The organism is Brucella lupini, assembly GCF_002252535.1.
GTDB lineage: Bacteria > Pseudomonadota > Alphaproteobacteria > Rhizobiales > Rhizobiaceae > Brucella > Brucella anthropi.
The window spans coordinates 1-44,850 of record NZ_NNRN01000001.1 but is presented as its reverse complement, the minus strand read 5'-3'; the positions used below and the strand labels follow the sequence as shown (position 1 = coordinate 44,850).

Sequence of the window (44,850 nt, the reverse complement as noted above, 5' to 3'; positions counted from 1 at the left end):
TAAAAACTCTGAAACTCACCGGCGATTGATGCACCAACGCCCCTTTTGGGTGCGATCTACATGAGCGACTTCTGGTTAAATATGCCTTTAGCCGCCTCGGATTTGGAGGCCTATAGAGCACCGCGGCCCTTTAGCGGTCGGCTATTTGATTACTAGGAAATCGAGCTGGACCCATCGTCTAAATTCGTCCCAGAAAGTGTTACTCAGTGGCCGATGAAAGTCGAATTCAGCTCGGCGACCATTGCGTAGCGAATAAGCCGTGAGTGCCGCGACTTCTGACTTCAGTTCGTCTAGCAGACTCCACGCTTCCGCCTGAAGACTAGGGCTGCAGTCCGAGAAGGATTCGACCAAGGGGATCGCCATAGCGATGTATCCGTCGTTATCCGTCGACACGAAATGAGTTTGTGCGAACAGACGCATGTATCCATCCTGGCCTTCGTACTCACGACTGACCAAGACGACGTACTCTCCCGGAGCCTCAATAAAAAACAATGACTTAACATCGATTTGTCAACCTAAAATGCGCTTAGCTTTCGTTACATCGACGGTATTTTTCTGTGCCTTCCACCATCGATAATTATACAGTATCGATGATTAGCCATCTAAGACGAAAATCTTGCCATCTTAGCCTCTGATTGCTATGTTTGCCTGAAAAGAAGCGAGGAAAAGGCAATGTCCGAACAGCAACTGTCCGTGCGCAGTTCCAAAGCACGTGATCTGGCCCATTCCCTGGCCAAACGCACCGGCCAGCCAATCAACAAGCTCGTTGAACGGGCGCTGGAGCGTTACGATCAGGAATTGCGCCAGCAACAGGCGCTCACCCCCATGGACGCGCTTCTCGACCTGATGGCGGAAGGCCGGCGGTCCGTGCCAGAAGGCACGACCTCCGCGCATGATGATCTCTATGATGAACACGGACTGCCGCTATGATCGCCATTGATACCTCGGTCATCCTCGCGATAGCCTTGCGCGAACCGGAAGCTGACCCGTTCGAGCGCCTGGTGCGTCGCGATGCGATCCTTATCGGCTGGCCGACTCTTCTGGAATTGCGCATGGTTCTCGCCGGCAAAGGCTTTGCGAATGCTGCAGCTATTGTCCATCAACTCGTCGGTTTGCCGAACGTGACGACTATTGCCTTCGATGAGGCCCATTATCGCGCAGCGGAACATGCATTCGACCGGTTCGGCAAAGGCCGCCATGCCGCCGGTCTGAACATGGGGGACTGTTTTTCCTACGCGATTGCCTCAATTGCCAGGGCGCCGCTGCTGTTCAAGGGTCATGATTTCGGAAAAACCGATCTCAAACTACACCCTGAATCATCGACGGCATAACCATGTTCGCGGACGCCACCATCGAACGTCGTGCTGAAGAATTGGATACGATTGCAGCCGTGCTGCCGATGAACCGGCGCGACATGCTGGCCGAGATCCTGACCGATGAGGATGTCGAGACGCTCCGCCATCTGGTCAAGGAAGGCATGGGCGAGAATACGTTGCGTGCGCTGACCTCGGATTTGGCCTATCTCGAAGCCTGGTCGCTGGCTGCCACCGGTAGCCCCCTGCCCTTCCCGGCGCCCGAAGCCCTGCTCCTGAAATTCGTCGCGCATCATTTGTGGCGACACCAGCAACGCGAAATCGATCCCGATCACGGCATGCCAGCCAGCGTGGAAGCGGAATTGCGCCGACAAGGCTTTCTACGCGCACCAGGACCGCATGCGCCAGCAACGGTGCGGCGGCGTCTGTCCAACTGGTCGACATTGACCCGCTGGCGCGGGCTGGAAGGATCGTTTTCGGCACCGTCGGTCAAATCCGCTCTGCGTCTTGCCGTGCGCGCCACCAATCGTCCGCGCAGCCGCAAGAGTGCCCAGGCCATTACCGGCGACATCATGACGAAACTTCTGGGAACCTGTGTTGGTGACGATTTGCGTACCCTGCGTGATCGGGCCATCCTGATGGTTGCTTTTGCCTCTGGCGGCCGCAGGCGCAGCGAGGTCGCACGGCTCTCAATGGAACAGCTCACCTTGGAAGAGCCAGTAATCGACAAGGACGACACCCCCCTCCCCTCTTTGTCGATCCGCCTCGGGCGCACCAAGACGGCCAGTGCCGAGCAAGACGAGGTCGTCTATCTGACCGGTCGCCCCGTGGATGCGCTCCATGCATGGATTGCAGCGGCGAAGATCGAAAGCGGCAGCCTGTTTCGCGCCGTCGATCGATGGAACAATCTCGGACGCCGGGCGATCGATGCCCAAACGGTCAATGCGATCGTCAAAGCACGAGCCGCCAGCGCCGGTCTCGATCCGAAGGCGTTTTCGGCGCACGGGTTGCGCTCCGGCTATCTCACCGAAGCGGCCAATCGTGGCATTCCGCTCCCGGAAGCCATGGAACAATCGCGTCATCGCTCCGTGCAGCAGGCATCCGACTACTACAACAATGCTAAACGGCGTAGTGGAAGAGCGTCCCAGCTGCTTAGCACGTTTCGCGAGGATTGACTATGTCCGTGAAGACTGAAAGTACCAAAACAACCACGCCGCCGCAAACTGCGCCGACGAATATTTCATTCACGATGCGAGCATTCGCACGCGAGGAAGATGCCAGCCGCATTGCCAACAAGCTCGCTCAGTACATAGGCCTCATAAGCACCTCAATCAATCTCGAACGCCTCGACGGAGTTACTGTCGCGTATGATTACGATGCCGCTCTTGCCGAACTCGACCGGGGTGTTCAAGGCCTGCGAACACTTGCGCGGTCTAACGATGACCAACTTGTTGGAGTTGCCATGTCGCCAGCCGTTTTGCGCGATGGCAATGTTAAGGTTCATCTCGTTTTCAACGGAGCGTACATCGAAGCTATAGATGCACCCCAGGTAGAGGATGCAGCGGAAATCACGACGGACTGGCAAGAGGCGATATATTTGATCGCCCACGAATGTGCGCATGTGCAAGTCACGACGGAAAAGGATCAAGCGTTTCCCGGCACCATCCTGCAGAAGCCGTGCAGCAGCTATGAGGAGCAGATATTCTTACAAATCAGCGAGGCCTGCTGGGAAGAATATGCCGCGTGCCGATTGAGCGCGCCCTTCGGCGCAGGACACTTGGCTAATTATGAAAAAGGTTTTCGCGGTGTTTTGAGCGTTGCTCGACAGAAGGCCGCAGCGGCGCGTGATGCCTTCTGGATACATCGCGATCTAAATAGAATTGTCGGAGAGTTGGGAGCACCATTGGCCGCACCACTCCGTTTGGCCGCCTACGCATTTGGTCATATAGACGGTTATTTCGAGGACACACCAATTAGTGATGAGACTCTCCAGGCAATTGAGCAGGCCGGTTACTCGGAGGCGGTCAGCAAGCTGGTCGCTCAACTCAGAAAACTCTGGGATGAGCGCGGAGAATGGATGTGTCCCAGCGAATTCGACGTACTTGCCGATGTCGCTCGCGATTTATTCTACGAGGAAGGTCTCATTATAACTCCACATGGTGAGGGTGCGAATATTCAAGTATGGGAGCCCGATCGGAAGGGCACCGCTACTCCGTAACGTCCTAGGTCGGAATTCTCCTTCCCGAAGCTCGGGAGCAAACGCGCAGTCGCACAGTTCAACAAGCCTCTGGCTATTTTAACGATGAAAAAACAGCGCAGCTGACGACAGCAATAAAACTAGCCGGCGGCTGCCTCTTTTGATTGCAACCACATGGAAACCTTGCCGTTGCCGCTTTTTGCTGAATCACTTCGATGGCAGAGCGCTTTATCCTCTCCCAGCGTCATGATGAAGCATAGGTCTTCACTTTAATAGTGATTATCCACGATTCCGAGATGAGGTTGTCTATGTTGCTGCTGAGAGGATTTAACGTCCACTTGAGTTTCCCAGATCGTCAATTTGATTAACGCAAGCTTTGAGAAATAAACGACCGAAATGCGTCAGTCTCATTGAGAACAAAGAAAGATCTCCGTCGTCGCTTGTTTTTAATCCAAGCGCGTCATAGTGACGTGATAGCCGATTTGAATATTCAATCAGCCCAAGGTGCTGCAAATGCTCTTGGTATACGGGAAATAACTCTGGTTGGATGAGCGTTTCATATTTGAAAATATCATTCTCAATTTGTTGCTTGAGATCGCTTCTCAAGTCGCACTTATCAAGCCTAGATTTCCTCCATAACAAGTCAGGATACACTTTTTGACCGGTCGGGGACATAATCAGAGTCTCGTTCCGACTTGCGAAATCATGCAGGAATATCAGCTCATCGGGAGCCATTTGCGTAATCACACTGAAAAACGCAGGGTGCGCATGGCCGACCCCTTCTCGATCCACGGCCCTCGAAAGGAGTTCAACATACAGATCGGTGATGGGATCGTTCTCTGGCTGAAAACGGAGCTTTTCTACAATTGGGTAAGCTATGGATTCGACGGGTTTGATCCGGCGACCTTCCGGAACCTGGCGAATCGCCCGGTCGATATATCGCTCGAGTCGATCCTGTAGCGCTCCACCAATCTGAAACGGAACCAAAAGCAGTCGAACCGATTTTACTACATCCACACCGAATTTGTCGATTTGCTCGACCGTTTGCGGCGTTACTACGGCCGCCGCCTGTGCCGTTGCAACCGTAGAGGCAACAATTACGTTCGGGTCAGGCATTCAGTTATCTCCATAGTCCCTGCGTGCATGTTGAGATCAATCGATCAATGAAGTGTCAAAATATGTTGGTGGCCGAGATTTATCGCACGGTCGAAAGTTAAAAACGCTATATCCTTTCTCGCGGCGAGATTCTCCTGCCCAACAGTGACAAGATTGCCGGAAGCCTGTGCCGTCAAGAGTCAAAAGGCGCTCCCACCGAACTTAGCTTGCGGCTGCAGATAAATCATGAGATCTTCCGGCCTTCTCGGACGCCGACATCCATTTCGTGCAACCGGACCTGATTGGCGCGGCCACGCCGCACTCATCGCCACGAATCCCATAGGTTAACCAACCCAGCTAGAAAGTCTCGGCAATGGTCAGGATGCCACGACACGGGCGAGTTCGACGCAACCAACTGGTGTTGGCCGTTAGCGCAGATAAAGGCGTTGCGGTCTGCTTGTAGTAGCCAGATCAGCGTTTGCCTCACCGTTTCGAAGTAGCTTTGCCCGAACACATGAACAGGGACGTTGTAAAGTAATCCTTCGACAAAATATGATGGCGCTATGCCCTCGGGCAAAATGCCTTGGTCCCTCGCTTCATTTCGCATGTTCTTGAAGATGCGAATGGCCGGTTTTAGCCAGTTGTCGGTTTCCTGATGGCGGGCTGTAAGGTTATTGGAGTGGTATACCGGGTAATTCTCAATCCATTTCCCCTCATTGGTAACGAACATGATACCCTCAGCGGCTTGCGCACCCATAAACCCAGCATAGTGATATCGTCGGAACGTAGATGAAATCAGGATGTCGGCTTTGCGACGATTGCCGCGTGCAGCGATAGTAACGGCCTTATTGCTGCTAAGCTCCAGATCGGTGCCGTAGTGCTTCTGCAGCCACGCAATGACCTCCACCTTAAACTTCTGGAGCGTGTATTCAGTCGGTGGGGATTTACGACGGAAGTCTTCCTGATCTATCGCACTCAAAGCGCTGATGTCATAGTAATAGATCGACTGCACTTTGGCGACGATATCCACGTCGCTCTCTGCCCAGATGTTTGTGTCGTTCCGGTAGGATCCTTGGAGAAAAGTGCTTGGTTGGCGCTGATAATGGGGAGAATCCGGGCTATCAATAATTGCCCTGATATTAGTATGTGTGTCCTTTGAGGTTTGCTGCGCGCCAATTCTGGACCAAGTTTCCAGCTGCGCTTTTGGTATAGCCATAAGTCCCCCTCTACCACCCCAAAATACTGTAAATATCGGCTTCTCTCTCGGCAAAAGAATTGCAGCCCTGTTGCCTGAGAATGTTCAACTTGCTTAGGTCGTGTTCGAGCAAGTCCGTGGCCAGTTCGGGCTTTGCGAACCGATCATTCACGCGAACGATATTGATGCCGTCGAAAAGCACCTTGCCTAACTGCTCCATGGATTGAGTATTAACCTCTAAAACTTTTTGCAGCAGCTTTACGGAAGGCAATTTCGCTATCCAGTAACCTTGGCTGGCGATACTCTTGGTAGGGGTTGGGTACACGCCGCAGCCAATGCTTAGAACGGAGATGTTTTCTCGCTCGATTTTGAAAGCCTCGGTGGCATCTGCAATGGCATATAGAGCCGGATTGTTTGCGCAGAACCCGCCGTCCGCTAGCTCAATTGTGTGGCCTTGCGCAGTTGTGACGATTGTCTTTTCAAAGAAGGGATATGCTGAGCAGGAGGCCTGCACGGCATCGCTAAGTTTCACGCCAAAACCCGGGACGGGTGTATCCAATCTGCCATGTGCTTGGCCGGCATCTGCTTTGAAGATCATCGGAATATCGGTCTGCCAATTGGTGGCCACAATACCGATTCCTGTCTTTACGGTATCGAAGCCCTCGTCCTTGAACACCGTCTCCGCAAGATTTTTGAGAGCAGCGGTCTTGGCTGTACGCGACCTTGGCCGCATCACCGTCGGAACGTGAGCCTTGTAGAGTTGGTGGATTTCTTCGACCCCACGGCCAGTTGCCAGTAAGGTGCCGATTATTGATCCGGTGCTGGTCCCGTAAATGAGGTCGAAAATCTCACACAAAGGACGCCTAGCTGCAGCCTCAACTTCATGAAGTACGCCCAGAGTGTAAAAGCCTTTAGCCCCACCTCCATCTAGGCTTAGTATTCGGAAAGTCTTGTTTGACTCTGTTTGCGCCACCAAATCCACCCAACAATTTGGCTATTATTTTATTCGGGAAGTGCGTAACCGCAAGGATCAAATCCGACGCTCCACCGAAACCTGTGCCGTCAACAGTCGAGACCTAGAATGCCGAAGGAACGCTTGATGTCGCGGCGAACTTACCGTTGACATTCAAAACCTCGCTCGCTTACCAATCGTGAGCTTGCCGACCATCCGTGATGGGCCGCGCATTCCGCATGTTTCTATGCTGACGAACGAGTTGCAACGCTAGCGGGTCGAAGAGCGCCCGCCTTATAAACCCGCGAACTAAGTGCACTGTTCTTGACTACCCGACTGAAATTCCGCCGAGAATGCAAAGTCAGCACTTGCTGATGCAAAATTGATGTTTTCCGAGACCGATTAACCGCATACCGAACGGAATTCAGTGGTTACGCCCGAGATATCCGTCAGGCTTGTTGGTGCCGCCATTTCTTCCATCGTACATCGCTCTCTGCACATGACTGACTATCCACCAGAACATACGCTCAAGCATTGATCGTGTTTATAGACTACTTTCGGATCGGCTAAAGGATATTCATCCCTCGTCGAATGCTTTAACGATCGCATTGTCAGCCGTACAATTCGCAATAACCATTTTAAAACAACTAGTTAGCAAAATCGTCGATATTATACCCCTTAAAATGACGCAGTTACAATTAGGATGCTATCTACGTTAACCTTCTCTTAACCTTAAAGTTGTTGCCGCACCGGCGGAATCGGTTCATAAAGTATCGATAATATTTCGATGCGGTTTAAAAAATCGCTACTCTAAGGTTCGATGCATGGATATCGCTTCAAACATTAAGCAGCATTTTGCTAAAACAATTCTGGCTCAAGGCGAAGAGATATCGACTCGCCTTGATAATTTGCGAATCCAAAAATTCCCACCCAACGCGCAGAAGACATTGCGCTCATTTTCTATAGCTGAAGTATCTCACTTCATTGGTGTGTCGCAATCTTATATCAAAAAACTTCACCTCGAGGGAAAAGGCGGAGTTGAGCCAGAAACATCTCCGACGGGCAGGCGGTCCTATACTGCCGCCCAGATGCATGAACTTCAAAACTTTCTTGAACGGTCGCCTCGTCGCAGTGCGGGTGATCAGTTAAAAGTTATTTCGGTTGTCAACTTTAAAGGTGGTTCTGGAAAAACAACAACCGCCGCGCATCTTGCTCAACATCTTGCTCTTACCGGCCATCGCACGCTTGCCATCGATCTTGACCCGCAAGCTTCTCTCACGGCTCTTCATGGCATCCAGCCTGAACTGGATCGAAATTTGTCATATTATGATAGCTTGCGTTATGACGACGAACGAAAGCCGCTATCCAAAGTCATCAGGGCGACAAACTTCCCTCTTCTTGACATTGTGCCTGCCAATCTCGAGTTGCAGGAATATGAATACGATACTCCTTTGGCTATGCAACAAAACCCCGCAGCTGGGCGTACCTTTTACACGCGTATCGGGGAAACGTTGGCTGAAGTCGACGGTAAATACGACGTTGTCGTTATCGATTGCCCGCCGCAACTTGGTTATCTCACGCTGACAGCTTTAACAGCTTCAACTTCGGTTCTTATAACAGTCCATCCGCAGATGCTGGATCTTATGTCGATGAGCCAATTCCTATTGATGCTAGGCGGCATTTTAACGACAATCGAATCTGCAGGAGTAAAAGTCGAATTGGACTGGTTCAGCTATCTCGTTACACGCTTTGAACCGACAGACATTCCTCAAGCCCAAATGGTGGGGTTCATGCAGAGTATGTTCGTAGAACAGATGCTAAAGAACACCATGGTGAAGTCTACCGCTATATCTGATGCAGGCCTCACAAAACAAACACTTTACGAAGTCGAGCGAAACTCGATGACCAGATCCACGTATGATCGTGCATGGGATGCGCTGGAATCCGTAAATGCAGAAATCACGAAGCTGGTTCATAAGTCTTGGGGGCGAGGCTGATTGTCAGCCGTACATTGTTGAAATACCGCCATAGATTCAGCTAATTAGGACAGATTGGGAGCCAAAATGGCACGAAAAGATGTACTTCTCGGACTTGCATCGCCTGCGCCAGAACGGGACAAGGAAAGCGTTTCATCAACTTATGCTATGCGCGGCGCCACCAAATCTATGTTGTCATCAATTGGAGAACTTTCCGCACAAGCTGCTCGTGCCGAAAAGCTTCTTGAAGGCGCGTCTGTCGTTGATCTAGACACTGATCTCGTTGACACGTCCTTTGTATCCGACCGTATGCATGGAAACGATGAGGCTTATACTGAGCTACTAGTAGCTATACGAGAACGTGGGCAAGACAGTCCCATTCTAGTAAGGCCACATCCAAACGATGAAAATCGCTACATGGTTGTTTTTGGACATCGTCGCTTACGCGTTGCCCGAGAACTTGGGCGAACTGTCAAAGCCGTCATTAGGAAGCTAGATGATACTCTCCACGTGATAGCCCAAGGACAGGAGAATAGCGCTCGAGACAACCTTTCCTTTATCGAAAGAGCTGTCTTTGCGCAAAAGCTTGCCGACCTCGGTTATGATCGTGAAATCGTTCAGGCCGCCCTTTCTACTGATAATCCCATGCTGACACGTATGCTGTCTGTTACCAAGCGCGTTTCACAGAAGGTGATTGATGCGATTGGATCTGCAAAAAATATAGGTCGTGACCGCTGGATCAGCTTTGGTGCCCTGTATGAGAAAGCTCAAGGAGGTACATTAGACGAACTGATCTCGACTGCTGAATTCACGGGGATCGAAAATTCTAACGATAGGTTTGGATTAGCCTATGATCACCTGAAGGCTGCGAACAAAACTGCCCACAAAAAACTGAAACTATCCATCCCAGCCAAGTCTTGGAGTTCGGCTGATAAGACAGTCACTTTCTCTATTAACAAAAAACCTAAGAAGGTCGACTTCTCGATCAAGAGCGAAAATGCTGATGCATTTGGTGATTGGCTATCTGAACGACTTGAAAAATTCTATGTTGAGTTCAAGCAGACCGAAATGAAGAACGGAGACTAACTGCAAAAGAAAAAGCCCCCACAAACGTTGCCGTCGTGAGAGCCTTTCAAAAGTCTTGAACACCTTCTGAATCGCATTTTCACGAATCGCTGTCAAGAGTCATTGGCGTCATTTTGGCGGGTGGATTTCTTTTGCCTTTTGAAAGGCGAGAGGGAATGCAAATTCTGAAGACTGAAACGTCCGCATTTCGTGGGCAAACGATGGAGTTTGCCCAAAATTCTGCTCGGCAGGAAAAGCCGAAGCAGGGAAGGGGCGTAAACAGGTGGGTGATCTACAAACAGCTCTGCGTGGCCAAGACAGAATTCGAACTGAATGATCGTTGCCTTGCCGTGCTGAGCTCGCTCTTGTCATTTCTGCCTGATGATGAACTACATGAGAAAACCGGGCTCGTCGTGTTCCCATCCAATCGGCAGCTTTCGCTACGTGCTCATGGCATGCCAGAGTCCACACTTCGCCGACATTTGGCCTCCCTGATCGAAGCCGGGATCATTGCACGCAAAGATAGCCCGACGCGAAAGCGTTATGCTCATAAGGATAGGGAAGGGGGCATCGAACTTGCCTACGGCTTTTCTTTTGCCCCTTTGCTCGATCGTGCCTCCGAAATCGCCGCTGTTGCGGATCAGATCCTCAATGATCAAAAAGCCCTGAAACGGCTTCGCGATGAAGTGTCCGTCATAAGACGAGACGTCGCGTCGGCGTTTGCAGCGAACACCGATGTTTCCGGTAACCTTTGTGCTGATCTTCACGAGATGTTCGTCCGTTTCCGTGACGTTGTGGATGCCATTCCGCGCCGTGCGTCATTCAACGAACTGACCGTCGTCAAGGCCAAGCTGGACGCTATTGGGGATGAAGTGGCTATCGCTTTGAATAATATAGAAAATGTTCCGGAATTGAGCGGCAGCGTCGCTCAATTTGAGCGGCACCATAATGAATACCTACCAGAATCCCATTTTGAATCTCAGAATAGCAAAAAGATTGATTTGAACGCGCCTTCTGCGGAAGCTTCAGTTTCCGTCAGCAAAGAACAGGCAGCCTCCAACGGTGAAGCTCCATCCATTTCTCTCGACCAGGTCCTTCGATCCTGTCCGGATATCCGGGAATACGGAACGAACGGAGTTGGCACCTGGCGTGAGCTTCTCGACGCCTCACGTATTGTCTCGGGCTTTCTCGGCATCAGTCAGTCAGCCTATCAGGAAGCTGTCCGTTTCATGGGACCGGAAACCGCTTCAACAGCCATCGCCTGGATTTTGCAGAAGCTGGCGTCGATCAACTCACCTGGTGGGTATTTGCGATCCCTGACAGAGAAGGCGAGGGTAGGGACGTTTTCAATCAAGAAGCTGCTGTTTTCAGGAATGAAGGCAAGCGGGAGATTGGGCACAGTATGAGTGCGAGACGTTCATCGCAAATCGGCCGTAAGATTGGCTCTGGCCTGGTCGTGGGATTCGTCGTCTGGTTGGTTTGGGCTAGCGTTCAAGGGCTTACACGCTTGATACAAGAAGGTAGGATCATTAATCGACGAGGGCCGGACGTCTATATGACCGACCACCCCATCATTTTCTGGACCCTAAGTGGATTTTTCGCGTTCGGCATAGTGCTTGCGATCGGCTTGGGATTGATTTGTTTGTTCCATTGGCTGTCGCTTTTCCGTCGTTATGACCACTAAGAAGGGGCTATTCCTCAACGAGAAGCGGCAGGATCAATCATGCTGACAATCTCAGCGAACGGATGTTCGTTGTTACTAGTTCTTCGAGGCAGCGCAGAGGCGCATCGCGGTAATATGCAGCGATGGACATGGTATCACACGCTCAGATTAGGCCACTTTAGAGCAGGCGGACGACGAATACCTCATCATCTTTATACAGTGATCAAGACATGGAACTGATCGAATATCTGATTCAACGACTTGGTGATGATGAAGGGCAGTCCACGAATAATTACCGCATCAAAGCGTGAGATCAATTGGGATGAAAGCTCATCAACCAAGCTCAGAGAGACCTGTTCCCGCTATATCGTTAAAGCTGGCGCAAGGTGGAAGCGGAATACTGCTTACTTCTAAATTGGAAGTGAAGTGATGCTTTATTTCACTCATCCGCGCCGCGATCTTCGGCATACATCGGTGCCCGCATCTTTGATGTTCACTTCGCCGGACGGCCGTCAATCTTATAAAGGACGGTCACTAGAGCATCCTTTAGACTTCTGGCCGTATTGCCATTACTTCCAACTGGGAAGCGAAGGTACCAGTTCATCTCAGACTCACAGGTCACCATCGCACGATTGCAGGATTCTGTGACGATGTCGTAAGTCACACACTGACCGCCGGGCCCATTGCAATCAATATTGAACGAGCCGTCATCATACGACGTGAGCTTGTATAATTTTGATAGTTTCACGTTCGCGTTTGCGATGAAGTCGGAAGAAGGCTTCCACGGGGAGTCGAGAGAGCCACGCATAGTCCCTTTCCTTTCGCGTCTGATTACGAGGACATTCGCTTCGGGATCGTATTTGACGAAGCTGAGGCTCTCTTCAGTTTTATTGAAATCGTTGTCGTCGCGAAAAATCAATGGAGCGAAGGCGAAGCTACTGGCAACAAGCCTCCTTGCCTGCAGCTTCAGATCTTTCTTTTGGTTCTTGTCGTTAGTCCGCTCGATCGCTGCAATCAATTCCTTCAGAGTCGGCGCAGCTCCAGTAGCGGCCTCCGCAGCGGGTGCTGGTTGAGCAGTCGATGGCGATGCTGCAGCGACGGACGATGGTTTTGCGTTATTCTGAATCCTTATCCATTCCTGTTGCTTGCCTTCGACCGTGAAAGTTTTGACTTCGAGCACGACGACAGTGGCGCTTTCAGACAAAGTGCCGCGCGTTTCTTTCCAATCTGCGGGAGCGGCTCGAATGTTGATGTCCCGATTAGCTATGAGCTCATCGCCGACGACGGGGGTGGTCTGCCCTGCCCGAGGATTCGCAAAGCCGAAGAACGAGCTCCTGGCGCCTACATCACGAAAAGCCACCCAGGTATTCGGGTATTTCGATGGATCGCCGAGCGTTTCGATGACGTTGATCGTATTCTTGAACGGTGATCCATCCCCGACATAGGTCAAGGCCACTGCCGGAACATCTGTCTCGGGCGCGTCGATGGCTGGCTTGCTCCAACTTATCGACCATTGGCCATCTTTTGTTAGTAGGACCGTCGGCTGAATGGTTTTCACGGTCGCTAGATCATCAAGCCTCTTCTTTGACTTGTCATACCACGTCTTAGCTTCGGCGCACGTTCGACCCACCGCAGTCACGCAGAAGGAATCCATCTTTGCAGCGCCGACCGAAGAGTAGTTCTTCTTTGCGTATGACTCGCCCGCTTGCACGACCACCGCACCACCGCTCTTAACGAAGGTATCAAGAACCTCCTTGGAGCTGCCACCCGATGCTGCAACCGCCAGGCCGCCAACCGCCCCCGTCATTGCGGCTTTCTTCGCCGCGTCGCCGAGGGTGTCCGTCGGAATATCACCGACCTTGAGATTTCCAGAACTCACGGCATAGGCGTAGACTCCCGCTTTGAGGGCAAGCTCGATATTCCCTTTCGATTTGTTATAGGTGAGCCATGCTGCGTATGCCGCGGCGCCCGCGGGGCCCCCGTACGCGGTTGCTACCACTTGTCCTGCGGAAGCAATGATCTCGTTCTCTTCCGCTAGCTGCGCCGCATTCTTGTTCGCTTCCTGCCAGGTATCGGTGCTGACATGCCATATGGCGTCCACTACCTTCCCTTCCCTCACTCTTCTCTCGGCATTCGAAAGAACGTCCCGGTAGCCCTCAATCTGGCGCTTAGCAAAGCGCTCCGTTGCGTGGGCGGCATCTACGATATCATTGGCAGACTTTACGAGGTTCTGAGCGACATCCGAGAGCGCCTTGTCTTGAGTATTTATGGCGTTCTGAATTGCCCTCTTGGCTTCTTCTCCAACATTCCGAACGAGGACGTCCACGTTGGCGGCAGCCTGCCCTAAAACCGCGCCACCCGCGCCAGCAAAGGTTTGAGCAGGAAAAGTAAGAACCTTGATAATTTCACCGGGATTTTTAATGATGTCGTCGAGAGTTGGTAGCTGCGGTAGATTTAGCAGTTGCGGGTCATCACCCTTCATGGGTCCGATTTGCCAAGCATTCTGTACCTCGCCGATATCCACCGGGATATCTCCTTGACCCATACTCTCCTCGGAATGAGTCTGACTAACCAACCCAGCAAGAAAACCCAGCGTTAGTCCAAAGCGTTTCATGCTCACCCCCACCGCGAGTTAAAACAACCTGATGTGGCAATGATGACTGAAAGCGTTCCCTATGCAAGGCGGGATATCGTGTGTAGGCTAATCCAAACGGTGAGTGACCTATTCTCGCGATACCACTAAAGCTGGCGCAAGGTGGAAGCGGAACACCGCTTACGGTGGGCGAACTGTCTGCTGGGATCTAAGTTCAAACCGTGCGCAGAGAACCCCTTTGTTAAAGGATGCCGCGCAGTGGCGTGTTCGAGGCCAACAGACTGTACATGAGAACCATGATGCCGATCAAAGCCATCGACATGACAAAAACGGAGACGAAAAGCCGTACGCGTTGCCGGTGACTGATAGATGATTGGCCAGTCCAATCGATCTTTGGGGGAGGGAAATTGTCGTTCATTCGTCGATATTGCCCGCAAAATCTTAAAACGGCTCACGGTTTATCGTTGTGCTTGCACAGAAATGCAAGGGAGTGCGAATTGGGGGCCTCAACCAGAAGCGCATGCCCCGGCATCATCGGCGGCTACGGCTATTTCTCGGACTACGAGCTGATATCGGCCTCGTTCGACCCGGACAAATAAAGCTTCATCCAGGGGAAGATTATCTGTGCAATTATATGCCAGAAAGCTGAACTGACGCGTATATGGCCATTGTGGTGAAAACTGTCTGATATCTTTTGCTGTAAAAGGCTCCTTTAATGATTTTTGAACACGTACTGCAAGGCAAATCCTATTGTAAACCAGCTGATCTTTTTGCTTCATGGAACAGCTCGCATTATCGCAACAGCAATACAAGCTAAAGCGGCGCTCGCTCCAGAAAGCTGATCAATTACATTCCTGTTCATTGCTATTCTCCCGTTAGCTCCAACGGGCCGTCAATATTATCGTAGCACCAAAAAGTGATTTCACAAGCTAGCGGTCGATCGGCCGTCGCCATCCAGATAAATGCCCCGGTGACGTCTCCCAACCCCCCGGGGCCACTTTTGGCATTCGCACATTCAGGTGTGGCGCTTAGCGCTATCCTCCGAGAGTATTGATTGGCAACACACAGTGGTGGCGGAATCTTCAGAAATGTGCTAATGTGGGTTTGTGTATTTATACGGAGCCAGTCCTATGAGCCGTCTGACAATCGACATAACGGATCAGCAGCACCAAAGCCTGAAGGCATTAGCGGCCTTGCAGGGCAAGACAATTAAGCAATACGCCCTAGAACGTCTGTTTCCAGGCGATGCAAATGCTGATCAGGCATGGCAGGAGCTGAAAACCTTGCTGGGAAGTCGCATCAGCGATGGTCTCGCGGGAAATGTATCTACCAAGAGCATCGGTCAAATTCTGGATGATGAACTGGACGGGAATCGCGCTTGACGACCTATGTCCTTACGGTAGAGGCGGAAGCGGATCTGCGCCATATCATCCGCTACACGCGCAAGCAATGGAGTGATGCACAAGTTCAGCACTATGTCGGCAAGCTGGAACGTGGAATTGCCAACCTTGCAGCCGGGCAAGGTACTTTTAAGGATATGAGCACACTCTTTCCAATGTTGCGGATGGCGCATTGCGAACATCATTACGTTTTTTGCTTGCCGCGCGAAAGTGCACCTGCCTTGGTTGTTGCAATTTTTCACGAACGAATGGATCCCATGGCTCGATTGGCAGATCGGCTCAAATTAGACTGAGCTATGCTTGCTGAATCTTCGGGATCTGTAACCCCGCATTTTCTTTTTTCGAGCGAGGGTCAGAAACATCTGAACGGCCTCCGTTTCGCGTTCGAAATGCTGAAGCATGATCTGCCCAGTGGTTCCAATTCGACCCCACTGTCGCGTTAGACAAGGCTCCCCGAACAGCGAATAGGAGATATACATGGCATAGTAACGCGCCATATTTTTGCCTGCGTCTGTCCGTTCCATGTAAAGCTCATATTGCTGTGTGCCCATGGAGCGAACGTCCCTCAAATCGTCCACGCTGTCTAACGAGAGTTTTGAATCAATCGAACCCGACCGATTCATTTCCGTGATATTTGCCACAAATCGGGTCTCTCTACGTCAAACGGCGTAGAAATGGACGAAAGTTAAGGGTGCACCAGTTTTTCCCCGATGGTAAAAATTAACGGCAGAAAGGGGAGGGGTCATGAGTGATAATCTTGATTTCCACAAGTCCGAACAGTTGCATTCGCTTTTGATTGAAGGGGAGGATGCAGTGGCGATGTCGGCCGACGCCCCGGAACATGCATCTTGGCTTGACGGTATACCAATTTTCCAGTTTGCCGCTATTGCACTAGTATGCGGACTTGGGACCGTGGCTCTGATCAGCAGCGTTATTTAAATCCCCGGTACTCTTCCCAAAGCCACCGGGGATATGCAGACATCTCCGGTCACGTTATCCTCGATGTTGCACGGACTGATTTTACCGATAAGCTTGTCGAAACAGAAGCGCGAAGTTGCGCAATATGCACGGCTTCTGAACCTGTTTATCCGTCCATTATCTCCATTTTTACTCGTGGCTTACCGTTACGCGATGAGTTTACGGCTGCTCAATAGAGAGTTGGATTCGCTCCCGACGGCTGGGCGTTCTGCAGCTGTCTCACATATGGCAAAAGGCGAATTTTGCCATATTTCTAGTGCCAAAGTGGCATTCGTATTGACCGGAATGGGTCCGACCGCGGTCCGACCGCGAGTGGCTTCTCAGATTGGGTAACCGCCTTTCCACCCATTTTGCCAGAAGGTTCCTCAGCATGGGGATAACGCGTCCTATGCGGATCCACACCAGAAACTCGTGGTTTTCAAAGCATGTAACAGTGGATTCATGATGGCTTGGTATCAGCGTGCCTCCGGATGGCAATCGAACTCCAACACCAAGTGAAAGACCAAAACTTCAGCTTGGGGAGGAAACTTCGCATGGGTGTAGGGAACACGGCAGAAAAGCGTGGTGTCGCCGCCTTCTTGTGGGAGAGAATGGTGAAAAGTGGGGATTACCGGGGTCGCTGCGGCCATTCCCGCGTCAATCTTCTTTGACCATGCGCCACGATCATCGGTCACGGTGTAAGCTACCATCCCGCCCACAAGCTCGTCGGTATATGGCTCTTTCGGATCGGAGAATCGCCCTAGTCCGTGCAGGGAGAGATACTGATCTGTGATATCTTTGTCCTTCACGATGACCTTGGCCTCAATCCTAAGTTCGATGTCGCCAAGACCGCTTCGATAAAAACGGAAATCCGTCGGTTTGGCTTTTCGACCTATCCCGGTCTTCTGCCTGCGCGGAGCCTCTGTGTGAAACTCAAGACTGTCGATATCTGCAACCTCAGGGCCGAGTGCTGCCCGCCTCAGCATGAGATCGCGCTTGGCATTTTCCATTTCGTCGCGGAGGGCCTCGGAGATCGCTGTTTCTTCGGGTACTCGATAGCCATGTGTACCATTTATCCGATGGGATGATTTGCGCCACCATCCATCGAGACTAGTGTATTTAGCTTGACCTTCGGAACTGCGAATCCGTCGCTCTGCCTCGGCAAAGAGCAGTGCGACCTGAAATATAGTATGTTCCCAAAGAAGCTGCTTTCCGACCGCCGCGTTGCTTCCGAAAAAGGCACCGAACTGACTCACGCACCGGCTCCTGATCGAAGAATTGTGGCCGAAATCCCGCGAGCATCCGTATAGGCCTGCTCCATTGTCCACGCGACTTGGGTTAGCGGCTTGAACATCGAAATGACATTGGTGCTGGCATCATACGAGACGGTCGAGTACGGATTGAATTGGCCGAACTGTGCACTGGGGGGAGTAGCGCTCTTGAATGATGCGTCGACCGCTGCGCGACCACGCTGAGATATATGCACTTGAATGTGGACAAAGGGATTATGGGGCGACAAATCATCCAGTTGGATCAAAACCTCTGACTTATTGCCAAAGCTCTGGATCAACTGTTCGCTCAGCATCGCCTGATACCGCTGAACTTCGTCGTTTCCAGGGGATTGCAAGCTCGCTGTCGGTAGCTGGGAGTCCTCGTATCCGCTTCGGAAATCGCGATATTCAGTCACAGCGCTGACAAACGAATCGTCCAGCCCAATCCGATCCACAACTACCTTGGTGATATTGTCCTGTTGCCCCTCCAAGAGCACGTCGAGAGCTTCGTCCTCTGTCCCTGTAAATGGGAATGGCAGGGCTTCCAAATCACCCTTTTCCAGGCGCGCGTGATCGATGATCCAAGTGCGCCCAATCAGCGCGTAAAAGTAGCGCGCGACATCTGAGGTCAGATAAGAAGCAAGGGCGGAAAGAAATCGCTGCTCGATCCTATGGGATTGCCGCTCCTCGAAATAGATTGCATTGAACGTCGATGAAAAGGCTATAGACCTTTTCACATAGATAAACTCGTTCATGCTTCGCGGGATGAGCAGTATGTTTCCGCCGAAGAGGCGAGCGTAGTTTCCGCGCGGTGAACTACGTTCGACTTCGTCATGAGGGTACGAGCCGAGTTCCAGGCCATCTAGGTTAAGCGCCTGTCGGTAGCTTCCTGCCTTGAGCAGTAATGAATCGGGAAGTCCTGTCTGCGCAGGGCTGCCGCCCCTGAGCATTCGGAGGCCACTTTTCTCCATGAAGCCCCGCAAAGAGTTTTCGACACGAGAGGCAGTCCAGACTTTGAAGTGGCGCGCATACCGTCGATCAAGCGGGCGCAAGATAAGATGGTCAAACCAACTATCTTCCGTTCGGACTAAATCACGGAGTCGATGCGTCTCAACCTCGGCGGAGTTAACGATGATTGACCAAAGATGGCCGCTTTCACCAATCGGCTGAGAAGACAAAAGTGGCGCATATACCCACACCTTGTCCATTGGGTCAGGCTCATCGTTGCGAGCAAAAATCGCGATGGTTGGACTGCGAGCTTCGGCAAAGAGCCGATACCGGAAGTGTGACAGGTTTGCGATGCCAATCAAGGTGAACTGCGCGGCCATAGCATTGGGGAACGCAAGCGCTGTTCTGCTGACGAAACTCCGAGTCGAGATCAGAATACCAAGCGCACCACCGGCCTCGAGAAAGTCCCGCTTAATCTTCCAGATAAAAAGCTCCGAGAGCCGCTTGTTGGCCACCGGAAATATTGCGGCGTCGAGAGAGCTATGAAACTCCACTGCTGCGGTCATCGACGCGACGATTTTCTCCTGACGCTCATCACTGCGGCGCTCATTTGTGCGCGTAGCGCTGTCACCAAAGGTTCCCCACGGAGGATTTCCAACGACATGGGTAAAGCGTCCGATTGATCGCTTGCCACCTGATGCGACCTCGAACACGTCTTCGGATATGATGTTGTCTATGAGCGGTGGAAACACACGCTCGCCGGACGCCATTTTCGCGAGGGCGGAGATCCCGTAGCCGCTCGTGTAGTCTAGCAGAGTAAGATACAGGCTGAACCGACAGACATTCGCAGCTTGGCTATTGCGTTCGATCCCGAAGATGCGCTCCTCGAGCAGCTTTCGAGACAGTTGAAAGTGCCGAGCCGTCCACTTACCGGTAGGGAGCGAGCGTTCAAGAATGCGCCGGAAGGCTCCGACGAGAAAGATTCCAGACCCCGCCGCCGGATCGAGTACACGGCTATGCTTTCCGAGTGGAAGCATTCGGTCAGTTTCGTCTAGCACGTAATCAACCAGAAACGGCGGTGTGTAGAACGCACCATCGTCGGTCTTCTGGTCCTCCGACTCCAGCGAGAGGAATAGCTCGTAGATCGCTGAAATGGTTTCCGTTCGAAGTGTCGAAAAGGAAACATCAAGAAAACTGAGTTGGCGTCCCCCAGCGCTTATTCGATCGCCATGTCGGATCACGCGATGAATGAGATGCAACGCACTTTCGGTCACAATCGCCCGCTGAGAATTGCTTACCGGAAAGATCGCACCGTTCATAACGTTATCGATCGCATCGAAGAGCGCCCATACTTCCTTGGCCGGCCAAACGGCGAAAGCATTGGAGCTTTTTAAAGCCCCTCCAATAGTTGGACATAGGTTGCTGCCGCTAAAATCTTTTAGGCTCGCGATCCAGTCCGCGTCGATGATACGGCGGTCAAGCAGAACGTAGAGGTAGAGGAATCTGCCGATGACGGCATGGACAATCGATCTATCGAGCGCAGTATTACCCTGCTCGACTGAATGGCTCAGTGAAAGGATGCCGTCGAGAAGGGCTTTGTCCACACGGGATGAGCGGTCAATGGCGAAATCCCGCCAAACAGCAGAACTGCAAAGCGCAGCCGCAGTTAGCGATGTCAGTTCTGCCGGGAGGCCTGCGCTTGCATCAGTGAGTTTGTCCCACGGAACTGTGGTTGGCTGCTCCGGCGGCGGTGCCAGGCCCCTGCGAATTTCAAGGCCAGCTGGAGTGGCGACCAGCAAGAGCGGGACTACACCCTGGCTCCATACCAGCCGGTGGATGTTTCTCGCTGCTGTCGAATCGCCAGCCAGCGCCAAGTAAAGAATGGGCGTGAAAGCGGCACTGCCGTCGTAGGCCTTCGACGCAAAGCCGAAAACACTACTAACGCCAATGACGGTAAATGCCTGTCGAACAACATGATGGTTCGTGGCAGCGGTGAACTCATCCCAGGACCGGACTAGGCCTCCAGCGGAGTCCAGCCCAAGGAGCCTGACAACCTGCTCAAGTCTGTCCGCGATGGGAGCGCTTTGCGCAGCCGGTGATTCTTGTTGTGCCATCTCATTCTAGTCTTGGAAGGTTGTTGCGCTTTTTCCTCTTACACAATAATCGTCCAAAATCCTTTACAAGTCATTATAATTTATTGCGAATCTTGAGTTTGGAATTGTTTAGGTCGTTCAGGCACTTACCCGTTCCGTGCCAATTCCAGTGCCGGGTGAAGGCACTTTGATTCCTCTGCCTGGCACAGAAGTCCGATTATGTTCGTGTTTTGTTCGGAGTGCGAGGATGAGATTTCAGCTGGTGCTCCTCGAGGCGCGTCGGCCTACGTCTTGCGCGGCCTCTTGCTATTTAGAGGTCGCCGGCGTTTCTGGGTCATTCGACCATATCGTTGTGCCATTATGGTCGACGGCGATGAACCTAAAGCGCCCTTTATCTAAAATCTCTTGCGCCTTGCTCATCGCTTTTTCTCGGTCATCAGTTTCCAGTCGTAATTGAGTCCACTCGAACGGGTCGTTTGTTGCCCAAACTTCGTATTTCGCCATCTCAACCCCTATCGGCTGCGTTGTTGACGAATCTCTAGACTCCAAATTTTCAGAATCGTCAACGTCACTGGGTAGAGTATGCGGAAGATACAAAATCCAAAAGCACTGTTCGAGAGATACCAGGAGCCGAACCAATTGAACTGTGCTTACACCGAAAAGGCCTACAGACGAGACATTGTACGATATGTCTAACGGCCTTCGGCATTTTCCGGCGAAGCCAGATCGGAATATGTCGTTTCAAGTGCCAGTGAAAGCCTCGTAAATCGTTATGATTGTCGGATTACACTGTCCCAGTTCAAGATTGCTCAAATATTGCTGGCTGAAGCCTGAACGCTCCGCCACTCGTTCCTGTGTCGGGCCCTTTTCTTTTCGCATCCGCGCAAAATTATCGCCAACAATTTTCCGCAAAACCATGCAAAAATTCTTGGCACTATAGGACTGCGCGGCTGCTTATGTTGAGAGGAGCGACTTGATCAAGTGAGATAATAGTTGCGGTGCGATTAAGTTGCTAACTGCGTTTCGGTTTTCTGCCCGCTTTGAGCCCGGTGGGTTTAGCCTCGTTGGTTTTAGGTTCGGCGAACAGTGCGCCAACAGGAACGCCGAGTACGATAGCCATGGCTTCAAGGGTGGAAACGGTTACGTTTTCCATGCCACGTTCGACACGTCCAACGTACGAGCGATCAATTTGAGCTTCGAGCGCCAAACGCTCCTGCGAAAGGCCACGCTCGACCCGCAATTGTCGCAGGTTCCAGCCGATGATTTGCTTAGCATCCATAACTGACGAGCAATCATATTGGCGGCCTGTTAATCGACGGACTGTTGATCCCCTATTTAATATTTGCTATAACTTGGCCAACGGCACCCTTCAGCACTTACGCACAGCTGAAGGCGTGCCGTTTCGCACATTTGGACACCATCTTGGGGGAGTAATCATGCATCATTATGTGAATGCTATGCGGCAGTATGCTGTGTTTTCGGGGCGCGCGACGCGGTCGCAGTACTGGCTGTTCAGCCTGGTATTGTTCGGAATGTTGATCGTTGCCTTGATGATCGATCAGGTTTTTGGCGACACGACCACTGATGAGCCTGCGGGGGTAATTACCGGCTTGGTGTATTTGGCCCACTTGGTTCCATCGATCGCTGTGGGCGTTCGTCGCCTGCACGACACCGACAGATCAGGTTGGTGGCTGCTGGCGGTATTCGTGCCGCTGATTGGTCAGCTTGCTGTGCTGATTTTCATGTGCCTGCCATCATCGCCTGGCCGCAACCGATTTGACGCGATGCCGGGATATGAACCGCACGAACGTTCTGCTGGAACTGAGCCAGCAACAGCAAGTCCCGCACATTCTCTCGATCAACTGGAGAAAATCGCATCATTGCGTGCCTCGGGGGCGATTGATGAGGATGAGTTCAAGCAGTTGAAAGCCAATGTGCTCACCCGCCCATCACGGTGAGGCGGTGCCATGGGGAAATATTTTAGATCATTGCAGCGGCAATTGCCGCTGCTTGGCCTATCATCGACATTAACCCTAGCGTTTTCAGAACGCGCCTGGGCAGGGCAGGGCGATATGCAAACCGCGCTTTTGGCGCTTGCATTCATCGCTGCGATTATTGTCATTCTGGCCGTCATATTCATTCCGACCATTGTTGCCTTTCGGCGTCAGCATCCCAATCGTTGGCTGATTTTCGTCGTCAATCTTGCTTTCGGCGGCACGATTGTCGGTTGGGTCGCAGCCTTGGTGTGGGCAATGCATTACGCACACATCAGCGAAGATGGCAGCAATGGCGGCGAAAGCGGCATCAATCTCTTCGTCAATGACCCAGTCGATGTTCGCGTCGATCCAAGTATGGGCAGCAATGCGAGCACTTTTTCGACGGGCAGGTCGAATAACGATCCGGCCCCACCGAACACTCTTTCTGACGCCGAGATTGTGCAAAAGCTGCGGCGTTTGAAGTCGCTATTTGAAAGCGGGGCGATATCGGCGGAAGAATATACCGCACTCAAAGCGCCCATCCTCAATCGTTACATTCACACAACGGAGTAGACATGAATATGGAGCAGAACCCCTCTGTGCCAGCGCTTGAACGCGACCAAAACCCAAAAGCAACAATGCTCGCTCTTGGTCATGGGTCTTTGTTCAGATCGTTGATCGCCTCGCTGAGTTTTGCTGCGAGCGTCCTAGTGCCTTCAGTGAGCCACGCCAACGAACCGCAAATTATCTTCCAGGAAAACGGCTGGATCGCTTTTCCAAAGCAGAAGGACCCGAATAAAGGTTGCGTCATGGGGCGCCACATCAAGAACAATGTGCATGCCATTATATATGTAAACAACAATGAGACTTTCCAGATTGGTTTGACGTCAGCTGATTGGCGACTTGAACAAGGAACGGAGTGGAAGGGGGCGATTGCATTCGATAGCGACCGGTCAATAGCTACGACGGTGAGAGCGTCGTTCCAGAATACGGTGGTCGTGCCATCGGGGGCAGGGGAAGACAGCCTTGAAAACCGTATCCGCACGGCGGCTCGAGTTCGCATATCCTTCAACAAGGAAACGTATGACGTGTCACTCAAAGGCTCGAGCAATGCGCTTGATATGCTTTGGTCCTGCGCCGAGGGTGGTATGGGGGCATCGACGTTTAGCTTACCGATACAATCAGGATTCTATGCCACTGCCGATGGCAACTGCTCTGACGGCTTGGGGCCGAGCGTCATTTATACAGATAGTAAATCGTTGAACTGGCCCAGTTCCGCTTGTCGCTTCGAAAATGTCGAGAAGGTAGGCCAGTCGCAATATCGGGTGAAGCAAACCTGCGGACGCAATCTCGATGACGTCGAAACGGGGGAAGATAGCTACATGGTTGAAAGTACGACGCGGTTTTCCTTTAAAAGCGGTGGCGAGCTGACAGTGCTGAATCGATGTGATCCTAAAACCCTGCCGCAAACCGCTGGGATCCCGTCGCCATTCTATCCATTGCCGACGGCTGAAGAGATCGCCGAGTACGCTCGATCAAAGATTGAAGCCGATGATGATAACGCCCCGCCTTCAACAGAAACTGCAAATTCAACGCCCAATCTTTCCGCCATTGATTGTCTCATTGCGGTCGGCGGCGAAACATATGCTGATGGCGCGTGCCATTGGCGAGCCGATAAAAGTGGCAGCTTCACGGTTTATTCGGGTGAGTACTCGGCTGCTGTGAATGTCGACCATGTCCAGACTGTTCATACTGGCTACTGGAACGCGGGCAAAGGCAACTACAGTAAGCCTGAAATTGTCATCGGTTATATGCAGCAGGACGGAGCTTGCTGGAAAAGCGCAACAGCAACTATATGTGCGTGGAAAATTGGTGAGCGCCAGCAAAGCGTCAACAAACCATTCCCTGGCGAAAGTGTCGTCCAAAAGAGCATGACGGGGCGAATTGTCGTCGGTTCGACCGACAGTGCGCTCGAAATCACGGGCGGTGACGGCGGGATATCCTACGGTTTCCTGACCCAATCTAATGTCGGCCAAGAAATCTTCAAAATTTGCCAAATGGACAATGAATGTCGGATTGAAGGCAATTTCAATGAAGAGCAAAAATGGATCGAAGCCGTCAGCCGCGTCGAAAAAATGCCGTCTGCCCCAGCGAGCCTGCAGTCAGAGCAAACTTTGCCGCAAAACACAGCCGCCGGTGCATTTATTGTCAACTCTCCTACCGGCCAATCCGTCCTCGATGAGCAGCAGCAAATGCAGCTGAAGAAAGATAGCCCACTCATGTATTACATGTTTGGCATCGTAAACTACGGCCCCGGTAAGCTTGTTCAACTGGATCATGACGATATCGCTGCTGTGAAGACCCAAGTCGGGCAGCAGCTTCGGGATGAGACGTCGGCACGTTTCAGGGATGATATCGCTGCGGCGAGGATCTTTGATGGCAGTTATTCCGTTTGTGGTTCGGCGAACGGTAAGAACCAGTTTGGCGCTTATTCTGGATATGCTCCCTTTTGGGGCATCTATGACGAACAAAAGAAGAGATTCGATTTTGTTATCATCGATAATACGGCGGTGCGTATGTGCCAGGAGACTGGTGTAACAAAGGCGACAAATATTCCGTTTTGATGTGGTCGGGTTTGGGTATGCTTCTTCAAATGGCAGGGCATGCACTTGGTAAAGCTCTGTGGAAGCACGCGTCATTTTGTGCATACCCTTCCTCGAAGAATGAGCAGTGTCTCCAACGAGAAAAATGAAGTAAGTATTACTAAGATATTGATATTGCTTCTCTATTTTTATTTCCGACTTGACAAATGATGATTTTTGGGCTTTAATGCCGCATCGTTTGTCAAGTCGAGGCCCATCATGGCGCAACACCGGCAAGCCCGCACGGTGAACACAACTCAAATAAAACAAGCGCTTCGAACAGCAAATACCCTCCGACATCCTGACCGCAATGCCGCCATGTTGCTTTTAAGCTTCAAGGCCGGACTTCGTGCAGGAGAAATCGCCAAGATCGAATGGTCAATGCTGCTCGACGCCAACAACAAACTCGGCACGTCCATCAACCTGCCGGGTCGTATTACAAAAAATGCTCATCCTCGGCGCGTGCCGATACACCCCGATCTTCGAAAAGCTTTGCAAAAGCTCGCAAAGGGTAGGGACGATTTAAGTGGCCCTGTCATCCTGAGTGAGCGGGGCAGGGCAATGTCAGCAAAATCCGTCGTCAACTGGTTTAAGCATATTTATACGCTCGCCGGTTTGGAAGGATGCTCATCGCACTCGGGGCGGCGAACCTTTGTCACGCAGGCTGCAAGGCTCGTTCACAAGGCCGGTGGATCACTGCGTGATGTACAGCTTCTCGCCGGTCATCGATCAATCACCACCACCCAAGCCTATATCGACGGCGATAGCGATGCGCAGCGTAAGCTCGTTCGCATGATCTGAGCCAGCGCTCAGTTACCCAACAATGAAATGAACCCAGATCCTGAACAGAGGAGAACCTCGCATGAGCAATTACAAAGAACAAAAAGCGAACAGACTGCAGTCTCAAATCATCGCGGCGCTCAATGATCGCTTGCGTAAATACGGGATCGGCGGTCGCATTGTGATGACACAAGGGATCGCGGCACTTCAGCAATCAGAGATATATGACATTGTTCAGGCTATTCGCAGTTTTGACAGTTTCACCGAGGAAAACGATCCTCATGCCGAACATGATTTCGGCTTCGTTCAAATTGCCCAGCATTCGGTTTTTTGGAAAATTGACTATTACGATGAGAACTTGTCGATGCATTCACCCGACAAGGCAGATCCAAATGTAACGGTGCGGGTTATGACCATCATGCTCGCTGATGAATATTGAGCAGCCGGCAATCGCAATCATGGCGGATAATCCACGGCCAAAGCTCAGGCCTTATCTTCAGGGTAATCTCGATTCACTTTGCGGTGTTTACGCCCTCATCAACAGCATTCGTTGGGCCTTACGCAATGAATTGGTATCGGCAAAAGGCGATCATTGGGGAGAGTTGTTTCGAAAACTCACCAATCACGCCATCAAGAATCGGGGTGACCTTGAGCTGGTTAGTCATGGGGTCACGCTCTATACAATGATCGCACTCACGCATATCGCTCGTGATCATATGCGTGAGCGCCGCAAAATCGAGCTGTTGTTTCGACGACCGTTTGCCCAGAGCAAGCCACTTGAGGCTGGGCAAACGCTTGAGACAATCGAAGTCTGCCTGCGGCAGCCAAACACGGCGGTGCTTGCTGCAATATATGGAACACTCGACCATTGGTGCGTGGTCAAGCAACTCGATGGTCAACACGCTTACCTTTTTGACAGTGATCGTCTGTTTCGACTGCCGAGGTCAGCGCTTCAGCCACTAGAGTTTATCGAACCGCACAAACGGAGGGCTCACGTTCAGCCTGGAAGCATCATTATGATGAATATCAGTAAAAGCTAAAATAAATGAAGGCGAAAAATAATTGGCTCAGCCGATTGACAACAACGACAAGAACACCGATATCTCCTTCATCTAAGTCGCCAATAACTCAGTGACGGCTTTTTGAGAGGTACAACGAGCCACTGTCATGGTGGCACAAGTTGTGTGAGCGCGACGGCCTGATAACCGAAGCCAAGTTCACACACTGCTTCATCCGCAATAGACGCGCTGAGGGCGTCGCAGATGGAGTTGGTGCTTCGACCATCAATCAAATGCAACTGTTTGCATGGGATTGTGGGTCGATACGCCATGAAGCCTCTGCCTTCTTCGTACCGAACTCCTTCCTTTTGCAAGCCAAACCAAAAGGAAGTTACGATGAAAAAAGCAGTTAAAACCTCCAGCTCGAGCTTAAAATCAACTCTCAGCGAGTTGAAAACTCACGTCGAGGGTTATGGTGATGCTAGCGCCAACAAGTCTGTTCGCGAGATCATCAAGGCCATTCAGCCAGCGCCCGTTGCAAAACTGGGCGTGTCTACTACTGGCAAATCAAAAGCAGCTATCACGTCGAACAAACTGCCATCAGCGGAGCGGAAATCGCCAAACCGTATTTCACCTGTCGAAGTCAAATCTCCCGCGTCGGTGAATAACAAGCCTGAAACACAACGCCGTTCGCGCGCTTCGACGGTTTTAGGAAACGCGGGCGCACCAGACAGCACGGTTGTTGAGGACAGAAAGAAGGAATCTGGAGATTACTTGACAGAGAAGTTTGAGAATCTCTCCTTCGTGAAAAGCTGGAGGTTGTTAGTAAAAAGGGCGATGTCGAAAATTCCATCCGAATATGCCGATACCGTTACAATGCCAGACGAATGTACAAAGGCTGCCAGATGCAAATCTGGATTCTGCCCGATCTGCATGAGACTGCTTCGAAAAAAGCTCCTCAAATTCACAAAGGTGAAAAAATTTCAATGCCGTGAATGGCACTTTGTTACAATTGTAGTAGAGCAATGGTTGAAGGCGCCAGGAGATTACACTCCATTCGGAAAGCTGAAGGACCAGCCTGCAATCAAGAATCTGCTGCTCGGAATTCACCGATTGAAGCGGCCGGATGTCTTGCTGATCGGCGGCATTGAAACCGTATTTAATGTGATGAACAACATTCCCTCTGGCAAGCCGTTCCACCTGCATCTAATGGTCTCTGGCTTAACGCGAGAAGAACTCAGCAATCTCATAAAAAAGCATATTCCGGATACGCACCTCCCAAGATCGGTTCGATTTGATAGGGTAGGAGATAAGCCATCCGATTTTCCGGACGCTGTTAGCTATGTTTGCATGCAACCTTTTTGGCGAAAATCAAAAAACGATAATAGCGGTAGCGGCTGGTTTCAAACGCCGAAAAGTACGGACTTCGCCGAACTTATGTGCAACCTCGGCACTCACCAATGGGGGGATAGGTTTTTCTTCATTGGTATGAAGTTTCACTATGGGCAGTTCAAACTAACTTGAAATCAATGTTTGATCGTTTGGGGCGGTATTGTTTGTAAAAACAGGTACCCCCCTACCTGTGAGCTATATGAAATGGGGGCTATTTAAGTGGGTATATGTGTAACACTGTAAGGTGAGCCCACAGTCAGTTTCTCTTCTTCACGATTGCATATGGCATTGATTCAATTAAGAGAAATCCAACCGGCATCTGTTAAGCCCTCATGTCCTTAAGTCCTTACATAAAATTTAGGCGAACTATGATGAATACAAAGCAGCTAGTACTGAGCCGTGTAAAAGTCGATGAAATTGGCCATGAAAACTTCGTCTTAAAATTTCGAAAAAAGCGGCGGTCCTACGGCGAAATGACAGTGCCGAGGTCCACTCTGCTTAATGCGAAATATATGCAAAAACGTATCAGTGATTTGGGCGGCGAAACGATTGAAGACCTTCCGGAAGTGCTGGCTGACATCCTCAACGACGAGGGTGCGCATACTCAGCGATTTTCGTCACGAGGTGGTTGGCATGACGATCGACTCGTTACGCCGTTTTTTGTTTTTCCCTCATTGGAGCCGACGCGCGAGGTATCGAAAGTGTCGCACAGGTTCTCGGAACAACATCCGCTGCGACGAGCAAGAGAAGCCAAAGGGTCTTATCATGACCTAAAATCGGGCCTGAGGCTGCCACTGCGTTATTCGAGATACTTGAGTTTGGCTTTGCTTACAGCGTTGACGCCTGCCATCGCGCAACGACTTGGGCGCACAGGAGGATATGTTTTTAATTTTTGTGGTGGTTCAAGGGATGAAAGAATTGTCTGCCAGCGCTTGGCGATGGCCGTCATGACTTCGGCTTCTGAGCGCAGGCTCATTTCAATCCAAGATGCAAATTGGCTTAAGGCCAAGTATCGCCCATCATTCGGTGGCGCATGTATTTCCTTTATATCGCCGTCTGCGACACCGAGGGATGAGAGTAAAAATCTCCGGAACCTGGCGACACTTTCGTATAGCAATGTTGAATTGGATATGAATGGACAGAAGCCGCCATTTTCCATTCAGTTGACTGAAACTGATAGGCCGGTACGACGTTCCTCCAGTCGACAAACGCAAAAAGATTTGATGCCTTTGGTAGACGTCGAGTTTCCGAGTGAGAAGGGGTTGTTTGACTGCGGAGATGAGCATGCCAACGGTTTAACTTCACCTCGTTCGCTCATGCAGCAAACGATTGACGTGCTCGGTGACAATTACGGGGTTACGATAGAGCACTGGGTGCGCTTTATCATCGATCAGCCTTTGAACGAACTTGCTAGCCGATTCAAGTCAGAAGAACGGAAGTTCATTCAAGCGTGCAACTCCGTGTATGAATTCGAGGAGCTGACACGTTCTGAGCAATCCAATGAGCTCAGAGACATATGCGCCACAGTTTATGCCGCAGGTGCGATCGCAAGTGAGGGAAATCTTATTACCTTAACCCGTGAGGATATTTTCAGCACACTGTTTTGGATTTGTCTTCCACGAGCTGAAGGAGGAATTTTTGAAAGCACGAGCGAAAGCCTGAAGGTTCCCACGAGACTGAACAGCTTTTTTGGCGCTATTCTGGACTTCCCGGAGGTTCAAAAAGGCGAGCTGGCTGATGCAAACCTATGCGCGTTTGGTTTCAGAAAAAAGCTAAAGGATGCACACTTTATATTCGTGAAGGAGGAGTTTTTGGCGTCTCTTTCAATTAATCCGCTCTTCTTTCAAAGAACAGTTCTTCCCGAATTGGAAAAGGTAAACGCGATAAGAAGGACAAAGAGCGGATGGATTGTACAAGCTGAGCAGATGGGAATAAGCGGGCGCCCATATTACTATAAATTCCGCGAAGAAAGATTAATGAGTTATTTTGCAACGGCGCGATGGAATGGTTTCCTATCATCGTTGAATTGAAACCTATCGAAAAACATATGGCAAAAACCCGATTTTGCCATATGTCATAATGTTGAAAGTTAGAAGTGGCTTCTCTATTCGGCAAGCTAGAATCAAGCGCTTCGATATTTCACGATCTCCGCATTTCAAGGTCTTTCGCAGGTCCTTGCTTCTCTCTGGAATCGGCGCATTGGCACTTCCACGATGGGGTTAGAAGAATGAGGTATCCAATCTCGGTATCGTCCTGATCGCTATATGCGACCGGCACTGCCACCTCTACGAACTTACCTCATCCATCGTTCTGCGAAGGACATCTCTCCACGGCGATGTGGATCTTTATGCAGCTACTGTTCACCAGAATGCGCGCTTTGGTGTGTTCATGATGGGCTTGGTCAATTCCTGCAAGTTCCTCGCGTATCGCCTTATAGCTAATCACCACCCTCACACGCTCTGCTGGCATTCTTGCACGACCAACCTGCGACCAGTTCATGTCTCGCATCCCACATCGCCGGCTCTTTTAGCTTCTGGATCATTTGCTTTGGTGATATGAACTGACCGGGATGTTTGGCACTTTTTTTACAGACAAGCGGGGAGCTTGAGCAGAGTTCCGCAATGAATTGATACTCGCGACCGTTATTTTTATTTCCAACGGACGGCGAGGTTTTTGCATAGACGTCGCCGAGATCCTTCAGAAGCGGTTTTCCGTCGAAATTCGATAATCTGATATCGAGTGGAAATATATCGCCTTCGCCAACACAGTCGACATCGGGATCAGCATTCATACCCTTCAATTGCGTTGCTACGATTGCGTCAATGCGTCGGCCATGTTTTTGTCTGTAGCCTCTGATGCGCGCCTCTGCACCTGTGGTAAGCTTAAAGCGCTTTGGACACGCTTCGATGAGGGCGTCGGCGTAACCGATTGCACTTAGGCGATCTTGGTCTTCGTTCGAAATCTTAGCCGCGTTTGCGGGAGCTGCAAAGGCAATCAATACCGTAAATGCAATCGCGCAAGGTATTTTGGTCTGCTTCGAAGTCATCTTTATGCTCCTCTTGGGCCGAGGATCATTTTGTCGACATTTCCAAAAACTTGGACATGGATGCCATTATCCCTGAGTTTCTTGTCGTGGCCGTTTGCAATGAATGAAACGCCCTTTGGGCCCCTGACATCAATGAGGTAGCGAACCTCGGCATCGAGGGTGAGTGGGGCTTGAGGGTTCGTCCCTATCTCAACGATGCTTCTGTGAAGGGGCGCGATTTCAGTGTTACCAGCGTATTTGGCAAGCCCGTGCAGTTGCACCAGATATCTGCAACTCGCGCGACAACCCTCGATAAACGCTTCGGCATTTCCATGTTGTGCGAACCAGGCACTGTACGTCGCGTGTTGTGCCATTGTGTCTGGAACCACTTTCGCTCTAGCGGTCTTGTTCTTCGCTAGTTTGGCTTCCCAGAGTGCTATGCGCCATCCATTGGCATGGGACTCCAGCGACGCGGCATCCAAGCGATACGCTGAGGGTCTAACATTCCCTGAGAGCAGATAAGATAGGGCCAGTTCTAAATCGAAGACAGCCGGGTTGCATCCGACGATTTCATCGACGAAATCCTTCTCGCCTCCTTGACGGAAGAACGCCCCATGAATTCGATTAGTTAGCGTTTCGCGTGCCAAAAGGGCAGTTGGCGAAGATAACCGAATGTTATCACTACTACCTCTTTTAGGCATATTTATATATTTATGGTGAGTTTCTTCGTAGAATAATCGGTTGGTGCAGCCGACTTTCGCTATCTGATTTCCTGCGCAGTAAAATGATAAATAGCCATCACGTACGGCAAGGCGAAGGGATGCGAATTTTCCGGCCGCTGTTCTCTCAGATGGCACTCCAGACGGTCGCCATCTTAGCAGCAGTTCGCGAAACCAATGGTGTTCGTCAACGGTGGCAGAAGTTAGTCGTGATGTGTCGATCCGACGCGTAAATTTGGACATAGATTATCTCGTTGCTGGAATTATTTGGAAGACATGGGTTTTCGTTTAGGCATCCATCCATTCACCGTCCTTTGAGGGAACGACCTTGTCGAAGAGTTCGGAAAACCGCTCCGGGAAGAATGTATGAATGGGAACCAGCCTCTTCGGGGCTACGGCATTTGCGTATCGTTGCAAGTCCAGAATATCGGCATGGCCCGATGTATGGATTGTCTCCATAGGAACACCTAATGCTTCGCAAGTGGTGATAAACTTCAAACCGGATTCCTCCCGCAGGTATCCGTCCCATTGCGACCAGATAGCTCTCGCCCCTTCCAGAGCGCCAATCTGAGACAGTTCCGTAATCATCCAGGGACGAATGATCATTACTGAGCTCGAAGCGATATCTGGCACCCCTTCAGGATAAATCCGGCGACCTTTGTAGCCGTCAACCAAGTGAGCGATGCCATTTCGGACAAGATGGCGTCGTTGAAATTGCGGAATGAAAACCTTCACATCGTCCCAGCCATCTGATGGCTTTGGAATAGACGCGGTCTCTGTTGCCTTCAGAACTTCGGCTCCGTATGCATCAACCAGTAGCTGACGACCATTGCGTTTGGCTGCTCGATAGACGCTCACCACGCGGTCAATATTCTGGACTGAACACGCAACCAACAGCATCCCTGACGTTCTCGTAATCGCTTCTCGCAGACGCTCCTCAATCTCGGCTTCGGTTTCAAATCTTTCAGATGCGGTCAATCGCCCAAGGCTGGATCCTTCCATCAGCATCACGTCAATGGCTTCAGGTGGATTGCCGATGAAACCTTCAAACATCCGGGCTTTCCGACCATGTCCGCGCACATCGCCTGAATAGAGAACGCGTTTTCCACTAGCTTCTATAACCAGGCTATACGCATCAAAACCTGAGTGATCCATGAGATGCGGTGTGATCTGGAATGGCCCAATCTCAAATGTTTTCTTGTGTGAATAGGTGATGGCATTCGGAGGCGCATAGCCGCCTGGCACAAATGGTTCGGCAGCCTTTAAAATGGATAGGGTTTTCTGCCCCAGATAGACAGGAATCTGCTTATCTACCTTTGGCAACAATCCCCAATGATCCCGATGCCCATGACTGAGAACGACGCCCTGAACGTTTTGAATATCGGAAATGGCAGGTAGTTCGGCGTCCTCGTATTCGACATCGAGCGGTTGTCCTAAATCAATGAGAATTCTTGCTCCGTCGTGCTCCAGCTCGACGCAAGAGCCGCCAATTTGATCGCTACCGCGATGAATGCAGATTTTCATATTTCCCCCAATAGCCCTGCTATATCGATCATCTGTTTTGATTGTCAGTCAAGCCAAGTTTTCAACACTTCGATAATGCGGGTCGCCATCAACTGAAACTTGATCTTCGGGCAGCTCGAACCCGCCCTTTATCAAGGACAACAAATCTTCACGCATGATCTTCCCATCGCACAGAAGGAGAAATCTGCGCGTGTTTCGGCAATATGAGACGCGGCCGCGTGGCCATTCCTCATATTCGAAGGCGTTAGTAATGCCTCGTTCTAATGGCGCTACCTTGGATTTCCGCCATCGGTTCCAGGTAGTATAATGCCCGGTGCCGTAGGTGATCATATCGCCATATGGCTCGCCTTCTGCAATTGGGCAGGAAGCAGACAAAAGCCTGACGCGGTTCTGCCACCGTACAAACCAGAAGATACCCACTTTGCCGACGCTGATTTCATCCATGCTGAATTCCCCTTTCAGGCAGCAGATGTTCTTGCGGCACTGGGACGGGATTAATCCATTCGACCTCGCCTAACGACTGGAAGTGACGGATCGCGTTTTCAATCACTCTGCGGTCGACGGAAGGTTCGTCGACAACGATATCCAAGCCGACCTCGTTGGGAAAGCTTTGGTCGATCTTGAAACACTCGTGGATTTCGGAAGTATCGAAACGTTCCGACTGGTCAGCATCGAGAAACGCGGCTCGGGCAGTAATAATGAAGGCATTCCAAACGGTTTGACCGTCAGAGCCAACAAATAGAAAATCGAACCAATCCGAGGCTTCATCATGTTCATCTAATTGCAATTGGCTAGTGAACAGTCCGCCATAAATCGGAGTGTCCTTTAAAATCCGCCATCGCCATCGAATGAAGGCATCGCGGCGCTTGCGATAGGGCAGGCTTTTGAAAGGGCGTTTGATACGATCCAAATATGGATACTCCTGATCGAAATCGCGGGCAGGATCGCTCGCCCATGTAGATACATTTTAAACGCCGAGATATTTACACCTTTTTGTCAAAAAGATTCCGTGTGGCGGAAACGCAACAGTTTTGGATGGTATTGGACGTCGTCTTTGATGAGTGATCGATAACCATGAAATGCTCTTTCAGTTCCTAACCGCTCGATCAGACAACACCCGTATACGACGTCATCTTGCCATCCTCGTCGAGATCGATGAAAGCACGTTTGCCGCGTTTCCCAACGGCCATGAAAACCAGCTTACCCGGATGTGCTTCCATGAAACGCAACGCTTGGCCGTCAGGCGCGTAGTGTGTGATGTCCTTGCCATCGGTTTCTTTGAAGCCGTTATCTGCGAGAAAGCGCTCGTTATGGCGATTGACGGCGAATGCGCGAAGGCGCTTGGGTCGCTGATACAATCCAGTCAGCATGCCAATTCCAACAAGAAATGCGGTGACTGCAGCGCCAATCATGACAGCCAGCATGATCGTGCCACCCGCTTCGCTTTCTTTTGAGGTGACGGCAAGGCCTTCAAATGTGAGAATTGAAGCGGCAATGAAGCCAATCGCAATCAACAAGATGCTGCCGATATAAGTCAGAAAGAGGGTGCCCAGGACACCACGATCATGTCCTCTTACAAGTCCGCGACCGCCAATGAACGGGCAAAAGATGACAGCGAGCAATAGTAGCAGATTGCCGCCATTCTTTTTCGTGCCCTTGTAAATATCACGTCCCAATGAAAGCCCGAAGCCTGCAACAGCGGCTCCCCCGACACCAGTCGCAATTAATGCCAAGGTCGATTTATTTTTACCGAACTTCATGTTGATCCTGCAATTTTGCTATCATTTTTTGCGAAATTGACGACGGCTTGCTTGTAGTTCCGGTATGGTTCTCTTTTATTCCATCCGGAATATTTACTACAGAAGCTCTATTGCTGTTTTTATTAACTTCCAACTCCATCGACTTAAATTTGGTAATAAGTTCTTTATTTAGATGCCGCTTTTTCAAATTTAACAGTTTTTTGCATTCTTTAAGGTCTTTATTATCTTTTATATTGGAAATCTGGGTGTCGCTTAAAAATACATTATGAAGCCCCAGTATGTTTTTCCCGTTTAAAAGCACGCGATAACGCCGAAGGCTTTTATACGAAAAAACAAATAATATTATGGCTGCTATAAGAAGTATGGAAGTGGCGGTTCCATAATAAGATGGATTGTAATTTAATGTATGGGTTACGACGGAGCCAAATACCAGAAATATGCATATGCGGAACACCGAAATTAAAAAAGACGTAACTATGTTAAATCGACGAATAGTAATAGCATGATTTTTGTTCTTAATGAAATTGCAGGCATTCTCTATCTCTATTTGTAACGATATATGCTTAGAAAGCCTATCGATAGTTGATATTGCGATCATTGATCGCCTGTTGTTTACTGATATTTTTTAGAGAGGCACGTAATGCCTCATTCTTTTCCTTCTGTGACTTTTCAGAAATTAGATCTTCAAGATAAGGTACGACCTTCGTGTTGATTTGGTTCAAAGTATAGCCGTAGCGATCCATATATTTGATCGCATCGTCCACCCATTCTTCGCTGATGTCAGCCGCTTCCAATCGTCGGCAGACAGCTTTCCAACGTTCGTTAGCTTTTATTTTCTTCTGCTTTTTTCGATGTGAATCCACACTGGAGTTGTGAAGTGAAGTCATCACGATGTCTGCAGGATCCAAAGATCGCAAAGTGCGATAACGTTTCGCCATCTAATACCCCCTTATATCGTCTTTAATGACCGTGCGCTAATTGGTCATTGCAGTCCACGCCGTCTTGTTACGAGTTTACCAATTCCCTTAGTCATCGAGTTTACCAGCCACGCCGACCACAAAAACCACCCCAGAACGCCAATCATCAGTGCTGCTAGCCAGTATGCCAGCTTGCCGAGTTTGATAGCCGTTTTGCCCAGTATTTTGACGACTGCAGAGGTTTGTTCTCCGAACTTGGATGTCAACTTCGTGAACCGCGAAAGATCCTTGGCATCGTCGGCATGCTCCAGCACGCGAAACGTTGTCTTTACCCCGCCAACCTTGGTGATCGATGAGGCATTGCTAACGAGTGATCCAACTTCTGACGCCACACCCGGCTTAATTGCTCCCTTGAAACTTACTTTGGCAGCGCCGACGTCTATTGGCATCATACTCTTGATCAAGGCACCGAAACCCGAGAAGTCGCCCTTCATGACGTCAGACCATTTTAAATTCGAAATGGTCGATCGTACTTCACGGATAGCTGGTGTTCGGAAAGTTGGCAGCTTGACTTCAGAAAGTCCCTTCCGGAGCGCGCTCACATCGACCAATTCTGATGCCAGCTTTCCGACACGGTTTTGCAACGGCTTCGAAAGCTTGCCAGCCTTGTTGGCCGTTTTCACAACGGATGCGCCAATGTCGACAGCACCAGTACCTGGAATGACAGTCGCCAGTCCGAAAAGCGAGAGGCCGAGCGTGATCTTGTCGTAGTCCTGACCTTGAATAAGATAGCCGCCTTGGATGACCGCATCACGGACATCACCCACCCCGACATAATCGGCTGCCAGTGCTCCGCCAGTGGCCGTCGCAGACGTAGCTTCACCGGTTGTCGCGCCGTTGATGAAATCCTTTATATTGCGTAGTCCATACTGGAATACGGACTCCTTGCTCTTTTCCACGAGTTCAGCAGGGATTTCATGGCCGCGTTCCTGGGCAAGGGCAACGAGGTTGCCAGCCTCAGCGATATCGTCTTCCGCGAGTGAGGCTTCGATTTCGGAAATGAAGTCGGCCGTCGTCAGCTGATTCAGACGATATTCGGTAATGGAAAGCGGATCCCAATAGTTGAATGCCAGTTTTACAGCGGCAAACTGCGAAGACGAATAGAAGGCCACCGCTGACGCAATCAAGCAGACCGCGCTTGCCGCTCGATTTCCCTGCCGAATTCTTCGTAACACTGCCATGCGAACCCCATCCCCTGAGTTTTGGATAGCGCTAATTCAGGCAGGCTTCAACGGGAATTGTGAAGACGGCTTCCACTTGGCCGAGCACCCGCGACTTGCACCGTTAGCCTCGTGTCAACATTGAATTATTCAGCAATGTCACGATCAGAATATGCACCATCGGCAAACAGATGCTTGATCCACGGCGATCGCTTTCGGATCGCATCGAGGATCATTAGCGCGCCGGCATTGTCAGAAATGTCCGCTGAGGTGAGATTGATGATCAGCAGACTTCCGTCGGTGCCGACCTCAATTGCCGCTTGCGCCCCACCATCTTCCTGGCCTCGCTCGGGCTCGCTTCGCGCCACGTCGGCTCACGATCCAGCTTCAGGGGGATGGTGTGGGTGGTGCGAAAAAGCATCAGCCTTACGAAGCGCCGAAACCACCAATACACCGTTTGCCAGGGCGGGAAGACTTTCGGAAACATTCGCCCGCCGCCGCCCGTGCGCGTGATATAGTGGATCGCGTTGACAACTTCGGGCAGGTCAATGCTCAGCTTGCGCCCAAGCTGGACGATCCGACTTTCCTGGCGGCCATCTATACAGCTCTGTTTGAGCGAGAAGGCGGATCGTATGGGCTTGTCTCGGAAAGCAGGAAAAGCACAATAATCTGACAGCGTCCGATCGACACTGAAAAGAAAGGACGGTCGCAGATTATGTGGCTGCTTCTGCAACCTCAAACATCAATCCACCCCTTTTCCAGACTTCAAAAGCCTCAAAGCCGAAGTCGAACTATTCTGCTGAACACACGAATCGAAAAGTCCTGCTGGATATGTTGCTCCAATATCGACCAGGGCTTAGGGGACAAATATGCTGATGACGTTACTCGGATAATACGTCGTATGGTACACCATATAGTACTTGATTTCATCCCTCTTAAGGTCCTATTGGCATTGAAGGGCAACAGTTCTTGTACTGGGGGTACGTTTTTTGGGCACAGGAAGTGATGTGCTTGGTAACTTCTGGAAGAAGGCCAAGCAGGCTGGTCATGCATTCCAGCCATCAACCTATATTTTCCCGAGTTTGGACGCCTCAAAAGTCGAGGCGGATCTGGACATTCATGCCGAAGCTACCGAAAGGGGCGCTGAAGAGCAACCTGACGAGGGCGCGCAATCGCTTGACAGAAAAGAACTCCAGATCATTCAGGTCGTCGAAGACGCCAAGAATGATGCATACCAAAATCTTGAAGATCAGTTGCAGTCGTTTTCACAACGCCTAACAACCTTGGATTTTCAAGGACAGTTCTCAGAAATCGAATTGAGCAATGCCAATGCGATTTCCAGCTTCAAAGCAGAAGTAGTCAAGGGGAAGGCGGAGTTGCACGATCTGAGGCAAAAGCTTTTGGATGCAACACGTTCCTATAATGATTTCAAAACGAAGAACAATATTACGCGCGCGCCACAAGTTACGGCTAATCATATGCTGTTTCTTAAGTATGCTGTCCTGTTATTCATCTTTGTGTTTGAATTCGTAGGCAATGGTTACTTCTTGGCAAAAGGTAACGAGATGGGTCTTGTTGGCGGTTTCATACAGACAATGGCATTCGCCTTTGTGAACATTGGCTTTACGCTCTTCTTTGCTCTCATATGCGTAAGACGTCTCTATTTGCCGTCTATTTTTCAAAAGCTCGTAGGAGTTTTATCAATCGGCTTATACGGTTGCTTTGCCGTTGCTCTTAACCTCTTTCTTGCTCACTATCGTGAAGTATCCGGAACGACGTTTGAGGAAGCGGGCAGGGCAGCGCTTACACAGGCTATCGCAAATCCACTTGGCCTACAGGACATTGAATCGTGGCTCCTGTTTGCGTCCGGCTTGCTATTTTCCCTCATAGCGTTTGTGGATGGCTGGTCTCTCACTGATCCCTTTCCCGGATTGGCAAAGACATACAAGCAGATGCTCCATGCGCGTTCTGAATACACTGAGCGGCAAGCATACCTTATCGATGAGCTTACAAATGTGCGCGACGATCACGAGAGCAACATCAAAGAGATTATCGAGAGCCTGAATGAGCGCCGATCGCAACACAACGAAATCACGGCGCATCGTTCTAAGATGCTTTCGTTGTTTATCACTTATCAGGAAGGCCTCGAAAGAACGGCGAACGCGCTTCTCAACACTTACCGTGACGCCAATCGAAAAGCGAGAAAGACGCCTGTTCCAGCGTATTTCAACCAGCCATTCAATCTTCAGCGCGTGAAGCCAACAATGCAGGCCTCAGTGGAGCTAACTAGTCAGGAAATCTCCGAAGCTATCCGCAAAACTCAGACCGAATTGAGCACACAGATCAAAGAAATTACGCAGCTTTGTTCTGATGGCATCGATCAGTATCACGAGTTGGACAAGCTTTTCCCGGACGAAATCAATGGCTAGCAGAAATCGCAGACGCGGAAAAAAAAGCCATGCAGGTTCGTACGTGCTGGCTATACTACTGACTCTGGTTTCCCTTTTTATCCTCGGTGGAATTGGGTACTTGTATCTGACTGCATCCAGTGCAGGTGATTTCGATAAGGAAACGCTTTGTCCAACAAACGGTCCGACAGCGATAACGGCATTCCTTATCGACACCACCGACCCTTTGTCGGAAACGACGCTTCTTGATCTTCGGACGAATTTCCAAAGAACAGCCTCTTCAATACCTGTCGGCTCTCTGCTTGAAATTTACAGTCTCACTGAAGTTCCGGGCGACCTGAAAAAGCTTTTTGGTCGCTGTAATCCAGGTGACGCATCAACCGTCAGCGAATGGACCGCGAACCCCCGCATTCGTCAGAAGCGCTGGCAAGAGCTTTTCAAGAATATTCTTGATAAGGTCGCTGACGATTTGCCGAAAGGGCAGGGTGGTGAAGCATCACCGATAATGGCTGGAATTCAGAAGATTAAGCTCGGCGTTTTCGATCAGTACAGCGAACTGGATGTACAAAAACAAATCTACGTCGCATCAGATATGATCGAGCATACACCTCTTTATTCGCAATACAAATCTGGCATCGATTACAAGACTTACAAGGCAAGCAACGCATCGCGTAAATATGCGACGTCGTTATCAGGAATAGACGTCGGTATCTGGTACATTGATCGGAAAGACCGAAAGTTCAACGGCATTGAGCATAATTCATTCTGTGGCAATTGGGTGGTCGACAATGGTGGAAATTTTATTCCTTCCATTCGTCTGGAGGGCATGAATTGAACGAGAAGATCAACACACTAAATGTGTTTAATTATCGAAATCTTCCGCTGATCGTGTTTGTGATTCTTACCTTTGGTGGCTGTAGCTTTATTGCAGTTTCCAAAGTGTCGGGTATGAATCCTATCTTCTCGATGTTCGTCCCGATCTTGCTGATGTTTGGATACCTTGTTCTGGCATGGTCATTCTCTGCCATTCGGCTCCATGATGAGCAAACAGGCGATAACCTCTATTATATGGGCTTCCTGTTCACGCTAGCGAGCCTTGGTGCGTCTCTGTATCTTTTTACCGGAGACAGCTCTACGGACGATGTCGTCAGAAATTTTGGCATCGCGATTTCGTCTACCATCACGGGCATCGCGCTTCGTATCTTCTATAATCAGACCAGACGTGATGTTCTCGACATCGAACGCGCGACACGGCACGACCTCGCAGCTGCAGCGCGCAGAGTCCGGACAGAGCTGGAAACATCATCGCGGGACTTCGCATCGTTGCGGCGCGCAAATAACCAGTTGATCAATGAAGGCTTCGAAGGTGTAGTTGAGCAAGTCGAGAGAACAGGCGAAAAGCTCGAAAGCGCCCTTCTGAAACTCACAGAAGCCACCATCAAACCACTGGAAGCCACTGCTGAAAAATACAATCGGATGATGGAAGAAAACCTGTCAGACGTCAGTGGTAAGCTGGCTGATATCACGAAGACAATAGAAGCATCCCTAAGCGGCGTTTCAAAAGCAAATCAGACGGTGACTTCCGCCGCAAGCGAGCTATCGCAACGTGTCACTGAGGTGTCGAAGAAACTGCAGTCGGTAACGGTTCCTAAAAGCGTTCTGAAAAATGAAATGGGTCCGCTTCTGCAAGAAATCGGACAGCTCATCAAGGATCAGGCCGAGCGTCAGGATGCATTGGCGAAAGAGCAGTCGGAACGTATCGAGAAGCTCCTTGGTGCCATTGGTTCGATTAATGATGTTGTCAAAAAGAAAGTCGAGCATTCGGAACGCCTTTTAAAGGCGAATGAAGCATTGAACGGACGGATCGAGGAGAAGCACGGCAACCTTGATCTCAATGGGTCTGAACTATCTGAGCCAACAGTCATGGCTGCACCAATCTTCGTCCAACAGGTATCGTTAAACGAAGCCGCAACGTCTGCCGTTCCTTCGGTAACATCAGATGATGTCAGTTCAGACGCACCAGCAAAGCTTGCCGGGAGTGAAGGCAAGACATGGTGGCCTTTTAAATGAGTGATACCTCCATTCAGTCAAACACACCCGTTGTTGAGCACAAAGGCTACAATCGTGGTCTTATTCTCGGACTTACAATGGCAGAATCCATGCTCCTTCTCGTGTTTTGCCTCCTGTTAATCACGGGCGCGATCATCTTGAAGGAAAAAGAGAAAACGAGACTTGCTGAAGCGGCTTTGAAAACGGCAAATTCTCAACTGCTTGCTTTGACTGAAGAGAGAGACAGCCTTTTAAAGATATCTGTCAAAAACAAGACGTCAGAGGATGTCTGGCGTAAACTTGTCATTGCCAAGCAGCAGATTGAGCAGCTGGAAAGCCTGCACCTTATTCCGGAAGATCTTGCAAAAAATGCCGAAGCCATACGGACCACGATAGATAAAAAACTGACTTCTGAAGACTTGACGGATATCGAAAAGTTGAAAGAGACCCAACAGTTACTGGTCGATCTTGAAATCGCTCCCGATCGTCTGAAAGAACTGTTCGCGACGATCGATCTTCTGTCTAAAATCCTTTCTGATCAAACCTCTTATGAAGACCAGATCATGGACATGGTCGCACTGGCAGAAAAAGGGAAAGCGGCCGGAGAAGGTAAGCCGCATGAGTGGCCGCCCATTATCAGCCTTTCGGAAACGCAAGACCATTATTTCAAAAGTGGCAGTGCGGAAATCAGCCCTGCTTTTCGTGACCTTCTCATCGCGAAGACAACAAACCAGATAGCCGCAATCGCAACCCAATACGGTGTGAACGTCGTTGAGGTGATTGGTCATACAGACGAACAGCGTATTACTGGCATCCGCTCAAATCTGGATAACGAGATCACAGACGTTCTGAATGGCAACAAAGACATTGCAGTTCTCAAACCGGGTGACAATGCTGGTCTCGGCCTTGCGCGCGCACTCGCTGTCACACAGGTTCTGAGAGGTCAGCCCAGACTGACTGGCCTAACGATCCTGCCTATGTCGGGCGCACAACTCACTTTGCCCTCAGACGACCTTACTGATGGAAAAGATGCGGGCAATCGCGAAGGAAGGCGCAGAATTGAAATACGAGTACGCAAGAGGAATGAAATTATAAGCGATGCCACCCCAACTCGTATGGTCAACCCAGACGTAGATTAAAGCTTGACCATACCGGCCAGCGGCCTCTGAGCCACAATCAAACGCCTGACAGAGGTGCGCACTCGATCACTCACCAAAAAGGTCAAAAAACTTCTTGCAAAACGGGCGGCAACCACAGAGGCCGTTACGAAAAATCGTTTACTGTCAGTCTATGTTTGTAGGGACTTCAATGATCGGGCCGAAGCAATCGGGCAAATACCTAGACCGCAATCTGGACTGCCAAACTGTCATTTCGCGGGGCATTATGGATCTGATTGAATAAGCAACCCTTACTGGCGGTTCGGGGGCTGAACCAACTGCAGCCATATCCGGTAAGAATGTACCCGGTATTCAAAATCTGATAAATCATGCAGTCAAAGCTGGCTGGTCTGCCGATGAAGCGGAGAGGACGATCACTGGAGTAGCTGGGGGAATGCGGGTTGGCTATGCGGGAACTGATCAAAACGAATAACTAATTGATGGGGCATGGGAATGTTGGGGTTGATTTTGGCGGTATCTGTCTTGAGTTGGCAGCTACCCGCAGAACAGGTAACGCGACCGGTTATACAGATTTCAGGTCAATGCCGTGGCTGCGGCTGTAAGGGCGGCCCCGGCTGGCGTATTCATGCCACGGGACGTTGCGCTAGCCATCGAAACCTAGCACGGAACTGTGGTTCTCCTCCTTCGGAAGCACTTTGCACATATGAACTCGGCGGTGCGAAGATCAGGGAAACTCCCTCGTCGTCTTCATTTTACGCACCATCAGACGCCAAGACGGTCACAAAGCCTGCGAAACCCAGTGGATCGATTGCGGGACGCGCATCTGTTATCGATGCCGATACCATCGAAATTCATGGGCAGCGCATCCGCATTTGGGGCATCGATGCACCAGAGGGTGCACAAACATGTAAAGATGCATCCGGCAGTGAGTATCGCTGCGGGCAAATCGGTTCGATGAAGTTCGCCAGCTATCTCGATGAGGCTCAGCCCATTATCTGTGCTCAGCGTGATGTTGATCGATATAGTCGCATTGTAGCATCATGCGTAAATACCATCGGTCAAGACCTAGCGACATGGCTCGTCCGGAATGGACATGCTCTCGATTGGCCAATGTATTCAAAGGGAGCTTATTCAAGGGCTCAGTCAGAAGCCAAAAACCGAAAGGCAGGCATCTGGCAAGGAACTTTTGTCGAACCATGGGAATGGCGGAAATTGCGCAAAGGCGCGATGTGATGAGGGATTGGTTATTGTGGCAGAAGTAATATGCGCGGAAAATTAGCAATAAAAGCAATGATTTAGCAGAAATGGCATAATATGTATTATGGAACTACGTTAGTGATGCAGGCAGGCTCAATATCTCAACACGTACCCTGCGTCGCTATATGATGACCACGGCAAGACGATAAGCCCCTAACCCAGTACACAAACTCGTAATACGCCCGGCGCCGGCTTCCTACAAAGCAAATGCAGGCGCCGGGCGATTTTACGCGTACAGGCTGTAATACGGTTGATTTGTTTGATTGGTGGAAGGGGTGCCTAAGCCGGGGATGATGGTCGGAGACGGCGTTGGTGCATCAATCGCCGGTGAGTTTCAGAGTTTTTAT

General features: G+C 50.6%; 41 protein-coding genes and 2 pseudogenes. 23 read left to right on the top strand and 20 right to left on the bottom strand.

Annotation, left to right across the window (positions count from 1 at the left end; genetic code table 11):
• Window positions 1-672 precede the first annotated feature (672 nt).
• Genes CES86_RS00225 through CES86_RS00210 form a run of 4 tightly spaced genes read left to right on the top strand, consistent with a single transcriptional unit; the run spans window position 673 to window position 3,531 of the window.
• On the top strand, window positions 673-930 hold the full coding sequence (locus CES86_RS00225) for a type II toxin-antitoxin system VapB family antitoxin (RefSeq protein ID WP_094513205.1): 258 nt from the start codon (window positions 673-675) through the stop codon (window positions 928-930).
• Window positions 927-1,331 (top strand): type II toxin-antitoxin system VapC family toxin, encoded by a 405-nt coding sequence (locus CES86_RS00220; protein ID WP_094513204.1) that lies wholly within the window; start codon window positions 927-929, stop codon window positions 1,329-1,331. The genes CES86_RS00225 and CES86_RS00220 overlap by 4 nt, the downstream gene beginning before the upstream one ends.
• A gap of 2 nt (window positions 1,332-1,333) precedes the next feature.
• Window positions 1,334-2,488, top strand: coding sequence for a site-specific integrase (locus CES86_RS00215; protein WP_192802355.1), 1,155 nt, complete (start codon window positions 1,334-1,336; stop codon window positions 2,486-2,488).
• A 2-nt stretch (window positions 2,489-2,490) separates the two neighbouring features.
• Entirely contained in the window at window positions 2,491-3,531 is a 1,041-nt protein-coding gene (locus CES86_RS00210) for a hypothetical protein (protein ID WP_094513201.1), read from the top strand.
• Window positions 3,532-3,837: 306 nt separating this feature from the next.
• Here the strand turns inward: CES86_RS00210 and CES86_RS00205 are convergent, their stop codons facing one another.
• From CES86_RS00205 to CES86_RS00195, 3 genes are all read right to left on the bottom strand, one after another.
• Window positions 3,838-4,626, bottom strand: coding sequence for an Abi-alpha family protein (locus CES86_RS00205; protein ID WP_094513200.1), 789 nt, complete (start codon window positions 4,624-4,626; stop codon window positions 3,838-3,840).
• A 301-nt stretch (window positions 4,627-4,927) separates the two neighbouring features.
• On the bottom strand, window positions 4,928-5,821 hold the full coding sequence (locus CES86_RS00200) for a nucleotidyltransferase domain-containing protein (protein WP_094513198.1): 894 nt from the start codon (window positions 5,819-5,821) through the stop codon (window positions 4,928-4,930).
• 10 nt (window positions 5,822-5,831) lie between these two features.
• A complete protein-coding gene (locus tag CES86_RS00195) occupies window positions 5,832-6,773 on the bottom strand; it encodes a patatin-like phospholipase family protein (protein ID WP_094513213.1) in 942 nt (313 codons plus the stop codon).
• Window positions 6,774-7,576: 803 nt separating this feature from the next.
• Between CES86_RS00195 and repA the strand changes: the two genes are divergently transcribed.
• The 3 genes from repA (at window position 7,577) to repC (ending at window position 11,199) form a co-directional block, all read left to right on the top strand.
• A complete protein-coding gene (gene repA, locus CES86_RS00190) occupies window positions 7,577-8,749 on the top strand; it encodes a plasmid partitioning protein RepA (RefSeq protein ID WP_094513197.1) in 1,173 nt (390 codons plus the stop codon).
• Window positions 8,750-8,815: 66 nt separating this feature from the next.
• The gene (gene repB, locus CES86_RS00185; RefSeq protein ID WP_094513195.1) at window positions 8,816-9,814 is read left to right on the top strand and encodes a plasmid partitioning protein RepB; all 999 of its coding nucleotides are present in this window, start codon (window positions 8,816-8,818) and stop codon (window positions 9,812-9,814) included.
• 155 nt (window positions 9,815-9,969) lie between these two features.
• Complete coding sequence (gene repC / locus CES86_RS00180) at window positions 9,970-11,199, top strand: plasmid replication protein RepC (RefSeq protein WP_094513194.1); 1,230 nt, start codon at window positions 9,970-9,972, stop codon at window positions 11,197-11,199.
• 750 nt (window positions 11,200-11,949) lie between these two features.
• On the opposite strand, the gene CES86_RS00170 is transcribed toward repC, so the two are convergent.
• Together CES86_RS00170 and CES86_RS00165 are read right to left on the bottom strand one after the other, a co-directional pair.
• On the bottom strand, window positions 11,950-14,070 hold the full coding sequence (locus tag CES86_RS00170) for a hypothetical protein (protein ID WP_143851048.1): 2,121 nt from the start codon (window positions 14,068-14,070) through the stop codon (window positions 11,950-11,952).
• A 485-nt stretch (window positions 14,071-14,555) separates the two neighbouring features.
• The gene (locus tag CES86_RS00165; protein ID WP_094513190.1) at window positions 14,556-14,828 is read right to left on the bottom strand and encodes a hypothetical protein; all 273 of its coding nucleotides are present in this window, start codon (window positions 14,826-14,828) and stop codon (window positions 14,556-14,558) included.
• A 351-nt stretch (window positions 14,829-15,179) separates the two neighbouring features.
• Between CES86_RS00165 and CES86_RS00160 the strand changes: the two genes are divergently transcribed.
• The gene (locus CES86_RS00160; RefSeq protein WP_094513188.1) at window positions 15,180-15,431 is read left to right on the top strand and encodes an antitoxin; all 252 of its coding nucleotides are present in this window, start codon (window positions 15,180-15,182) and stop codon (window positions 15,429-15,431) included.
• The gene (locus tag CES86_RS00155) at window positions 15,428-15,742 is read left to right on the top strand and encodes a type II toxin-antitoxin system RelE/ParE family toxin (RefSeq protein WP_094513187.1); all 315 of its coding nucleotides are present in this window, start codon (window positions 15,428-15,430) and stop codon (window positions 15,740-15,742) included. The genes CES86_RS00160 and CES86_RS00155 overlap by 4 nt, the downstream gene beginning before the upstream one ends.
• Here the strand turns inward: CES86_RS00155 and CES86_RS00150 are convergent.
• Window positions 15,734-16,000, bottom strand: coding sequence for a WGR domain-containing protein (locus CES86_RS00150; protein WP_094513211.1), 267 nt, complete (start codon window positions 15,998-16,000; stop codon window positions 15,734-15,736). The two genes, CES86_RS00155 and CES86_RS00150, sit on opposite strands and share 9 nt — an antisense overlap.
• Before the next feature lie 193 nt (window positions 16,001-16,193).
• On the opposite strand from CES86_RS00150, the gene CES86_RS00145 reads away from it, so the two are divergent.
• Window positions 16,194-16,388 carry a hypothetical protein gene (locus CES86_RS00145; RefSeq protein WP_094513185.1) on the top strand — a complete coding sequence of 65 codons (195 nt, stop codon included), beginning with the start codon at window positions 16,194-16,196 and terminating at the stop codon, window positions 16,386-16,388.
• A 494-nt stretch (window positions 16,389-16,882) separates the two neighbouring features.
• Here the strand turns inward: CES86_RS00145 and CES86_RS00140 are convergent, their stop codons facing one another.
• The 5 genes and pseudogenes from CES86_RS00140 to CES86_RS00120 form a co-directional block, all read right to left on the bottom strand.
• Complete coding sequence (locus CES86_RS00140; protein WP_094513183.1) at window positions 16,883-17,662, bottom strand: hypothetical protein; 780 nt, start codon at window positions 17,660-17,662, stop codon at window positions 16,883-16,885.
• A complete protein-coding gene (locus tag CES86_RS00135; protein ID WP_094513182.1) occupies window positions 17,659-20,739 on the bottom strand; it encodes an HsdM family class I SAM-dependent methyltransferase in 3,081 nt (1,026 codons plus the stop codon). The genes CES86_RS00140 and CES86_RS00135 overlap by 4 nt, the downstream gene beginning before the upstream one ends.
• A gap of 285 nt (window positions 20,740-21,024) precedes the next feature.
• Entirely contained in the window at window positions 21,025-21,222 is a 198-nt protein-coding gene (locus CES86_RS00130) for a hypothetical protein (RefSeq protein WP_143851047.1), read from the bottom strand.
• Window positions 21,223-21,410: 188 nt separating this feature from the next.
• A pseudogene (locus CES86_RS00125) lies at window positions 21,411-21,636 on the bottom strand (helix-turn-helix domain-containing protein).
• Between the two features lie 94 nt (window positions 21,637-21,730).
• Entirely contained in the window at window positions 21,731-21,997 is a 267-nt protein-coding gene (locus CES86_RS00120; RefSeq protein ID WP_094513178.1) for a helix-turn-helix domain-containing protein, read from the bottom strand.
• Between the two features lie 157 nt (window positions 21,998-22,154).
• Here CES86_RS00120 and CES86_RS00115 point away from each other — a divergent pair, with 157 nt between their 5' ends.
• The 8 genes from CES86_RS00115 to CES86_RS00080 all read left to right on the top strand — a co-directional run bounded on the left by CES86_RS00115 (window position 22,155) and on the right by CES86_RS00080 (window position 30,536).
• The gene (locus CES86_RS00115; protein WP_094513177.1) at window positions 22,155-22,676 is read left to right on the top strand and encodes a DUF805 domain-containing protein; all 522 of its coding nucleotides are present in this window, start codon (window positions 22,155-22,157) and stop codon (window positions 22,674-22,676) included.
• Between the two features lie 114 nt (window positions 22,677-22,790).
• Window positions 22,791-23,267 carry a superinfection immunity protein gene (locus tag CES86_RS00110; RefSeq protein ID WP_094513210.1) on the top strand — a complete coding sequence of 159 codons (477 nt, stop codon included), beginning with the start codon at window positions 22,791-22,793 and terminating at the stop codon, window positions 23,265-23,267.
• 2 nt (window positions 23,268-23,269) lie between these two features.
• A complete protein-coding gene (locus tag CES86_RS00105; protein ID WP_094513175.1) occupies window positions 23,270-25,318 on the top strand; it encodes a hypothetical protein in 2,049 nt (682 codons plus the stop codon).
• 237 nt (window positions 25,319-25,555) lie between these two features.
• Window positions 25,556-26,137 (top strand): tyrosine-type recombinase/integrase, encoded by a 582-nt coding sequence (locus CES86_RS00100; RefSeq protein ID WP_094513173.1) that lies wholly within the window; start codon window positions 25,556-25,558, stop codon window positions 26,135-26,137.
• A 61-nt stretch (window positions 26,138-26,198) separates the two neighbouring features.
• Window positions 26,199-26,555 carry a DUF3768 domain-containing protein gene (locus tag CES86_RS00095; protein ID WP_094513172.1) on the top strand — a complete coding sequence of 119 codons (357 nt, stop codon included), beginning with the start codon at window positions 26,199-26,201 and terminating at the stop codon, window positions 26,553-26,555.
• Window positions 26,545-27,156, top strand: coding sequence for a hypothetical protein (locus tag CES86_RS00090; RefSeq protein WP_094513171.1), 612 nt, complete (start codon window positions 26,545-26,547; stop codon window positions 27,154-27,156). The genes CES86_RS00095 and CES86_RS00090 overlap by 11 nt, the downstream gene beginning before the upstream one ends.
• Window positions 27,157-27,510: 354 nt before the next feature.
• On the top strand, window positions 27,511-28,638 hold the full coding sequence (locus CES86_RS00085; RefSeq protein WP_094513169.1) for a hypothetical protein: 1,128 nt from the start codon (window positions 27,511-27,513) through the stop codon (window positions 28,636-28,638).
• 239 nt (window positions 28,639-28,877) lie between these two features.
• Entirely contained in the window at window positions 28,878-30,536 is a 1,659-nt protein-coding gene (locus CES86_RS00080; RefSeq protein ID WP_094513168.1) for a DUF927 domain-containing protein, read from the top strand.
• Between the two features lie 407 nt (window positions 30,537-30,943).
• Here CES86_RS00080 and CES86_RS00075 read toward each other — a convergent pair whose 3' ends face one another.
• From CES86_RS00075 to CES86_RS27750, 9 genes and pseudogenes are all read right to left on the bottom strand, one after another.
• Complete coding sequence (locus tag CES86_RS00075) at window positions 30,944-31,552, bottom strand: hypothetical protein (RefSeq protein ID WP_094513166.1); 609 nt, start codon at window positions 31,550-31,552, stop codon at window positions 30,944-30,946.
• A 2-nt stretch (window positions 31,553-31,554) separates the two neighbouring features.
• Complete coding sequence (locus tag CES86_RS00070) at window positions 31,555-32,493, bottom strand: hypothetical protein (protein ID WP_143851045.1); 939 nt, start codon at window positions 32,491-32,493, stop codon at window positions 31,555-31,557.
• Window positions 32,494-32,538: 45 nt separating this feature from the next.
• Complete coding sequence (locus CES86_RS00065; protein ID WP_094513164.1) at window positions 32,539-33,774, bottom strand: MBL fold metallo-hydrolase; 1,236 nt, start codon at window positions 33,772-33,774, stop codon at window positions 32,539-32,541.
• Window positions 33,775-33,822: 48 nt separating this feature from the next.
• Window positions 33,823-34,218 carry a hypothetical protein gene (locus CES86_RS00060; protein ID WP_094513162.1) on the bottom strand — a complete coding sequence of 132 codons (396 nt, stop codon included), beginning with the start codon at window positions 34,216-34,218 and terminating at the stop codon, window positions 33,823-33,825.
• Window positions 34,211-34,684, bottom strand: coding sequence for a hypothetical protein (locus CES86_RS00055; RefSeq protein ID WP_094513161.1), 474 nt, complete (start codon window positions 34,682-34,684; stop codon window positions 34,211-34,213). The genes CES86_RS00060 and CES86_RS00055 overlap by 8 nt, the downstream gene beginning before the upstream one ends.
• 196 nt (window positions 34,685-34,880) lie before the next feature.
• The gene (locus CES86_RS00050) at window positions 34,881-35,534 is read right to left on the bottom strand and encodes a hypothetical protein (RefSeq protein ID WP_094513160.1); all 654 of its coding nucleotides are present in this window, start codon (window positions 35,532-35,534) and stop codon (window positions 34,881-34,883) included.
• Window positions 35,535-36,106: 572 nt separating this feature from the next.
• Window positions 36,107-36,472 carry a hypothetical protein gene (locus tag CES86_RS27015; protein ID WP_143851044.1) on the bottom strand — a complete coding sequence of 122 codons (366 nt, stop codon included), beginning with the start codon at window positions 36,470-36,472 and terminating at the stop codon, window positions 36,107-36,109.
• A 44-nt stretch (window positions 36,473-36,516) separates the two neighbouring features.
• Window positions 36,517-37,692, bottom strand: coding sequence for a transcriptional regulator (locus CES86_RS00035; protein ID WP_143851043.1), 1,176 nt, complete (start codon window positions 37,690-37,692; stop codon window positions 36,517-36,519).
• A 149-nt stretch (window positions 37,693-37,841) separates the two neighbouring features.
• Window positions 37,842-38,236, bottom strand: a pseudogene (locus tag CES86_RS27750) (transposase); the annotation flags it as partial.
• A 442-nt stretch (window positions 38,237-38,678) separates the two neighbouring features.
• Here CES86_RS27750 and CES86_RS00025 point away from each other — a divergent pair.
• The 5 genes from CES86_RS00025 to CES86_RS00005 all read left to right on the top strand — a co-directional run bounded on the left by CES86_RS00025 (window position 38,679) and on the right by CES86_RS00005 (window position 44,479).
• A complete protein-coding gene (locus CES86_RS00025) occupies window positions 38,679-40,100 on the top strand; it encodes a hypothetical protein (protein ID WP_094513152.1) in 1,422 nt (473 codons plus the stop codon).
• The gene (locus CES86_RS00020) at window positions 40,093-40,914 is read left to right on the top strand and encodes a hypothetical protein (RefSeq protein ID WP_143851041.1); all 822 of its coding nucleotides are present in this window, start codon (window positions 40,093-40,095) and stop codon (window positions 40,912-40,914) included. Before CES86_RS00025 ends, CES86_RS00020 begins: the two co-directional genes overlap by 8 nt.
• Complete coding sequence (locus CES86_RS00015) at window positions 40,911-42,149, top strand: hypothetical protein (protein ID WP_094513150.1); 1,239 nt, start codon at window positions 40,911-40,913, stop codon at window positions 42,147-42,149. The genes CES86_RS00020 and CES86_RS00015 overlap by 4 nt, the downstream gene beginning before the upstream one ends.
• Window positions 42,146-43,267, top strand: a complete 1,122-nt coding sequence (locus CES86_RS00010) for an OmpA family protein (RefSeq protein ID WP_094513148.1) — start codon at window positions 42,146-42,148, stop codon at window positions 43,265-43,267. The genes CES86_RS00015 and CES86_RS00010 overlap by 4 nt, the downstream gene beginning before the upstream one ends.
• 471 nt (window positions 43,268-43,738) lie before the next feature.
• Window positions 43,739-44,479 carry a thermonuclease family protein gene (locus CES86_RS00005; protein ID WP_235819845.1) on the top strand — a complete coding sequence of 247 codons (741 nt, stop codon included), beginning with the start codon at window positions 43,739-43,741 and terminating at the stop codon, window positions 44,477-44,479.
• Window positions 44,480-44,850 lie beyond the last annotated feature (371 nt).

Coding starts and splice junctions, on each gene's coding strand:
- CES86_RS00225 (WP_094513205.1), top strand. CDS start 673: ATGTCCGAACAGCAACTGTCCGTGCGCAGTTCCAAAGCACGTGATCTG.
- CES86_RS00220 (WP_094513204.1), top strand. CDS start 927: ATGATCGCCATTGATACCTCGGTCATCCTCGCGATAGCCTTGCGCGAA.
- CES86_RS00215 (WP_192802355.1), top strand. CDS start 1,334: ATGTTCGCGGACGCCACCATCGAACGTCGTGCTGAAGAATTGGATACG.
- CES86_RS00210 (WP_094513201.1), top strand. CDS start 2,491: ATGTCCGTGAAGACTGAAAGTACCAAAACAACCACGCCGCCGCAAACT.
- CES86_RS00205 (WP_094513200.1), bottom strand. CDS start 4,626: ATGCCTGACCCGAACGTAATTGTTGCCTCTACGGTTGCAACGGCACAG.
- CES86_RS00200 (WP_094513198.1), bottom strand. CDS start 5,821: ATGGCTATACCAAAAGCGCAGCTGGAAACTTGGTCCAGAATTGGCGCG.
- repA (WP_094513197.1), top strand. CDS start 7,577: ATGGATATCGCTTCAAACATTAAGCAGCATTTTGCTAAAACAATTCTG.
- repB (WP_094513195.1), top strand. CDS start 8,816: ATGGCACGAAAAGATGTACTTCTCGGACTTGCATCGCCTGCGCCAGAA.
- repC (WP_094513194.1), top strand. CDS start 9,970: ATGCAAATTCTGAAGACTGAAACGTCCGCATTTCGTGGGCAAACGATG.
- CES86_RS00170 (WP_143851048.1), bottom strand. CDS start 14,070: ATGAAACGCTTTGGACTAACGCTGGGTTTTCTTGCTGGGTTGGTTAGT.
- CES86_RS00165 (WP_094513190.1), bottom strand. CDS start 14,828: ATGAAGCAAAAAGATCAGCTGGTTTACAATAGGATTTGCCTTGCAGTA.
- CES86_RS00160 (WP_094513188.1), top strand. CDS start 15,180: ATGAGCCGTCTGACAATCGACATAACGGATCAGCAGCACCAAAGCCTG.
- CES86_RS00150 (WP_094513211.1), bottom strand. CDS start 16,000: ATGGGCACACAGCAATATGAGCTTTACATGGAACGGACAGACGCAGGC.
- CES86_RS00145 (WP_094513185.1), top strand. CDS start 16,194: ATGAGTGATAATCTTGATTTCCACAAGTCCGAACAGTTGCATTCGCTT.
- CES86_RS00135 (WP_094513182.1), bottom strand. CDS start 20,739: ATGGCACAACAAGAATCACCGGCTGCGCAAAGCGCTCCCATCGCGGAC.
- CES86_RS00130 (WP_143851047.1), bottom strand. CDS start 21,222: ATGGCGAAATACGAAGTTTGGGCAACAAACGACCCGTTCGAGTGGACT.
- CES86_RS00120 (WP_094513178.1), bottom strand. CDS start 21,997: ATGGATGCTAAGCAAATCATCGGCTGGAACCTGCGACAATTGCGGGTC.
- CES86_RS00115 (WP_094513177.1), top strand. CDS start 22,155: ATGCATCATTATGTGAATGCTATGCGGCAGTATGCTGTGTTTTCGGGG.
- CES86_RS00110 (WP_094513210.1), top strand. CDS start 22,791: ATGCAAACCGCGCTTTTGGCGCTTGCATTCATCGCTGCGATTATTGTC.
- CES86_RS00105 (WP_094513175.1), top strand. CDS start 23,270: ATGAATATGGAGCAGAACCCCTCTGTGCCAGCGCTTGAACGCGACCAA.
- CES86_RS00100 (WP_094513173.1), top strand. CDS start 25,556: ATGGCGCAACACCGGCAAGCCCGCACGGTGAACACAACTCAAATAAAA.
- CES86_RS00095 (WP_094513172.1), top strand. CDS start 26,199: ATGAGCAATTACAAAGAACAAAAAGCGAACAGACTGCAGTCTCAAATC.
- CES86_RS00090 (WP_094513171.1), top strand. CDS start 26,545: ATGAATATTGAGCAGCCGGCAATCGCAATCATGGCGGATAATCCACGG.
- CES86_RS00085 (WP_094513169.1), top strand. CDS start 27,511: ATGAAAAAAGCAGTTAAAACCTCCAGCTCGAGCTTAAAATCAACTCTC.
- CES86_RS00080 (WP_094513168.1), top strand. CDS start 28,878: ATGAATACAAAGCAGCTAGTACTGAGCCGTGTAAAAGTCGATGAAATT.
- CES86_RS00075 (WP_094513166.1), bottom strand. CDS start 31,552: ATGACTTCGAAGCAGACCAAAATACCTTGCGCGATTGCATTTACGGTA.
- CES86_RS00070 (WP_143851045.1), bottom strand. CDS start 32,493: ATGTCCAAATTTACGCGTCGGATCGACACATCACGACTAACTTCTGCC.
- CES86_RS00065 (WP_094513164.1), bottom strand. CDS start 33,774: ATGAAAATCTGCATTCATCGCGGTAGCGATCAAATTGGCGGCTCTTGC.
- CES86_RS00060 (WP_094513162.1), bottom strand. CDS start 34,218: ATGGATGAAATCAGCGTCGGCAAAGTGGGTATCTTCTGGTTTGTACGG.
- CES86_RS00050 (WP_094513160.1), bottom strand. CDS start 35,534: ATGAAGTTCGGTAAAAATAAATCGACCTTGGCATTAATTGCGACTGGT.
- CES86_RS27015 (WP_143851044.1), bottom strand. CDS start 36,472: ATGGCGAAACGTTATCGCACTTTGCGATCTTTGGATCCTGCAGACATC.
- CES86_RS00035 (WP_143851043.1), bottom strand. CDS start 37,692: ATGGCAGTGTTACGAAGAATTCGGCAGGGAAATCGAGCGGCAAGCGCG.
- CES86_RS00020 (WP_143851041.1), top strand. CDS start 40,093: ATGGCTAGCAGAAATCGCAGACGCGGAAAAAAAAGCCATGCAGGTTCG.
- CES86_RS00010 (WP_094513148.1), top strand. CDS start 42,146: ATGAGTGATACCTCCATTCAGTCAAACACACCCGTTGTTGAGCACAAA.
- CES86_RS00005 (WP_235819845.1), top strand. CDS start 43,739: ATGTTGGGGTTGATTTTGGCGGTATCTGTCTTGAGTTGGCAGCTACCC.